Source organism: Mycolicibacterium flavescens, assembly GCF_001722335.1.
Taxonomy (GTDB): Bacteria; Actinomycetota; Actinomycetes; order Mycobacteriales; family Mycobacteriaceae; genus Mycobacterium; species Mycobacterium flavescens.
Genome location: NZ_MIHA01000007.1, coordinates 167,601 through 223,133, shown reverse-complemented (window position 1 = coordinate 223,133; position 55,533 = coordinate 167,601). Strand labels below are relative to the sequence as shown.

Genomic DNA, 55,533 nt, shown 5'->3' with positions numbered 1-55,533 from the left:
TCGACTGGCTGCTGGCGCAAAGCGAGAAGCCCGACATGGTCTTCGAAGCCACCAGCGCCTACGTGCACCGTGACGCGGCGCCGAAGTATGCCGACGCCGGGATCCGCGCGATCGACCTGACGCCCGCGGCGATCGGGCCGGGCGTGATCCCGCCGGCCAACCTGCGCGAGCACCTCGACGCGCCGAACGTCAACATGGTCACCTGCGGCGGGCAGGCCACCATCCCGATCGTGTACGCGGTCAGCCGCGCCGTCGAGGTGCCTTACGCCGAGATCGTCGCGTCGGTGTCGTCGGCGTCGGCCGGACCGGGCACGCGCGCCAACATCGACGAGTTCACCAAGACGACCAGCGCCGGTGTGCAGAACATCGGGGGCGCCCAGCGCGGCAAGGCGATCATCATCCTCAACCCCGCCGAGCCGCCGATGATCATGCGCGACACCATCTTCTGCGCGATCCCCGAGGACGCCGACCACGACGCGATCACGCAGTCGATCAAGGATGTGGTCGCCGAGGTGCAGACCTACGTGCCCGGTTACCGGCTGCTCAACGAACCGCAGTTCGACGAGCCGTCGGTGGTCAACGGTGGTCAGCACCTCGTCACCACGTTCATCGAAGTGGAGGGTGCGGGCGATTACCTGCCGCCCTACGCTGGAAACCTGGACATCATGACCGCCGCGGCGGCCAAGGTCGGCGAGGAAATCGCCAAGGAGTCCCTCGCCACAAGCTCGGCAGGAGGCCAGGCATGAGCACCCAGGAGATCTACTTCAACCCGATCTGGGACGTCCGGATGACGGACACGTCGCTGCGCGACGGCAGCCACCACAAGCGCCACCAGTTCACCAAGGACGAGGTGCACGCGATCGTCGCCGCGCTGGACGCCGCCGGGGTGCCGGTCATCGAGGTCACCCACGGCGACGGACTCGGTGGGTCCAGCTTCAACTACGGGTTCTCCAAGACCCCGGAGCAGGAGCTGATCAAGCTGGCCGCCGAGACGGCCAAGGAATCCAAGATCGCGTTCCTCATGCTGCCGGGTGTGGGCACCAAGGAGGACATCAAGGAGGCGCAGAACAACGGCGGCTCGATCTGCCGGATCGCCACCCACTGCACCGAGGCCGACGTGTCGATCCAGCACTTCGGGCTGGCCCGCGAACTCGGTCTGGAGACCGTGGGCTTTTTGATGATGAGCCACACGATTCCGCCGGAGAAGCTGGCCAAGCAGGCGCGGATCATGGCCGACGCCGGTTGCCAGTGCGTCTACGTCGTCGACTCGGCGGGTGCCCTGGTGCTCGAGGGGGTGCGGGACCGGGTCGCGGCCCTGGTCGCGGAACTGGGTGACGACGCGCAGGTGGGCTTCCACGGCCACGAGAACCTCGGGCTCGGCGTCGCGAACTCGATCGAGGCCGTGCGCGCCGGCGCCAAACAGATCGACGGGTCGTGCCGCCGGTTCGGGGCCGGGGCGGGCAACGCGCCGGTGGAGGCGCTGATCGGGGTGTTCGACAAGATCGGCGTCAAGACCGGAATCGACTTCTTCGACATCGCCGACGCGGCCGAGGAGGTCGTCGCACCCGCGATGCCGGCCGAGTGCCTGCTGGACCGCAACGCGCTGATCATGGGCTACTCGGGGGTGTACTCCAGCTTCCTCAAGCACGCGATCCGCCAGTCCGAGCGCTACGGCGTGCCCGCGCACAAGCTGCTGCACCGGGCGGGCCAGCGCAAGCTGATCGGCGGCCAGGAGGACCAGCTGATCGACATCGCGCTGGAGATCAAGCGCGAACAGGACGCCGCCAAGACCGGCTAGCTAGCGCGCCTGCGGCCGCCGCATCCGGGGCTGCACTACGCTCACAGTCACGCGGTCCTTTCCGGTTCGATCGCCTCTGACGACGGAGATGCCCTGAGCGACCCCCTGACGGCAGTCGCTGCGGCCCGCGTCGCCGATCTCAAGCCCCGCGCCCGGGGCTGGATCCATCTCGGTGCGGCAGGCGTGGCGGCGGTGGCCGGCGCGGCGCTGGTATCGGTCGCATGGACCGCCGCGTCACCGCGAGCGGGCGGGGCCGCGCTCGTGTACGTCCTCGCGATGGTCGCCATGTTCTGTGTCAGTGCGACCTACCACCGCGTGACCTGGGCGTCCGCGGCGGCCGAGAAGTGGATGATGCGCCTCGACCACTCGGCGGTGTTCGTGTTCATCGCGGCCACCTACACACCGCTCGCGCTGATCGCCATGCCGCCGCGCAGTGGGGCGATCATGCTGACCATCGCGTGGTCGGGGGCGGTTGCGGGCGTGGTGCTCAAGATGCTGTGGCCGTCGACGCCCCGATGGGTCGGGTTGCCGCTGTACCTGATGCTCGGCTACGTGGCGGTCTGGTTCGCCGAGGTGCTGCTGCACGGCGCCGGGTTCGCGGTGGTGGCGCTGCTGGTGGCCGGCGCGGTGCTCTACAACGTCGGCGCCCTGTTCTACGGCGCCCGGTGGCCGAACCCGTGGCCGCACACGTTCGGTCACCATGAGCTGTTCCATTCGTGCACCGCCGTCGCCGCGGCTTGTCACTTCGCCGCGATCTGGCTTGTCGTCGCCCAGTAGGACTTTTGCGGCGACGGGCCTAGCCGGTTCGGCTGCGCCGCTTCTGCACCAGCCACCCCGCGATCAGGGCGGCGGCGACGGCCAGCACCGCGTACTGGTAGCGAGATGTCCAGGTGGACACGGTTTCCCAGTTGTCGCCCAACTGGTAGCCGGCCACCACGAGCAGGCTGTTCCAGGCCGCGCTTCCCGCCGTCGTCAGTGCCAGGAACCGGACGAACGGCATGCAGTAGATCCCGGCGGGCACCGACACCAGGCTCCGGACCACCGGGATCATCCGCCCGAACAGCACCGCCCAAGACCCGTGCCGACGGAACCACGCTTCGCTTTTCGTCAGGTCGTCGTCGGAGAAGAACGGCAATCGCTGCGCCAGCCGGTGAACCCGGTCGCGTCCGAGGTGGGCGCCCACCAGGTACAGGACGATGGCGCCCACCACGGAACCCACTGTGGTCCCGACGATGGCTTCCCACAGCGGCATCTCGCCCCGCGCCGCGGACAGACCCGCCAACGGCAGGATGATCTCGCTCGGCAGCGGCGGGAAGACGTTCTCCGCGGCGATGACGGCGCCGGCGCCGATGCCACCGAGGCGCTCCATCAGCGACACCGCCCAGCCGGCCACACCGCCGACCGTCGCGGCGGCATCAACGGTCATGGTGCGGTCCCCTCCTTGGCGCGAAAGTGCGTTACCCGCACGTCTGATCGCGATTTGGCGTGCGGGTAATCCACGTTCGGCAGCTCCTACGACTCCTACGACGCGGCGCGGGGGGCGCCGATACCGGGGTCGATCTTCACCGGCTTGCCCGCGGTCGGGGCGATCGGGAAGTCGAAGATCGCCGTCGGCAGATACACCGTCGCACACGAGTTCGGGATGTCGACCACGCCGGAGAACCGTCCCTCGATCGGCGCGGCCCCGAGCAACAGGTAGGCCTGCTCCGGGCTGTAGCCGAAGTTGGTCAGGTAGTCGATCGCGTGCAGGCAGGCCCGCTGATACGCGAGCTGGGAATCCAGATACCGCTGCTCGCCGTCGAGGGTCACCGACGTCCCCGAGAACGTCAACCATTCCGAGTACTGCGGCTGGGTGTTGCCGGGCAGGAAGACCGGGTGCTCGCGGATGCCGTAGGTCTCCATCCCGCCGGAGATGACGTCGACCCGCAGATCGATGAACCCGCCCATCTCGATGCCGCCGCAGAACGTGATCTCGCCGTCGCCCTGCGAGAAGTGCAGGTCGCCGACCGACAGCTTCGCGCCGTCGACGAACACCGGATAGAACACCCGGGTGCCCCGCGTCAGGTTCTTGATGTCCATGTTGCCGCCGTTCTCGCGCGGCGGCGCGGTGCGGGCCCCCTCGGCGGCGACCTTGTCGAACGCGTCGCCGGTCAGGGTGCCGAGGACGGCGTCGGTGGGCTCCGGCGGCAGCGCCAACGGCGGTTCGCGATCCGGGTCGGTCGCGATCAACGCGGCCTCGCGGGAGTTCCAGTTGCCGAGCAGTTCGGCCGACGGCGCGGTACCCATCAGCCCCGGATGGGTGATGCCGGTGAACTCGACGCCGGGCACGTGACGCGAGGTCGCCTTCTCCCCGGAGAAGTCCCAGACCGCCTTGTAGGCGTCCGGAAACTGGTCGACCAGGAAGCTGCCTCCGTTGCTCTTGGCGAAGATCCCGGTGTAGCCCCACCCCTGACCGGCCAGCGGCCCGGAGTCCTCCTGAGGCAGCGGCCCGACGTCGAGGATGTCCACGATCAACAGGTCACCCGGGCGGGCCCCCTCGACGGCGATCGGCCCCGACAGGGCATGCACCTTCGACATCGGCGCATCGCGGATGTCCTCGGCGGAGTCGTCGTTGTGGATGTCGCCGTCGAACCACTCGCGGCAGTGCACGCGGAACGAATCACCCTGCTTGACCGACACCGCCGCGGGGATGTCGGGGTGCCAGCGGTTGTGCCCGACGATCTGCTGGTCGGGGAACTTCTTGCTGGAATCGAGCGGAAATATGAGTTCGGGCATCGGGGTTCCTTCAGTTTCGCGGGAGCTTGCGGTGCAGCGGGTTGGCGGTGACGTTCTGCCGGCGGGCCGCAGGCGGGGGCGCGGCGACGACGTTCGGTCGTTCTGCCGTCGCGCGCGTCGCATCGTGAAGACGCATCGCGACACCGGTACGGCCCAGGTGCGGTGACGACATCAGCTTGCGGGCGTCACCGTGACATTGCGGGCATTTGACGACGGCCGGGCAGCTGTGCATCGAATACGATTGTTGCGTTGTGCCGCAGCCCTTTTCGCAGCGATAGTGGTACTGGACCATCGTCACACCCGTTCTCGACCCAGGGACACCTTCGTCGCATACCCCTTAAACCTGGATGTAACCCTGCGCACACACCGGGTCGAAACTGTCGCACCCACGGGGCACGATGAGGCGGTGACTGACCGCGCGCAGGCCCAGGAGATCCTCGAGCAGCTGGCCGGTCCACGGGCCGTGCTGCGTGACGACCAGTGGACCGCGATCGAGGCGCTGGTGGTGCACCGCCGTCGCGCCCTGGTCGTGCAGCGCACCGGTTGGGGCAAATCCGCGGTCTACTTCATCGCCGCCAAGCTGCTGCGCGCCGCCGGACACGGCCCGACGGTGATCGTCTCGCCGCTGCTGGCGTTGATGCGCAACCAGGTCGCCGCCGCCGACCGTGCCGGTGTGCACGCCGCCACCATCAACTCCAGCAACGTCACCGAATGGGACGAGATCCACCAGCGGGTCCGCGGCGGCGAACTCGACGTGCTGCTGGTCAGCCCGGAGCGGCTGAACAACCCCGACTTCCGCGACGCGGTGCTGCCCGCGCTGGCGCGCGACGCCGGGCTCGTGGTGGTCGACGAGGCGCACTGCGTGTCGGACTGGGGTCACGACTTCCGCCCGGACTACCGCCGTATCCGCACGCTGATCGCCGAACTCGGCGCCGACATCCCGGTGCTGGCCACCACCGCCACCGCCAACGACCGGGTGGTCGACGACGTCGCCGCGCAGTTGGGCGTCGGCGGAGGTGACACGCTGGTGCTCCGCGGCGGTCTGGACCGCGAATCGCTGCGGCTGTCGGTGGTCAAGGCCGGCAACCCCGCCCAGCGCGCGGCTTGGCTTGCCGCACATCTGGATTCGCTGCCGGGATCGGGAATCGTCTACACGCTGACCGTCGCGCAGGCGCGTGACATCGCCGCCTTGCTGACCGAGCAGGGCCATACCGTCGCCGCGTACACCGGCGGCACCGAGGCCGCCGAACGCGAGCAACTCGAGGCGGACCTGCTGGCCAACCGGGTCAAGGCGCTGATCGCGACGTCGGCGCTCGGCATGGGCTTCGACAAACCCGACCTCGGGTTCGTCGTGCACCTCGGCGCCCCGTCCTCGCCGATCGCCTACTACCAGCAGGTCGGCCGCGCCGGCCGGTCCACGGACAGCGCCGAGGTGATCCTGCTGCCGGGCCGCGAAGACCAGGACGTCTGGCGGTACTTCTCCTCGGTCGCTTTCCCGCAGGAAACTCTGGTGCGCAAGGTGATTCGCGAACTCGACCCGGAGCGTCCGCAGTCGACGGCCGCGCTGGAGCCGCTTGTCGACCTCAACCGCACCCGGCTGGAGATGGTGCTCAAGGTGCTCGACGTCGACGGCGCGGTGCGGCGGGTGAAGGGCGGCTGGGTCGGCACGGGTCAGGAGTGGGAGTACGACGAAGCCCGCTACCGCAGGCTCGACGAGGCCCGTAAGCGCGAACAGCAGGCGATGCTCGACTACCAGACCACCGACAGCTGCCGAATGGCTTTTCTGCGAGCGCAACTCGACGATCCCGACCTCACCGAAGGTGAACGGTGCGGGCGCTGCGACAACTGCGCCGGCGCGCGCTACGACGCCGACGTCGACACCACCGCCGTCGAGGACACCCGGCGTCGGCTCATGCGGCCCGGCGTCGAGATCAGCCCGCGCAGGCAGTGGCCGTCGGGGCTGGGCACGCTCGGCCTGGACCTGCGCGGCCGCATCACCGACGGCCCCGAACCCGGCCGGGTGATCGGGCGGCTGACCGACCTGGGCTGGGGCGCGCGGCTGCGGCGTCTGCTCGACGAACCGGACGCCGAAGTGCCCGACGAGGTGGTCGACGCCGCGGTGCAGGTGCTGGCCTCGTGGGACTGGGAGACCCGGCCGACCGCGGTGATGGCGCTCGACTCGGACACCCATCCGCTGTTGATCACATCGCTGGCCGGTGCGCTGGCCCGTCTCGGCCGGCTGACCGACCTCGGCGTGCTGCCCTACGCGCCGGGACGCCGGCCGGTGACCGCGGCGAACTCGGCCTACCGGGTGGCCGCGCTGCACGGTGCGTGGGAGTCCCCGGACCTGGGCGGGAACACGGGTCCGGTGCTGCTCGTCGACGACGTCACCGACACCGGGTGGACGTTGACGATGGCGTCGCGGGTGGTCAGGGCCGCTGGGGCGCCCGCCGTGCTGCCGTTCGCGCTGGCCAGCGTGAGCTGACGGCGCGCGCACCACGTCTGCGCTGTGGTTGTTTAGCTTCCCCCGGGGCCTGGTTACGCCTTCGGTGAGCGGCCAACCGGCCGCAGACCAGAGGAGTGATTCGATGAAGATGTCCGCAACGACCGTGCGACGCGGCCTGTACGGCATGTTCGCCGGCGGCCTGTTCGCCTTCGGGTCCGCCGCGATGGTCACGCCGGTCGTCAACGCACAGCCGGCTCCGACGCAGGACTCCACCTGCAGCGTGAGCGCGATTGCCACCACCTCGAGCACGGTGGCGGCGTCGACCAGCACCTACCTCGCCGCCAACCCCGAGGCGAACCAGGCGCTGACACAGATCACGACGCAGTCGCCCGCCGAGCCGACCCAGGCGTTCAGCGCATACTTCGAGCAGAACCCGCAGGTCGAATCGGAGCTGAAGGCGATCAACCAGCCGGCAGCGGAAATCTCGAATCAGTGTGGCGTCGAGGTGAATCCGACGCCGATTTCAGAGGCGTTGACTGACGCCTAACCCAATAGTGCGACCTTGTGGCGCCGGTTCCGACCCCGGCGCCACAAGTGCGTTCGCAGCGCCTACGGGTTGAAGAGAACCGGCCCGCCGGGGCCGATCGGCACCACCTCGTACGTGCCGTCGCCGGTGCGCTCCGGGTTCTGGCCCGGATCGGCCGTGCCCGCCGTGGGCGCCTGGACGACTTCGCCGGGGCTCTGCGGAGCGGTCTGCGCCGTTGCGGGCGGCGCCTCGCATTTCCGCTCAGAGGTGTCCCATTCGCCGCCGGACCTGTCGCAGCAGAACCGAAGCTCCTCGAGGAACTGTGCGGTGGTCGTTTTCCCGGCTGCGTTCCTACCGGACGCTGCCGTCGCACATGTATCCCACTCCCCGATATCCCACAGCGCCTGCGAGACGCCGGGCGGCACGAGCACCCCGATCGCCGTGGCGAGCGCAGCGGGGCCGAACACCCACAACGGGTACTTCTTCTTCATTTGAGTTCTCCTTCAGTCGATCAGTTGCTCATCGGCTGATTCCCCCGCGAATGCAGTGATGAGATGACGGGACCACCGTCGCGAATCGCTGTTGCAGATGCGTTGCAGCACGGTGTACGGCCTTCAGGCCGGGGCGCCTGTGACGAGCGCCTGCCCGGTGTCGTCGGATCGGCCTGCCGCTGCCATAGCTTCCGCCAACAGGCGCTTGGCCTGCAGCAACGCACGCGGGCGGCCCTGGGGAACGAGGCGCTCCACCCACTCGCGGGCAAGCTGACAGGCAAGGTCGGGTTGTTCGGCGGACAAGCCACGGATGACGGCCTCGTCGCGGATCTGGGCCGTGGCCTCGCCCAGCCCACCATGGGGCAATGCCTCTTGGTCGACTCGCCCTCGTCGGCCGACGATCGGCAGTCCCATCCGCGTGAGTTCGTTATCGACGTGGGAGCGCAACCGCGGCAATCCCAGTGCCACGGCGACCCGCGCGCCTTCATTCAGACGCACAGCGGCGGTGTCGCGGTCACCGCGTGCGGCCTTGACTCGCGCACTCACGACGTGCCGCAGAATCAGGAATTCGACCGTTCCGCCCGATGACCCGAACTCGTAACTGTCATCGAGCAGTCGTTCTGCTTCATCGACCTCGCCGCGTTCGAACAGTAATTCGCCGAGAAGCGCGCCCGCGAGCAGTTCCGCATCTGAATGCCTTATCCCCCCGTAGCTCTCAGCCAGCTGAAGGGCTTCGCGGAGGCAGCGTTCGGCGCCGGCGTCGTCGAGCTGTTCGCGCGCGGCCATACCGGACAGGCAGAGTCCATAGATCCGGCTGAAGGGATTGTCCCGGTCCTGGTAGGGCGCAGCCCATTGCTGCCAACCGCGCACGGCGTCGAAATCGAACCGCCAAAGCGCCATGAACGCGGCCACATTCGCGGCGACACTGACAAGAAACGGTGGAGCCGCCTCGGGACTCGAAAGGCATTCGGACAGCAGTTCTTCCACGCCTGCAGTGCGATCGGCCCAGCTATCGAGCATGGCTCGCAGCACGTCGGCCTCGAGTCGTGCTCCATGAAGATCGGCCTCCGGCAAGCCGCAGGCCGACACCGCGGTTTCAAATGCTTCCAGCGCGGACCGGGCGCCTTCCGGCTGCTGCAGCATCGCGCTGGCCCAGCCTACGGCGAGCTGTAATCGCGGACGGTGCGCAATGATGTGAGCCGGCAGCTTCGACACCAGCCCGCGAAACGTCGACACCTTGGCGGTCCGGATCAGGTCCACGCCGAAGAGTTCGATGAGTTCGACTGCACGGTCGGCGTCGTCTGCCGCGATCGCGTGGTCCACCGCTTCCCGCTGCAGTCCCTGCTCGGCGAACCAACGGGACGCCGCGGCGTGCAAGGGTGCAACCCGGTCGGGGTGGTCGCGCTCGAGCCGGCGACGCAGATACTCGGCGAACAATTGGTGGTAGCGGAACCATTCACCGTCGGGGTCAAGACGACGGAGGAACAGGTCGCGGTTCTCGGCCTCTTCGAGCAGGCCCTGTCCATGCGCGGTGCCGGCCAGCGTCGATGCCAGATCGCCGCTGATCCGTTCGGTGATCGATGTGGCCATGAGGAAATCACGCAACTCGGGTTGTAACGAATCGAGCACGTTCTCGGCCAGATATTCGCCAATGGCGTGATCACGGCCTGACATTCGGCTGATCACCATGCCGGGGTCTCGACAAACGCGCAGTGACAGCGATGCGAGCTGCAGCCCGACCACCCAACCGTCGGTAGTCCGCTCCAAGCTCGCCACGTGCGTGTCGTCCAGAGCCAGGCCGCAGGTCCCCAAGAGAAATGCACGCGATTCCGAGGTATCGAACCGCATGTCCTGCGAGTCGATTTCGACAAGCTCGTCGCGGGCCCGCATCCGGCTGACCGGAAGGTTCGACCGGGTCCGGCTGGTGACGATCACCTGTGTGTGCGCACCGCAGTGGTCGAGTAGGTAAGTCAGTGCCTCGATCGTGGTCGCCTCGGTGATGCGGTGCCAGTCGTCGATCACGATGACGACGGAGGCGCCGTCGTCGTCGATCTGGTCGATAAACGAGGTCAGCACCCGGCGGATCACAGTGGGCCCGCGCTCCTCCAGCACCTGCCGCAGTTGTCGAGCCAGTGTGGGACGTACCGTTCGCACGGCCTCGATGAGATCGGTGACGAACCATACGACGTTGTTGTCGTCCTCATCGACGGTGAGCCAGGCGACGGCCGTGCCCTCGTCGGCAAGAACAGTGCGCCACTGCGCGGCCAGCGTCGTCTTACCGGAGCCTGCGGGTCCGCGGATCATGACCAGCCGTCGTCCACCGCTGCCGCGTAACTTTTCGATCAGTCGTCCGCGGGACACGAGCCGACGCGCTGACGTGGGCGGACGGTACTTGATCGATACCGTGGCCCGCTCCGCATCGCGGTCTGGCAGCTGAAGTCTGGAATCCTGTTTCAGGATCGCGGTTTCCAGGGCACGCAGGTCAGGGCTTGGGTCGACGCCGAGTTCTGCGTCGAGTCGGCGCCGCAATTCCGTGCCCACCCGCAGCGCCTCGGCTTGGCGGCCCGACCGATACAGCGCCAGCATGAGCAGGGCGTGCAGGCGCTCCCTGAACGGATGTGCTGCAGAGAGACTTTCGAGCTCGGCGATCAATGCATGGTGTCGGCCCAATGCGAGGTCGGCGTCGATCCGGTGATCAAGTGCCACCAATCGGAGCTCCTCGAGGCGCGCTGTCTCGGCTACGGCGAACGCTGGTTGACCCAGATCTTCGAGCACCCCGCCGCGCCACAGGCTCAGCGCTTCGCGCAGCACTCCAGCGGCCCGTTCGGGATTCCCGCTCCGCAGCGCCTCCTGCCCTGCTTCGAGTAGGTCCTCGAACCGGGCGCTGTCGATCTGGCCGCGGCTCAAGAAGACCCCGTATCCGGCCTTCTGAGTGACGGGAACGTCGTGGACGCCCTCTGCCGACAGACGAGCGCGAAGCCGCGACACGTGAGCGCGCAGAGTGACGTTCGCGCTGGCAGGCGGTGCGCCATGCCAGATCGCGTCTGCGATGCGGTCCGCCGACAGACACCGATTGGGGTGAAGCAACAGCAAGGCGAGCAGTTCGCGCTGCTTCGGGCCACCGAGATCTATCGGCTGGCCGCCGTCGCGACTGACACTGAGCGGACCTAGGACGCCGAATTCCGGCACCACGCTCACGACGTCGCTCCGCCGACTTTCACCAGGTCAGCGTAACGTTCTCGGGCGTTCCGGGGTTCAGTTCTCGGTCGGAGCAGCCACCCGCTGGAGGAGCCGTCGTCGCGTCTACGCCGGCGGGAGCGGGACGAACCACGTCGGGTTCACCCACACACCCCAGGCCGCCGAGCCCGGGTTCCACACCACGTTCAGCGGCGCGGTCACCCCGGGGATGTTCGGCGGTAGCCACACCACCGGTAGCCCGAAGTAGGCCGGGTCGTTCCAATGCTCGCCGGGATCGCCCCAGTGTCCCGGCGGGGTCTGCAGCGGGTCCCATTTCTTGACCTGCCCCGGCGGGCCGAACGGGTTGTGCCCCGGCGGATCGCCGGGCAACCAGATGTCGTCGTGCCCGGGCGGGTTCGGTCCGGGTTTGGGATCGGCGGTCGCCAATCCGGTGCCCAGACCTATTGCAGACAGTCCCAGCGCACCGGCGATGGCCGTGCCGGCTGCGAATGTTCGGATCTTCACTGTGAACTCCTTGTGCAGTGGTTCCTTCGGAAGACCCCCCAACCGCGCCGTCGGATACCCGAGCCGCGCGGGTGAAAAACCGTGCCCGGCTAACTGTCGGGTTTGACCCCGCCGAGCTGCGCGGTCACGGCGTCGGCGGTGGCGACCAGCGCGCGGGCCCGTTCGGCGATCTCGCTGTCGGTCAGCGCGCTCCCGATGTGCAGTGAGGTGACCATCACCTGCCGTCGATAGTGGTCGAACACCGGCGCCGAGATGACGCTGATGTCGTGGCGCGTGCGACCGCCGGGGCTCTCGTCGCGCAGGTAGACACGCTCGCCGATGTCGGACACCAGCTCTCCGAGCAGGGCGCGCAGTTCGTCGGGCAGGTCGGCGGACATGCCCGCCATCAGCGAGTACAGCCGCCGCCCCGCCGGGGTCATGCGTTCGACCAGGTAACCGTCGGCCCGGCATGCGCTGATCACCCGGGTGAGGCGTTCGGTGTCGGTGCGCAGCGGAAGCGTCGGTTCCCTCGCCAGCCAGTCGCGTTCGGCCTCGTCGTCCCACAACACGAACATCAATCCCACCGGCGGCGCGAACGGGTAGCTCTGGCCGACCTCCACGCCGGTCCGGGTGCCGGCCGGGGCGACGAGGTCGAGCACGGTGATGCGGTCGTCGACGACGCCGGACAGCGCCGCGGTGACCGAGAACCGCGACGACAACCGGCGCAGGTGCTCGCGCGCGGCGGGGCTCACCCGCATCGACTCCTGGGCGCGGTGTCCCAGCGTGATCAGCGACGGGCCGAGCCGGTAGGTCTTGTCCGCGGGATCGCGCACCAGATAACCCGACTCCACGAGCGAGGTGGTGATACCCAGGCACGTCGGCTTGCTCAGCCCCACGCGGCGGGCCAACTCCGAGACCCCGAAGCGCTCGCCGGGATTCTGGGCCAGAAAATCCAGAATCCGGACGACGCGCTCGGTCGGCGGCGACGCGCGACCCGACGGTTCTTGGGACACCGCGATAGGCTAACTCCCGTTCCATATTTGGACCAGAGCGGTCAGCATATTGACTCTGTTTGGAACAGGTTCTAGTTTCGGCAGGGTGTACACGCAGCCACTGACGGACGCGATCGCCGAAGCCGAGCACCTCGTCGCCACCGCACCGTTCATCGAGTCCGAGGCCGACCTGCTCGAGGGCCTGCAGTACCTCGCCGGATGTATCTCGGCGTGCACGCACCTGGCGTTCGACTACGACCGCGACCATCCGTTCCTGCAGTCGGGCACCGGACCGTTCACCAAGATGGGCCTCGACAACCCCGATGCGCTGTACTTCGGCACCCGGGTCCAGGCGGGCCACGAGTACGTCGTCACCGGCCGGCGCGGCACCACCACCGATCTGGCGTTTCAACTGCTCGGTGGTGAGTACACCGACGACAACGTCCCGCCCAGTCAGGCCGCGTTCGACGACCGCGAACTCGACATCGCCGAGGACGGCACGTTCGAGTGGCGGGTCACCCCGAGCAGCCCGTCGCAACTGGTGATCCGCGAGGTCTACAACGACTGGTCGGCGCAGCGCGGCCACATCGCCATCGCACGCACCGACACCGCAGGCACCTCGCCCCCGCCGCTGACCCGCGAGCTGATCGAGAAGCGGTACGCGGTCGCCGGTAAGCAACTGGTGCAGCGGGTCAAGACGTGGTTGCAGTTCCCGCAGTGGTTCTACAACACGTTGCCCGTGAACACGATGGTCGCGCCGCGCCTCACGCCGGGCGGGCTGGCCACGCAGTACTCGTCGGTCGGTCACTTCGACCTGGCGCCGGACCAGGCCATGATCATCACGCTGCCGGTCAGTGAAGCACCATATCTCGGCTTCCAGCTCGGCAGCCTCTGGTACATCTCACTGGACTACATCAATCACCAGACATCGCTGAACGGCACTCAGGCGCAACAGGATCCGGACAACAAGATCCGCATCGTGGTGTCCGACGCCAACCCCGGCGTGACGAACTGGTGCGAGACCCTGGGGCACCGCAAGGGTTACCTGCAGTTCCGCTGGCAGCGGCTCTCACGGGAGCTGACCGAGGGCGACGGCCCCACCGTCGAGGTCCTCGACATCGACAAAGTCGCCGCCGCACTGCCCTACTACGAGGCGAACAAGATCTCCGACGAAGCCTGGCGTGAGCGGATCGCGCTGCGCCAGCAGCAGATTCAGAACAGGATGGTGGGTTGATGCCGGGTCTGCTCGACGGCAAGGTGGTCGTCATCAGCGGGGTCGGGCCCGCGCTCGGGACCACGCTCGCGCGGCGCTGCGCACAGGAGGGCGCCGACCTTGTGCTGGCGGCCCGGACCGTCGAGCGGCTCGAGGACGTCGCCAAACAGGTCACGGACCTGGGCAGGCGCGCGCTGTCGGTCGGCACGGACATCACCGACGAGGCGCAGGTCGCCAACCTCGTCGAGGAGACGATGACGGCCTACGGCCGGGTCGACGTGCTGATCAACAACGCGTTCCGGGTGCCGTCGATGAAACCGTTGGCCGACACCACGTTCGAGCACATGCGCGACGCGATCGAGCTGACGGTCTTCGGGGCGCTGCGCCTGATCCAGGGCTTCACCCCCGCGCTGGCGGAGGCCAACGGGTCGGTCGTCAACGTCAACTCGATGGTGGTGCGCCACTCGCAGGCCAAGTACGGCGCGTACAAGATGGCCAAGTCGGCGCTGCTGGCGATGTCACAGTCGCTGGCCACCGAACTCGGCGAGCAGGGGATCCGGGTGAATTCCGTTCTGCCCGGCTACATCTGGGGCGGCACCCTGGAAAGCTACTTCAACCATCAGGCCGGCAAGTACGGCACGACGGTCGACGAGATCTACCGGGCCACCGCGGCGGCCTCGGATCTCAAGCGGCTGCCCACCGAGGACGAGGTGGCCTCGGCGATCCTGTTCATGGCCAGCGACCTGTCCAGCGGCATCACCGGGCAGGCGCTGGACGTCAACTGCGGGGAGTACAAGGCGTGAGTGCCCCGCGCACCGACGTCGGGACCGTCGAGGATCTGCACGCGTCGGCCACGAAGGCGTGCGGTCTCGACGACTTCGGCAGCGACGACGACAACTACCGCGAGGCCCTCGGCGTGCTGCTCGAGTCGTACCGCCGCGACGCCGATCTCACCGAGCTCGGCAGCAAGATGCAGCGCTTCTTCGTCCGCAACGCGCTGGTCGCCCGGCTGGTCAGCGAGGCGGCGTGGAAGCAGCACCCGCAGCACGTCGACGTCGCGATCTCCAAGCCGATCTTCGTGACCGGGCTGCCCCGCACCGGTACCACCGCGATCCACCGGCTCCTCGCCGCCGACCCGCGACACCAGGGTCTGGAGCTGTGGCTGGCGGAATTCCCGCAACCACGTCCGCCCCGTGAAACCTGGCCGGACAACCCGGTTTTCGCGCAGCTCGACGCGCAGTTTCGCAAGGCGCACGACGAGAACCCGGACTACACCGGTCTGCACTACATGACCGCCGACGAGGTCGAGGAATGCTGGCAGTTGCTGCGCCAGTCGCTGCACTCGGTGTCCTACGAGACGCTGGCCCACGTCCCGACGTACTCGCAGTGGCTGGCTCGGCAGGACTGGACGAAACCGTATCAGCGCCACCGCAAGAACCTGCAGTTGATCGGGCTCAACGAACCCGAGAAGCGATGGGTGCTCAAGAACCCCAGCCACCTGTTCGCGCTCGACGCGCTGTTCAACACCTATCCCGACGCGCTGGTCATCCAGTGCCACCGGCCGGCCGAGACGATCATGGCGTCGATGTGCTCGCTGGCCCAGCACACCACCGAGGGCTGGTCGAACACATTCGTCGGCGACGTGATCGGGCAGGACTCGCTGGAGACCTGGTCGCGCGGCCTGGAACTGTTCAACGCCGAACGCACCAAACATGATCCGGCGCAGTTCTACGACCTGGACTACTTCGCCTTGATCAAGGATCCGGTCGGCGCCGTCGAGGACATCTACCGGGCCTTCGGCATCGAGTTCACCGACGCCGCCCGCGAGGCGATGGCTGCCACCCACGAGGCGAGCAAGCAGGGGCCGCGCGCGCCGAAGCACACCTACTCGCTGGCCGACTACGGTTTGACCGCCGAACAGGTCAAGGAGCGGTTCGCCGGCCTCTAGCGTTTCTTTGGCGAGCAGACGCAAAGTGACTGCATTGCGCGCGATTTCAGGGCACTTTGCGTCTGCTCGGCGGGCAAACTAGGCCGCGGTGTTGGCCAGGGTCCTGATCCGCTCGAGTGCCTCCTCGGCCAGGGTGGCGACGTCGTAGCCGTTGGCGGGCCCGCACGTCGAGATCTCGATGGCAGCGTTGTAGGCGGCGACGAACGCGCTGTCGCACGCCCAGTTGTCGCCGCTGAACGACCACAGCACGATTTCGGGCGCGCTGGACTCGATCGCTGGCAGCAGCTGGAACGCGTACTCGCGCTCGGCCATGCTGGTGACCCAGAAGGTCCGGCCGCGACACGACTCGATTGTGCTCTTCGCCTGTGCCAGAGCGTCTTTGGCGTTGTAGTCGGAGCGGTACACGCCGACCATCTCCTCGACGTACACCTCGCGGCCGGAGATGTCGGTCATCCAGTGGCCGCCGTCGTAGGCGGCGGGGTGGTAGTCGGCGATGAACGGCGGGTCGACCTCGCGGGCCACCCCCGCGCAGTCCGGCGGCTCGACGGTGACGAACAGGTTGCCGTCGGTCTTGTCGACCTTCGGGCTCAGCAGGTCACCGATCTGCCCGGCGGTGATCGGCGCGACCGGCGGTTCGGCCTGGGGCGCGGGACTGTCGACGACCCGGGTGCAGGCCGCCGCACTGAGCGCGAGCACGGCCACCACGAGCGGCGAGCAGACAGAGAATCGCATAGTCGGCGCCCCTTCCATGCGATTTTGTGTCTGCTCGCGAAAGGAACTTTACCCGTCGCCGGGGGAGGGGGCCGACGACATTTCCTCCAGACAGCCCTCCGCGACAGCATGTTTGATGCTGTCGGCCAGCCGCGGGCAAGACCTGGCGCGGGCCGGTTCGCCGCCGGACTCCCGGATCTCGGCGAAGTACGCGCAGCGTCGGGTGGCCTCGGTGTTCCACTGCACCGACGTGTGCGCCGGGCCCAGCTTCTTCACGTCGACCGACACGTGACAGAACCGGCAGTCGACCGACACCAGCCCGGACCGCAGGTAGCGGTCCCGGTCGCGCTGGGTGGCCTCGCGCAGCGCCGCGGTGCGGTCCGCACCGAACGACGGCGCCTTCAAAGCAGAGCCGCCGTCACCGCCCGGCCCGTGGTGGTGATCGTCGTCGTCATGAGCGCCGTGCAGCAGCAGCATCGCCCGGGCCAGCCGGTCAACATCGGGTGCTTCCTCGCGCGGGCTCATCAGCTGGGCTGCTCGGCCGTCTCTTTCTCGTCCGCCTCAGCCTGTTGGCGTTTGAGGTTCTCCTCGACCTCGACGTTCCACTTCTCGTTGGCCGCCGTCGTGTCGACCTCGATCTCGAACCGGTCGGTCATCTCCGGCGTCACATCGGCGACGTCGACGTAGAACTGCTGATACCAGCGGCGCATCTGGTAGACCGCGCCGTCCTCCTCGACCAGCAGCGGGTTGTCGATGCGGGTCTTGTGCTTCCAGATCTCGACATCCTGCAGGAAGCCTTTGCTGACACCCTCGGTGAAGACGTCGGCGAGCCGTTCGGTGGTCTTCTCGTCGAGGCCCTTGGGCTTCTCCACGATGACGCCCCACTGCAGCATGAACGAGTTCTGGGTGACCGGGTAGTGGCAGTTGATCAGGATCGACTCGGCCTTGTAGCCGCCGTAGTTGTTGTGCAGCCAGTTGATCATGAACGACGGGCCGAAGTACGAGGCCTCCGAGTCCAAATGCGCCTCACCGTAGGTGGTGCCCATGTCGTTGATGTCCGGCCGGCCCACGTTGTGCAGGTACTGGCTGGCGATGTGCCCTTCGAAGACGTTCTTGAAGTACGTCGGAAGCCCGTAGTGGATGTAGAAGAAGTGCGCCATGTCGGTGACGTTGTCGATGATCTCCCGGCAGTTGGCGTTCTCGATCAGGATCGAGTTCCACTTCCAGTCGGTCCAGTCATCGCTTTCGACCTCGGGGATCTCGGGGATCCGAACCTCGGGCTGCGGCGGGTTGCCCTCGTGGTCATGCCAGACGAACAGGAGGCCGCCGCGCACGTCGGTCTCCCACGCGCGGGTGCGGGCCAACCGCGGGGTGCGCTTGGCGTAGGGCACCAGCTTGCATTTGCCGTCGCCGCCCCAGCGCCAGTCGTGGAACGGGCAGGCCACCTCGTCGCCCTTGATGCTGCCCTGGGCCAGGTTGCCGCCCATGTGCCGGCAGTAGCCGTCGAGGACCTTGACATCGCCCTTGGAGTCGGCGAAAACGACCAGCATGGTGCCGAAGATCTCGATGCCGTGCGGCTTGCCGTCGAGGAAATTCTTCACGGGGCCGAGGCAGTGCCATCCCCTGGCGTACCGGTCCGGCAGGGCGCCGGTGTCGATCTCGCGAATCCCGGCTGTTTCGGTAGTCACGGTGGGCCTCCCGGTTCTGTGTCTCTAACTAGAACACGTTACAGTTTTTCCCGCTGGGCGCGCAATCCAAACGCTTCTACCAGCGTCGTCACCAGCTGTATAACCGAACAATGCCGTTGTACTCATTCGAGGGCCGCACGCCGACCATCGATCCGGGCGCATTCATCGCCCCCACGGCGACGCTGGTCGGCGACGTCCACGTGGAGGCCGGCGCCTCCGTGTGGTTCAACGCGGTGCTACGCGCCGACTTCGCCCCCATCGTCGTCCGCGAGGGCGCCAACGTCCAGGACGGCTGCGTGCTGCACGCACCGCCGGGGATCCCCGTCGACGTCGGGCCGGGCGCCACGATCGCGCACGGCTGCGTGGTGCACGGCGTGCACATCGGCGCGGAGGCGGTGCTGGCCAACCACTGCACGGTGCTCGACGGCGCGATCATCGGCCGACGCAGCCTGATCGCCGCGCACTCGCTGGTGGTCGGTGGGACGAAGATCCCCGACGAGGTGCTGGTCACCGGTGCGCCCGCCAAGGTGCGCGGCCCAATCGCCGGCACCGGCGCCGAGATGTGGGTCAACACCAACCCGTCCGCGTATCAGGAACTGGCCCGTCGTTACACGGCCGGGATGCAGCCCGTCGACGAGAGCTAGTCCGGCAGTCCGGTGCGCAGCGCGATCTCCTGCATCTTGCCGACGGTGATCACGTAGCTGTCGGTGGTGGCGTCGCCCAGCGCGCTCTGGAATTCCAGGCGCACCAGCGCCGGGCCGCGGGTGAACACCAGCAGCGTGGCCGCTTTGGCGCCGTCGGGTGAGGTGCCGACGGCCAGCGTGCCGTCGGTGCCGACCGGGACCGGCCGCGGAGTCGCGCCCGCGACCACCGACCCGATGCTGGGCAGCGCGTCGCGCAGCGTCCTGCTCGCCGTCTCGGCATCCGGGTAGACGACGATCGTGTCGGCGATGGCGCGGGTGTCGTCCTGGTTGACGAAAAGCGCGCTGGCCCCGGGCAGCCCGTCGGGCCCGGGGTTCGTCGACTGCACCGTGAACGTGTCCTCGTCGTCGCTGACATCGGCTGCTGTGAGCAGCAGCCGGCCGTAGTCGACGGCCGGGTCGCCGGTCGCGCTGGTGGTGGGCGCCGCCTGCACCGACGAGGACGACGGCGGGGCGGCCGGGCTTCCGGTGCCCGCGTTCGGGTCGGTCGCGGCCTCGCAGCCGACGGCGGCGGCGCAGAGCGCCGCCAGCGTGACCGCGGCGGACAGCGACTTCAATCGGTACTCAGACATTGCGTACCTCAACGTACTGATCTCACTGTCGGTGCTGGTGGGCGCGCTGCGGGGGTACGGTGGCGGCATGACGATCGGCACGGTGACCGAACTGTGGCGTCATCCGGTCAAGTCGCTGGGTGGGGTCAGGGTCGACGAGACCCATGTCGGGCCGCGCGGGGTGCACGGCGACCGGCTGTGGGCGGTCCGCGACCTCGAACGCGACATCACAGCCTCGGCGCGACGCATCCCGCTGTTGCTGACGGCGACGGCACGCTACGTCGACCCGCTGCCACCGGACGCCGGCCCCGGCAACGTCCCGGAGGTCGAGATCACCTTCCCCGACGGCACCGTGCTGTCCAGCCGTGACCCCGCGGTGCACACCAAGCTCTCCGAACTGGTCGACCGCGAGGTGAAGCTGACCGCCCTGCCGCCGGCCGACGACACGAGCCTGCACCGCATGCGGCTGCACAACCAGAAGGACGCCATCGCCTCGGCCCAGCTGCGCGCCGACTTCGGCGTCACCGATGGGGAGAAACTGCCGGACCTGGCGAAGTTCCCGATGTTCGAGCTGCTGAAGCTGGGCCGCTACTCGACGGCGCCGGGAATGTTCGTCGACCTGGCGCCCGTCCACGTCATGACCACGAGCAGCGTCGCCGCCATCGCCGACCAGATCGGCGACGACGTCGACGTCCGCCGGTTCCGGCCCAATGTGCTGATCTCGCTCGAGGATCCGGACGGGGACCTGCCCGAGGCGCAGTGGGTGGGCGCCGAGGCCGTGATCGGCGGCATCGGGCTCGACGTGATCTCGCAGACCGTCCGCTGCGTCGTGCCCAGCCGCGCCCAGCCCGGGCTCGAGGTGGACCGACGGATCACCCGCGCGGTCGCGGCGCGCGCGCAGCGGTGCCTCGGGGTGTACTGCACGGTGACCCGGTCCGGCCTCGTGCGGGTCGGCGACGCCGTCGACATCCGCGAGGCCTCCTCGTCGCGGCCGAAACAGTTGCTCGACAGCGCGACCATGGGCGCCAAGCGTTTCGCGCTCGGGCTGGCCACCGCCGTGGCCGACCGGGTGTTCCGCTAGAGCTTGCGCGCGCTGGCCGCGGCCCGGTCGAGTTCCCAGAAGGCGCGCAGCGCGATCAGCTTGCCGTCCCCGTTGACGCGGTAGGTGAACACGCCTTCGGCGGTCACCTCGTAGCCCGCGGAGTGGATCACGATGCGGCCCACGTTGGCCTCCTCGTTGCCGCACTGGTAGGTCCGGTCGAACTCGAAGCGCAACTCGCTCGGGGCGATCGCCGTGTCGTAGAACGCCGCGATGGCTTCCTTACCGCGGTGGCCCCTGCCTTCTGGGTCGAAATGCGAGGGACCGACCGGGTCCTCGACGACGGCGTCATCGGCGAAGTTGTCCAGCCACGCCTGCTTGTCATGTGCCATCGCCGCCTCGCGGGACCGCCTGCCCGCCAGATGAACCGGCGATCCCGGATCGGTGACCGTCACTGCTGCCAGCCCGAATGGATGTAGGTGTCGGCGAAGCGCCTCATCGAATCCTGCTTGTCCCGCAGTGGCGCGTCGAAGCCCAACCCCTCGAACACCCAGGGCACCAAGATGTTGTCGGTCACCCCGGCCTCGGCCAGTTCGCGGTGCCCGTCGACGCCGAACTTGTCGATGCACACGGCCTGGAACTCGAATGGCGCGTCCGCGCGGCCGTATTCGGCCAGCAGCGCCTTGAGCTTGCCGATCGTGTCGGCCAACTGCTCACCGGTCATCATCGCGCTGGTCCAGCCGTCACCCACGCGGGCCGCGCGCCGCAGCGCGACGTCGGTATGGCCGCCGACGTAGAACGGCACCGGAGCGCTGGGCGCCGGGCTCATCTGCAGGCGGTCGAAATCGTAGAACTCGCCGTGGAACTCGACCATGCCGCCGGCCAGCACAAGCTTGATCACCTCGATCATCTCGTCGACCCGTTTGCCGCGCTTGGCGTACGGCTGGCCGCACCACTCGAATTCCTCCGGCGCCCAGCCGATCCCGACGCCGAACCCGAACCGGTTGTTGGTCAGGTTGGCCACCGAACCGACCTGGCGGGCCAGCAGCAGCGGGTTGCGCGACCCCAGCTTCATCACGTTCGTGTAGAAGCGCAGCGTCGACGTCACCGCGCCCATCGCGCCGGCGGCGATCAACGGGTCCACCCAGGGGGTGTTCTCGTCCCACATCCGTGAGCCGTCCGGCGTGTACGGGTAGTCGGCCGCCTGCTTCTCCATGTAGAAGATGGAGTCCGGCAACGCGATCGAGGTGAACCCGACCTCCTCGGCGGTCCTGGCGATGTCGACGAGCTGATCGATCGGGCACATCGGCACCGCGCAGGTGTACTGCATCATCATCATCAGCGGCTCGGCTTGTCCGAGCTGACCACCCACATCGAGTAGTACTGCGATCCACCGCCGTACGCGTGCCCGAGCGCCTTGCGTGCGCCTTCGACCTGGTGGTCGCCGGCCTTGCCCATCACCTGGATCGCCGCCTCGGCGAACCGGATCATGCCCGACGCGCCGATCGGATTGCTCGACAGCACACCGCCGCTCGCATTGAGCGGGATGCGCCCACCGATCGCCGTCTCACCCGCCTCGGTCAGCTTCCAGCCCTCGCCCTCCGGCGCGAAACCCAAGTTCTCCAGCCACATCGGCTCGAACCAGGAGAACGGCACGTACACCTCGGCGACGTCGATCTCGTCGATCGGGCTGGAGATGCCGGCCGCCGCCCACAGCGCCTTGGCCGCGTCGCGGCCGGCCTGCGGGTTGACCTGGTCGCGCCCCGAATAGGCCAGCGGTTCGGTGCGCAGCGCGGTGGCGTGGATCCACGCCACCGGGTTGCCGTCGGCCACCTGCTTGTCGGCGATCTCCTCGTTGCCGATCACCATCGCGCATGCACCGTCCGACGACGGGCATGTCTCGTCGAAACGGATCGGATCCCACAGCATCTGCGAGCCCATCACCTTTTCCAGCGTGATGTCGGGCTGGTGCAGATGCGCCAACGGGTTCTTCGCCCCGTTGAGCCGGTCCTTGACCGCCACCATCGCGCCGATGTGATTCGGCGCGCCGCTGCGACGGATGTAGGCCCGCACGTGGGGTGCGAAGTAGCCGCCGGCGCCCGCGCCGACGGGCTTGGTGAACGGCACCGGAATGCTCAACGCCCACATGGCGTTCGACTCGGACTGCTTCTCCCACGCCATACACAGCACCCGCCGGTACTTACCGGACTGCACCAGCGACGCGGCCACCACGCCGGTCGACCCGCCCACCGAACCGGCGGTGTGCACCCGGATCAGCGGCTTGTTCGTCGCGCCCACGGCGTCGGCCATGAACAGCTCGGGCATCATCACGCCCTCGAAGAAGTCCGGTGCCTTACCGACCACCACGGCGTCGATGTCGTCCATCGTCGAGCCGGAATCGGCCAGGGCCTTGTCGATGGCCTCGCGCACCAGACCGTTCATCGACACGTCCTGGCGTTTGGCGACGTACTTCGTCTGCCCGGTGCCCAGCACCGCAGCCAGCTGCTTGCTCATGACCGTCCTTCCAGGACCGCGACCAGATTCTGTTGCAGCGCAGGCCCGCTCGTCGCGTGCGCCAGCACCCGCTGCGCCGACCCGTCGAAGATGTGCCGGGCCGCGAAACCGATGCGCTCCAGGCCCGCCGAGAACATCGGGTTGGCGGCCAGCGGACCGCCCGACGGATTGACCTTCGTGCGATCGCCGAGGCCGATCGCCTCGGTCAGGATCAGCTGCTGATGGGTGAACGGGGCGTGGATCTCGGCGATTTCGATCGAACCGGCGTCACCGCCGGTGGCCGCGGACGCCGACGCCGCCGTCGACGGTGAGGTGGTCAGGTCGCGGGCGCCCAGCACGGGTGTTTCGATGCGGTGTTCGATGCCGGTGATCCATGCCGGGTTCTCGCGGAGCTCGCGCGCCCGGTCCCCGGCGGCCAGCACGATCGCCGACGCGCCGTCGGTGATCGGCGCGATGTCGTGGCGGCGCAACGGATCCGCGAAGTACGGGCGTTCGAGGAGTTCGTCGATCGACTTGGCGGGCTTCTCGCTGTCGGTGCGGCCCGCGGCCGTCATCGACTCCAGCGCGACCTGCGCCATCTGCTCGGCGGTCCACTTGTTCGCGTCCAGTCCGAGGCGGGCCTGCAGCCCGGCGATCGACACCGAGTCCGGCCACAGCGGCGCCACGCTGTACGGGTCGGTCTGCAGGGCCAACACCCGGCGCAGCGTGCCCGCGCTGGACTTGCCGAACCCGTACACCAGCGCGGTCTCCACCTCGCCGGTCAGGATCTTGATGTAGGCCTCATACAGCGCCCAGGCCGCGTCCATCTCGACGTGCGACTCGTTGATCGGCGGCACCGCGCCGATCGAGTCGATCGCCGAGATGAACGAGAACGCGCGCCCGGCAAGGTAATCCGAGGAGCCCGAGCACCAGAAGCCGATGTCGGTCTGCTGCAGGCCGAGCTCGTCGTAGAGCCGGTGAAAACACGGCATCAGCATTTCGACGCCGTTGGTGGTCCCGTCGGTGCGGCGCACATGCGGCGCGTGCTCGAACCCGACGACTGCTACTGCGCGGTCGGAAGTCATGTGTGCCCTTTACAGGTGGTGCTTGTAGGTGTCGTAGTCGGCGTCGGGCTCACCCGTCGGCCGGAAGTGGTCGATGTTGTCGATGCCCAGCCCCCACTCCTCGCGGGGCTTCCAGACCGCCTCCACCCGCATGCCCATCCGCACGTCGGCCGCGTCGATCTCGGTGACCAGGTGCAGGAACGGGATGTCGGCGCCGTCGAGCAGCACGTAGGCGGCCACGTACGGCGGTTTGATGCGCTGACCGGCGAACGGGATGTTGATCACCGCGAACGTGGTGACCGTGCCCTTGTCCGGCAGCTCGATGAACTCGTCGAGCGCCAGGCCGGTGGCCGGGTCGGCCTCCTTGGGCGGGAAGTACACCTTGCCGGGCTTGCCGTCGCGGCCCTTCTTGGTGCGCGCGCCGAGAAGCTTGCCCTCCTCGAGGGCCCGCAGGAACACGCTCTCGGGCAGGGATGCGGTGTGCTGGATCTCGATCGACGACGGCGTCACCTGCACGGTCACCGGGTCGCGGTCGTCGTCTTGAACATTCGAGCCCTCGGGTTCGGCCTGATCGCCGAGCGTGAAGTACGCGATGTCGGTGATCGCGCCGACGGGCTCGTCGACCCAGTGCGCGGCGACGCGCGCGCCGGTGCTGATGGCCTCCGGGGAACCCGCGTCGACGGCGTGCAGAAGCGGGGTGTCGGCGCCGTCGAGTTTGATCAGCGCCCACGCGAACGGACGGTCCAGCGGCTGGCCCTGCAGCGGCGCCGGCTGCCATGTCCACGACACCACGGTTCCGACGCCGGCCACCGGTACGATCTCGGTCAATCGCTCGTAGGTGACCGGATCGAACTCGGCGGGTGGCACGTGCACCCGGCCGTCGGAGCCACGCACGCCCACGATGCGTCGTGCGCGCAGGGCGGTGAAGAACTGGGACAGGAGTGGTCCGACTGAACGGGTGTAGTCGAATGACAGCTTCAGCGGCGCCGAAAGCGGCGGCTGATGGGGATCGATCTGCACCGGGCTGCTTTGGCTGGTGGTCACGGCATCGAGTAGAACAGGTTCTAACAATGGTTTCAAGACACCGTTATGAGGTCTGCCGATGAAGCTCGGACTGCAGTTGGGTTATTGGGGCGCGCAGCCGCCGGAGAACCACGCCGAACTGGTGGCCGCCGCCGAGGACGCCGGCTTCGACACGGTGTTCACCGCCGAGGCGTGGGGTTCGGACGCTTACACGCCGCTGGCCTGGTGGGGGCGCGAGACCAAACGGATGCGGCTGGGCACGTCGGTGATCCAGTTGTCCGCGCGCACGCCCACCGCCTGCGCGATGGCGGCGCTGACGCTCGACCACCTTTCCGGCGGGCGGCACATCCTCGGGTTGGGTGTGTCGGGTCCCCAGGTCGTGGAGGGTTGGTACGGCGCGAAGTTCCCCAAACCGCTGGCCCGCACCCGCGAGTACATCGACATCCTGCGCCAGGTGTGGGCCCGCGAGGCCCCCGTGCGCAGCGACGGCCCGCACTACCCGCTGCCGCTGACCGGCGAGGGCACCACGGGGCTCGGCAAGAACCTCAAGCCGATCACCCATCCGCTGCGCGCCGACATCCCCGTGATGCTCGGCGCGGAAGGCCCGAAGAACGTCGCGCTGGCCGCCGAGATCTGCGACGGGTGGCTGCCGATCTTCTACTCGCCGCGCATCGCCGGCATGTACAACGAGTGGCTCGACGAGGGTTTCGCCCGCCCGGGTGCGCGCCGCAGCCGCGAGGACTTCGAGATCTGCGCGACGGCGCAGGTGGTCGTCACCGACGACCGCGCCGAGATCATGGAGCTGATGAAGCCGCACCTGGCGCTGTACATGGGCGGGATGGGCGCCGAGGACACCAACTTCCACGCCGACGTCTACCGCCGGATGGGATACGCCGAGGTCGTGGACGACGTGACCAAGCTGTTCCGCTCCGATCGCAAGGACGAAGCCGCCAGGATCATCCCCGACGAGCTGGTCGACGACTCCGCGATCGTCGGCGACCTGGCCTACGTGCAGGAGCAGATCAAGGCCTGGGAGGCCGCCGGCGTCACGATGATGGTCGTCGGCGCGCGCTCGCCCGAGCAGATCCGGGACCTGGCCGCGCTGGTTTAGGCCCTTGTCCGGCGCTCGTGACACAGCTGAGTAGACACTTCCTTGCTAGGTGTCTACCCGGCGTTCTAGATTGGCGCGGTGACTCAGCACACAATCGCCGGCACGGTGCTCACGATGCCGGTGCAGATCCGACAAGCCCATCAACACATGGCGATGTTCTCGGTGGACGCCGACGCCGCCCAACAGATGATCGACTACAGCGGGCTGCAGGTCTGCCGCTATCTGCCCGGGCGCGCGATCGTGGTGCTGATGCTGATGCGCTACGAGGACGGCGACCTCGGAAAGTACTGGGAGTATGGCACCAACGTGATGGTGAACCGGCCCGGCTCTGAGGCGTCAGGACCGCGGGCGCTGCAGTCGGCGGGCGCGTTCATCCACCATCTACCTGTCGACCAGGCGTTCACGTTGGAGGCCGGCACCAAGATCTGGGGCTACCCGAAGGTGATGGCGGACTTCACGGTTCGCGACGGCCACACCTACTCGTTCGATGTCACGATCGACGGCCAGTTCGCGGTCGGCATGGACTTCAAACCCGGGCTGAAGGTCCCGTCGGCGTTCACCGGAAAACCGCAGGCGCATCCGACGTTCTCCTACCGGGACGGTGTGGTGCGCGAGACGCTGGGCGAGATGACGCTGCGCGACGTGCGCTACCGGCCCGGCGGCGCGCGGGTCCGGCTCGGCGAGCACCCCTACGCGAAGGAACTCGCCGGTCTCGGTTTCCCAAAACGGGCGCTGGTCTCGAGTTCGGCTGGCAACGTGGAGATGTCGTTCGCGGACGCGCAGGAGGTTCGGCCATGACGATGACGGCACCGCAGACCAAACCCGACGTCGACCTGACCGACGGCGCCTTCTACGCAGGCGACTCGCGATCGGCCTACAAGTGGATGCGCGAGCACGAACCGGTCTTCCGCGACCGCAACGGGCTGGCCGCCGCCGCCAGCTACGCCGCGGTCATCGAGGCCGAGCGCAACCCCGAGCTGTTCTCCAACGCCGGCGGCATCCGCCCGGACCAGCCCGGCGTCGAGATGATGATCGAGATGGACGATCCGCAGCACCTGCTGCGCCGCAAGCTCGTCAACTCCGGCTTTACCCGCAAGCGGGTGAAGGATCTCGAGGGATCCATTGAGGCGCTGTGTGATTCGCTGATCGACGCGGTCTGCGAGCGTGGCGAGTGTGACTTCGTCTGGGACCTGGCCGCGCCGCTGCCGATGGCCGTCATCGGCGACATGCTCGGCGTGCGGCCCGAGGAACGCGAGATGTTCCTGCGGTGGTCCGACGACCTGGTCGGCGCGCTGAGCAGCACCGCGGACCCGGAGAAGTTCCAGCTGACCATGGACGCGTTCGCCGCCTACACCGAGTACATGATGGGCATGATCGCCTCCCGCAAGGAACAGCCGACCGACGACCTGGTCAGCGTGCTCGTGCACGCCGAGGTCGAAGGTTCCAAGCTCGAGGACCACCAGATCGTCACCGAGGTGCTGCTGCTGCTGATCGGCGGCGACGAGACCACCCGCCACACGCTGTCCGGCGGCACCCGTCAGCTGCTGCGGCATCCCGACCAGCACCAGCGGTTGCGCAGTGATCTGTCGTTGTTGCCGAACGCGATCGAGGAGATGCTGCGCTGGACCGCCCCGGTGAAGAACATGGCGCGCACCGTCACCACCGACACCGAATTCCACGGAACGGCCCTCAAAGAGGGCGAGAAGATGATCCTGCTGTTCGAGTCGGCCAACTTCGACGAGAAGGTATTCGAGAACCCCGACACGTTCGACATCGAGCGCTATCCGAACAACCACCTGGCGTTCGGGTTCGGCACGCACTTCTGCCTGGGCAACCAGCTCGCGCGGCTGGAGCTGTCGATCATGCAGACCAAACTGCTACAGCGACTCCCGGACCTGCGGCTGGCCTCCGACGAGGACCTGCCGCTGCGGCCCGCGAACTTCGTCTCCGGCCTGGAGAGGATGCCGGTGGTGTTCAGCCCGACAGCGAAGGTACCCGGCTGACGGTACGGGCCCGCGGCCGCAGCACCATGCTCATCGCCAGCGACACCATCCCGATCCCGACGCAGATCCACAGCGCGAGAGCGAAACTCGCCTGTGTGCCGGACCCGACCACCGGTCCGGCCCACGCAAACCCCAGCGACGACCCGATCCCGTAGGCGGCGTTGGCGATTCCCGGTAGCGCGCCGGGTTCGTCGTCGGGGGCCTGCACGACCCCGAGGATGCTCATCGCGGTCATCGCCACACCCATGTACGCCAACCCCAGCAGCGCGACAAAGATCGCCAGCAGGGTCCGGTCGGCGGAGAACACCGCGATCAGGACGCCGACGACCACGCCGCCGACCTGCCCGACGCGCAGCAGGGTCACGTAGCCGATCCGGACGCCGAGGCGGCCCGCGAGCGGCGCAACGGCCAACTGGATGATCGCCGCGGGCGTGATGAACAGCAGCGCGGTGGTGAGTCCGTCGAGCCCGAAACCGGAGTCGGTGTCCTCGGCGATGTAGGGCACGATGAAGCCGAGGACGACGAGGAACGACGCCATGTTGAGGATGGTGACCACGATCAGTGGCCACGCCTCTCGGCCGCGCAGCGCGTCGATGTTGACCAGCGGATGCTCTGTTCGGCGCTCGACGATCACCAGGATGGTGAGCGCCGCGGCCGCGGCCGCGATGATGCCGAGCGCCAGCGGCGAGGCCCACCCCGATCCGCTGCCAGCCGCGAAGAACAGGTTGATGCCGGCGACACCGGTCGCGATCAGGGCGGCGCCCTTCCAGTCCATCCGGCCGGGGGCGTGACGGCGCGGATCGTCGGCGGGCAGGGCCGCCGCGCACATCACGATCCCGAGGAGCCCGACAACACCGATGAGCAGGAAGATCGACCGGTATCCGAATTGGTCGGACAAATAGCCGCCCACCAGCCCGTCGACACCCGCCACCCCGCCCGTCATCGCGGTCACGATTCCGCTGCACAGCCCGAACGTCTTGTCCGGCAACCATTCCCGCATGATCAGAAAGGCCAGGGCGAACGTCACATTGCTGACACCCTGCAGCAGCCTGCCGAACAGCACCACCGGCAGTGAGGTGCTGAGGAGACAGAGGGCGGTGCCGACCGTCAGCACGGTCAAGACGACGAACATCATCTTCTTGCGGCCGAGGAAATCGCTCCACCGCACCAGGACCACGTTGCCGACGGCGCCGGCGAGATAGAAGTACGTGGACATCGCCGCGAACGCACCCTTGCCCAGTTCGGTCTCGATGTCGCGAATGGCCGGCGCCAGCATGGTGGCGTTGAGCTGAAACGACATGACCGCGATCAGCAACGCCGCGACGAGGAACGCGATCTGGCGCGTCGACAGCGTGCGAGCGGTGGGTTTGCCAGCGGGCATGGCGAACCTTAGCAGTAATTGACGCAGGCGTGGTTTATGTCGGCGGAATCGAAGCAAGCGAATTGGCGGAAGTTTGCTGACGACGTTCCACGCCTCGGCATAACGGCGATGACCGACCCGCGTGCCGACGTCGTCTCCGGCAGTACGAGAAGTGGACGTACCCCTTCCCGGTCGAGGACCTCGACCACTGTAAGGCCGTCGACTGGGAGCGGCTGCCACTTCTTGCTGGCCTGCAGAGCCGAACGGCCGGTACAGCGTTACCGCATCGATTTCACGACGCTCGGCTGCCTGGCCTACGTACCGCACCTGCGCCACGGCTACGGGGTCGCCGACCATGCGATCTACCGGCCCGACTATCGGATGACGCTGAACGACAACCAATCCGCCGTCGCGCAACTGATCGACGGGCAGCGCACCATCCGGGACATCAGCGCGGCGGCGCGAACACTGCCGACCGGGCCGCAGGGCAATGGACCCACAGTCGAGAAATACGCCCGCCAGCTGTTCGAGGCGTGGTGGCGGCTGGACTTCGTCGCGATGGCGATCCCGGCGCCGCCGTCGCTCAGCGCATCTTGAAGTTCGGCGCCCGCTTCTCCTTGAACGCGCGCGGCCCCTCCTTGGCGTCCTCGCTGAGGAAGACCGGGATGCCGTTGGCGGTGTCGGGCTTGAACGCCTCCTCCTCGTGCATCCCCTCGGTCTCGCGGATGGTCTTGAGGATCGCCTGCACGGCCAGCGGCCCGTTGTTGTTGATCACCTCGGCGATCTCGAGCGCCTTGTCCAGCGCGGTGCCGTCGGGCACCACGTAGCCGATCAGCCCGTACTCCTTGGCCTCGGCCGCGGTGATGTGCCTGCCGGTCAGCAGCAGGTCACACGCGATGGTGTAGGGGATCTGGCGCACTAGGCGCACCGCCGACCCGCCCATCGGGTACAGGCTCCACTTCGCCTCGGAGATCCCGAATTTCGCGCTCTCGCCGGCGATCCGGATGTCGGTGCCCTGCAGGATCTCGGTGCCGCCCGCGATGGCGGGGCCCTCCACCGCCGCGATCAACGGCTTGGTGAGCCGACGGCCCTTGAGCAGGCCGTCGATGCGCGACGGATCGTAGCTGCCGTCGGAGAACGAGTCGCCCGGCGGCTTGGCGGTGGCGGCCTTGAGGTCCATGCCCGCGCAGAAGTAGCCGCCGGCGCCGGTGAGGATGCAGGTGCGGATCTCCGGATCGTTGTCGACCCGGTCCCACGCCTCGACCATGATCGAGAGCATCTCGGTGGAAAGCGCGTTGCGTGCCTCGGGCCGGTTCAGCGTCAGGATCAGGGTGTGTCCGCGCTGCTCAATGAGGGCGTCGGGGCCCTTCTCGGCGTCACTCAAGGATGTTCACCTTCCAGCTTCGGTGCCACAGACTTGTCTGGAAATGTAACACGTTCTAGTTTAGGTTCCGTGGCCTTGAACATCGCTGATCTTGCCGAGCACGCCATCGACGCCGTGCCTGACCGTGTCGCCCTGATCTGCGGCGACGACCAGCTCACCTACGCCCAGCTGGAGGAGCAGGCCAACCGGCTGGCCCACTACCTCATCGACCAGGGCGTCAAGAAGGACGACAAGGTCGGGCTGTACTGCCGCAACCGCAACGAGATCGTCGTGGCGATGCTGGGGATCGTCAAGGCCGGCGCCATCCTGGTCAACGTCAACTTCCGCTACGTCGAGGGTGAGCTGAAGTACCTGTTCGACAACTCCGACATGGTGGCGCTGGTGCACGAGCGCCGCTATGCCGACCGCGTCGCCAACGTGCTGCCCGAGACCCCGGCGGTGAAGACGGTGCTGGTGGTCGAGGACGGCAGCGACGACGATTTCAAACGCTACGGCGGCGTCGAGTTCTACTCCGCGCTCGAACAGGCCTCGCCGGAACGCGATTTCGGCCCGCGCAGCGAAGACGACATCTACCTGCTGTACACCGGCGGCACCACCGGCTTCCCGAAGGGCGTGATGTGGCGCCACGAGGACATCTACCGGGTGCTGTTCGGCGGCACCGACTTCGCCACCGGCGAGTTCGTCAAGGACGAGTACGACCTGGCCAAGGCCGCCGGGCAGAACCCGCCGATGATCCGCTACCCGATCCCGCCGATGATCCACGGCGCGACGCAGTCGGCGACCTGGATGTCCTTGTTCTCCGGCCAGACCACCGTGCTGGCCCCGGAATTCGACGCCGACGAGGTCTGGCAGACCGTCGAGAAGCACAAGGTGAACCTGCTGTTCTTCACCGGCGACGCGATGGCACGTCCGCTGCTCGACGCGTTGACCAAGCTGCACGAAGCCGGGCACGAACCCGACCTGTCGTCGCTGTTCCTGCTGGCGAGCACGGCCGCGCTGTTCTCGACCAGCATCAAGGAGAAGTTCCTCGAACTGCTGCCCAACCGGGTGATCACCGACTCGATCGGGTCCTCGGAGACCGGCTTCGGCGGGACCAGCATCGTGGCCAAGGGCCAGTCGCACACCGGCGGGCCGCGGGTGACCATCGACCACCGCACCGTCGTGCTCGACGAGAACGGCAACGAGGTCAAACCCGGTTCGGGCGTGCGCGGGCTGATTGCCAAGAAGGGCAACATCCCGGTCGGCTACTACAAAGACGAGAAGAAGACCGCCGAGACGTTCAAGACGTTCAACGGGATTCGCTACGCGATCCCCGGTGACTTCGCCGAGGTCGAGGCCGACGGCACGGTCACGATGCTCGGCCGCGGCTCGCAGTCGATCAACAGCGGCGGCGAGAAGATCTACCCCGAAGAGGTCGAGGCTGCGCTCAAGGGGCATCCGGATGTGTTCGACGCGCTCGTCGTCGGCGTGCCCGACGAGCGCTACGGCCAGTGCGTCGCCGCGGTGGTGCACCGTCGCCCCGGCACCAACCCGACCCTGGCCGACCTGGACACGTTCGTGCGCCGCGAGATCGCCGGGTACAAGGTGCCGCGCAGGGTGTGGTGGGTCGACGAAATCCACCGCACCCCGGCCGGTAAGCCGGACTACCGCTGGGCCAAGGACACCACCGAGGAACGGCCCGCCGACGACGCGCACGCGAACCATGTAGGGAGTGGGTCATGATCCGCACCGAACTGTGTGACCGCTTCGGGATCCAGTACCCGATCTTCGTCTTCACGCCGTCGGAGAAGGTGGCCGCCGCGGTCACCCGTGCGGGCGGCATGGGCGTGCTGGGCTGTGTGCGGTTCAACGACGCCGACGATCTCGAGAACGTCCTGCAGTGGATGGACGAGAACACTCTCGGCTTGCCGTACGGAGTCGATGTGGTGATGCCGGCCAAGGTGCCGCAGGAGGGCACCGCGGTCGACATCAACAAGCTGATCCCGCAGGGCCACCGCGATTTCGTCGACAAGACCCTCGCCGACCTCGGCGTGCCGCCGCTGCCCGAGGAAGGCGACCGCAACGAGGGTGTGCTCGGGTGGCTGCACTCGGTGGCACGCTCGCACGTCGAGGTGGCGCTCAAACACCCGATCAAGCTGATCGCCAACGCGCTCGGATCGCCGCCCAAGGACGTCATCGACCAGGTGCATGCGGCGGGCGTTCCGGTCGCGGCGCTGGCCGGAAGCGCGAAACACGCTCAGCGCCATGTGGACAACGGCGTCGACATCGTCGTCGCGCAGGGCCATGAGGCCGGCGGGCACACCGGTGAGATCGGTTCGATGGTGCTGTGGCCGGAGATCGTCGACGCGCTCGACGGCAAGGCGCCGGTGCTGGCCGCCGGCGGTATCGGCACCGGCCGGCAGGTGGCCGCGGCGCTGGCGCTCGGCGCGTCCGGGGTGTGGATGGGTTCGGCGTTCCTGACCGCGGCCGAATACGACCTCGGCCACCGCAAGCCGGGCGGCACCTCGACGATCCAGGAGGGGCTGCTGCGGGCCACCTCGGCCGACACCGTGCGCCGCCGGATCTACACCGGCAAGCCCGCGCGGCTGCTGAAGACCAAGTGGACCGACGCGTGGGATGCCCCCGACGCGCCCGAACCGCTGCCGATGCCGCTGCAGAACATCCTGGTCAGCGAGGCGCACCAGCGGATGAACGACTCCGACAACCCGGACACGGTCGCGATGCCGGTAGGCCAGATCGTCGGCCGGATGAACGAGATCCGCCCGGTCGCCGACATCATCGCCGAGCTGGTGTCCGGTTTCGAGGAGGCCTCGCGCCGGCTCGACACCATCCGAGGGGACTAGCTTTCGCGCCGGCGGTGTGGGCTCGACGCACGCGGGTCAGAAGCTGATCGTGGTCTCCGCGTCGATTGTGATGGTGGCCGGACCGATGAGGCCCATCTGGACCTCGAGCGCGTCGGCGTTGAGCTGAAGTACGTACACCGCGTCGGGGCCGGGGATCACGACGGTCTTCTGCGCGACCATCTTGGTGACGCCGTCGGAATTCCAGGTGCCGCCGAGCTGGTAGGCGGGATACTCGCCGAGCGCGCTTTCCTCGCCGTCGTTCATCGCGCTCCACCCGGGCAGGTTCTGCAATTCGCCGGGGGCCAGGTCGATGATCGCCTGCGGGTCCACCGGGCCGGTCAGCTTCGACAGCAGGGCGACGATGCTGGGGGTGTAGTCGGCGGCTTCGGGTCCGGTGTAGATGATCGCGCCGTACGCCCACTCCGGGGTGTCGTCGCCGGCGGGCGCCCAGCCGTCGGGGATCGGCAGTTCGATGACCGGTGAACCCGGGTCCCCGCGGTTGACCTGCGTTTCGGAGATGTCGTTGTCGGCGATGTAGCTCGCGATGGTCGGGTTCGGGCCCGCTGGATTCTCGTCGCGGGCAGCCACTTTCGCGGTCGAGGCGACCGTCTCGACACTTGGGGCGGCGGTACCGGTCGTGGTGTCGGAGCCGCAACCCGACAGCGCGACCGCGAGCGCGACGGTCAGTGCGGCCGCAGCCGGGAAGGACTTCATCGGTGACTCCTGTCCGCTCAAGAATCGTTCGGCGAATCGAGTGTAGAAGTCCACAGGTCGTTGATGAGCAGAAATGCCGAGCTTGTCGTATCTGGCAAATGCGGGCGGCCGCCACGGGTGTAGGTGGTGTCGCATCAACCGTCGATGACCGGGTCTTCCGGCGGTACCGACAACTGGTCCCGCAGATAACGCCAGACCACCGCGATCAACGCGGCCACCGGCGACGCGAGCAGTGCGCCGACGACGCCGGCGAGTTGCCCACCGACGACGACCCCCAGCAGGATCACCGCCGGGTGCACGTGCAGGCCTTTACCCTGCACGACCGGCTGAAGCAGATTGCCTTCCAACTGCTGGACCACCACGATGATCGCCAACACGATCAAGGCGTTGACGAATCCGTTGCTGACCAGGGCGATCAGCACTGCCACGGCGCCGGCGACGAAGGCGCCGACGATGGGCACGAACGCCCCGACGAAGATCAGCACCGAAAGCGGCAGCACCAACGGTACGCCGACGATGAGCAGGCCCAACCCGATGAACGCCGCGTCGATGAACCCGATCAACGCCTGGGACCGCACGAACCTGCCGAGGACGTCGTAACCCCGGGACAGCAGTTCGGGCACGTGCACTGCCGACGCGCCGGGCAGATTGTTGCGCGCCCAGGGCAGGAACCGTGGACCGTCCTTGAGGAAGAAGAACAGCAGCACAACGCTCAGTACCGCTGTCACCACGCCGCTGACGACCGTTCCCACGCCGCCGACCACCACTCCGGCGATATCGGACGCCGAACTCTGCACCTGGTTCACGACGGCGTCGACGACGCTGTCCAGTTGGTCGTTGTCGAGGTTCAGCGGCGGGCCCTGCGCCCAGTCCTGCAGTGTCTGCAGGCCGCGAGCGACGCCTTCGGCGACCAGTCCGGCTTGCGCGCCGACCGGGATCGCGATCAACGCGGCCACCCCGAACACCAGGAGCAGGAAACCCGCGGTCACCGTGAGGGCAGCCGCCGCGGCGGGCCAGCGGTGGCCGCGCAGGAACCGGGCCACCGGCCACGTCAGCGTGGTCAGCAGCAACGCGATGATGATCGGCCACGCCGCCATCCACAGCGCGCCGATCAGCCACAGCACCGCCACGGCCGCGGCGGCCACCACCAGAGACCACGCGGAGATCTTGGCGGCGCCGTACAGCGCCGCCCGCGCCCGTACCGGATCCATCACGGGCACGCGGTCAATCGACTAAGGGTCACCTGGACCAGTACCACTGTGGCGCGCCGGACAAACCGTGCGCCGCCGAACCACGCGTTTGACGGGCGGTGAGCGGGTTAAATGACGGCAATGAAGCCCACACGGATCGCCGCCGCCGGCGTCGCGGTGCTGATGCTGTCGGCGTGCGCGGCACCCGCGCAGGAGGACACGCAGGGAACCGCGTCGACCACGCCGGCGCCGACCAGTTCGCCGGCCGCCGGTCCGGCCCCGCTGCCCGACCCCGCCGGCTACGCCGACGTGGTGGAGCGGGTCAGCCCCAGCGTGGTGACGGTGCAGATCCCCAACGGCGTCGGCAGCGGCGTCGTCCTGCGACCCGACGTCGTCGTCACCAACGCGCACGTCGTGGGCGGCGCACGGGAGGTGATGATCGGCTACGCCGACGGTGTCAGCTCGGCCGGGCAGGTGCTGGCCGTAGACGAGGTGACCGATCTGGCCGTCGTGCGCACCGAGCGCGGCGACCTCCCGGTGCCGGAGTACCGGTCCGAACTGCCGCGGCCCGGTGAGGTGGCCATCGCGATCGGCAGCCCGCTGGGCTTCGAGAACACCGCCACCGCCGGCATCATCTCCGGGCTCAACCGCAACATCCCGGGGTCGGCGGTGGAGACCTCCTCGCTGGTGGATCTCATCCAGACCGACGCGTCGATCTCGCCGGGCAATTCCGGTGGCGCACTGCTCGATTCCAACGGCCGCGTGGTGGGGATCAACGAGGCCTACATCCCGCCGGCCGCCGGTGCGGTGTCGCTGGGCTTCGCGATCCCGACGTCGACCGTGCTCGACGTCACCGAGCAGTTGCTCACCGAGGGTCGGGCCACCCACCCGTTCCTCGGCGTCTCGTTGAGCCGTCTGACCCCGGCGATCCGTCAGGCGCTCGGAGTGCGGGTGGAAAGCGGCGTGCTGATCCGCGGTGTCGAACCGGGCGGCCCCGCCGCGGTCGCGGGTGCCCGGCCCGGAGACGTCGTCGTCGAATTCGCCGGCACCAAGGTGCAATCCGTGGAGGACCTGCTGGGCGCCCTGCGCCAGACACCGGCCGGGTCGCGTCAGCCCGTCGAGATCGTGCGTGACGGCCGGCCGCAGACCCTGACCGTGACCATCGGATCGCGGGCGGGTTCCTAGCGCGGGATCGGATACACCGGGTCGGCGCAGTCGGTGCCCTCGGCGACCAGCTGACGTTTGATCACCTTGAACGTCTCGGTGCGGGGCAGCGCCGCGCTCACCCGCACGTACGACGGCCACTGTTTGGGGCCGAGATCGGTTTGCGCGGCCAGGAATTCGCGGAACCGGTCGACGTCGAAGCCGGCCCCGTCGGTCAGCGTCACCGCCGCCATCACCTGATCGCCCACATCGGGCGCCGGGATCCCGTACACCGCGACCTCCACCACGTCGGGGTGTCGCAGCAGCACCCGTTCGATCGGCGCCGACCCGAGGTTCTCACCGTCGACGCGCATCCAGTCGCCGAGCCGGCCCGCGAAGTAGACGTAGCCGTTCTCGTCGCGGTAGGCGAGGTCCCCGCTGTGATACGCCCCGCCGCGCATCCGGTCGGCGTCGGCCTGGGGATCGTTGTAGTAGCCCTCGAAACGTCCGGCGTCCGAGGTGTTCACCAGTTCGCCGGTGACGCCGGGCCCGCACGGTTCGCCGGTGTCGACGTCGAGGATCTCGGTGCCCGGCGGCAGCGGGCCCAGCGCGCCCGGGGAAGTGTCCGGGGTGCGGGCGATCGCGATGCCGCCCTCGGTGGAGCCGAAGCCGTCCATCACCACCGTGCCGAACCGCTGCGCGAACCGTTCGATGTCGGCGGGCGCGCCCTCGTTGCCGTACACCGCGCGCAGCGGGTTGTCGGCGTCGTCGGACCGCTCCGGGGTGGCCAGCACATAGGACAGCGGCTTGCCGACGTAGTTGGCGTATGTCGCGCCGAAACGCCGCACGTCCGGCAGGAACTGCGACGCGGAGAACTTGCGCCGCAACGCCAGTGAGCCCTGCGAGGCCAGCGCCACCGCCCAGCCGACCAGCACCGCGTTGGAGTGGAACAGCGGCATCGACACGTAACACACGTCGGCCGGGCCGAGGCCGAAGCGCTGGGCCATCGTCACCCCGGCCACCGCGACCTTGCCGTGACTGCATTTGACGGCCTTAGGGTCGCCGCTGGTGCCCGAGGTGTAGATCAACATGAACAGGTCCCCCGGATCGGCGTCGTAGCCGACGACCGGTGTGCCCGCGTAGCCGGCCACCTCCTGCGCCCAGTCGTCGGACTCGACGTCGATGTGCGCGATGTCGCCGAGGTGCTGCGCCGACGCCGGATCGGCCAGCACCACTTGGCAATCGGCGTGTGTGATGTCGCGTTGCAGAGCCGCGCCGCGGCGCACCGGGTTGAGCCCGACCGGCACGATGCCGGTCAGTCCCGCTGCCGCCAGCACCGCCGAGAACTCCGGTGTGTTCTGCATCAGCACCCCGATGTGCGGGGGCCGGTCGGGGTCGAGCTGTGCCCGCAGTGCGGCACCGACCGCGGCGGCGTACCGCAGATGGTCGCGCCAACTGGCGAACGACTGCTCGAAGTGGACCCCGCGGTCCTCGACGTCGGTCAGCGGCCGCAGCAGGGCGGCGACGGTCGGCAGGTCACTCACTAGACGGGGGTGTCGGCCAACTCCCGGCCGATGCGCAGCAGTTGCCCGGTGGCGCTGCCGACCGCGAACTCGGTCTGCTTGGCCGCCAGGAAGTACCGGTGCACCGGGTGGTCGATGTCGATGCCGACACCGCCGTGCACGTGGACGGCGGTGTGCGCGACGCGGTGGCCTGCGTCGGCCGCCCAGAACGCCGCGGTGTTGACGTCGACGTCGGCGGGCAGGCCCTCCGAGAGGCGCCACGCGGCCTGGGTCAGCGTCAGCCGCAGCGCCTTGACGTCGATGTAGCCGTCGGCCAGCCGCGACGACACCGCCTGGAAGCTGCCGATCGGCCGGTCGAACTGTTCACGCTCGCGCGCGTAGGCGGCGGTCAGCTCCAGCGCCCGTTCCAGCACCCCGAGCTGAAAAGCGCTGCGGCCCAGCGCGGCCCGGGTGGCCAGCCAGGCGAGCACCTCACCGTCGCCGACGACGCGGCCGGCGTCGAGCTCGACGCCTTGCAGCTCCAGGTGCCCAACGCTGCCGTGCCCGGTCGTGCTCAGCGACTCGACAGCCACCCCGTCATCGGTGGCCGCGACCAGGAAAACCCTGGTGCCGGAATCGGTTTCGGCAGGCACCAGGAACGCGTCGGCGACCGGCCCGTAGGGCACCTGGGTGCGCGATCCGGTGAGCCGGTAACCCGTACCGGACGACTGCGCCTGCACCGGCCCCTGACCCATCTCGCCGTCGAGCGCGATGGTGAGGATCTTGTCGCCCCTGACTGCCGGCACCGCCCACTCCTGCTGCAGTGACTCGGATCCGGACGCGCCCACCGCGCCGGCGCCGAGCAGCACCGACTCCAGATAGGGCACCGCCGAGAGCTGCCTGCCCAGCGCGACCAGGATGGCCACCTGCTCGAGCACACTGAACCCGCCGCCGCCCAACGACTCCGGGGCGGCGGCCGACAGCACGTCGGCCTCGATCAGCTTGCCCCACAACGTCTTGTCGAACCGCTGGTCGAGCTGGTCGAGCTCGCGCTGGCGGTCCGGGGTCACGACGGAGTCGACGATCGTGCGGACCAGCCCGCCGAGATCCTCGGAAGCTTCGGTCGTCTTGAAGTCCATGACGGGTCCTATCGGTTCACTCGGGGCAGGCCGAGCGCGACCATGCCGATGATGTCGCGCTGAATCTCGTTGGTACCGCCGCCGAACGTCAGGATCAGGCAGCTGCGGTGCATCCGCTCGATGCGCCCGCGCAGCAGCGCTCCGGGCGCGTCCGGGCGCAGCGTGGCCGCGGTGCCGAGCACCTCCATCAACAGCCGGTAGGCCTCGGTGGCCAGCTCGGTGCCGAAGACCTTGGCCGCCGACGCGTCGGCAGGCGACGGCGCGGCGTTGTCGGCGGACGCCAGTTCCCAGTTGATCAGCTTGAGCACCTCGGCCTTGGCGTGCACGCGGGCCAGGTTCAGCTGCACCCACTCCGAGTCGATGAGCCGGTTACCGTGCACGTCCTTGGTGTTCTGCGCCCACTCGCGAACCCCGTTGAGCGCGACGAAGATCGGCTGCGCGGAGACCAGCGCGACGCGTTCGTGGTTGAGCTGGTTGGTCACCAGTTTCCAGCCGGCGTTCTCCTCGCCGACCAGGTTGGTCACCGGCACCCGCACGTCCTGGTAGTACGTGGCGCTGGTGTCGACGCCGGACATGGTGTGCACCGGCGTCCAGGAGAAGCCTTCGGCGGTGGTCGGCACGATCAGCATCGAGATGCCGCGGTGCTTTTTGGCCTCGGGGTTGGTGCGCACCGCCAGCCACACGTAGTCGGCGTAGGCGATCAGGCTGGTCCACATCTTCTGGCCGTTGATGACGTAGTCGTCACCGTCGCGGACCGCGGTGGTCCGCAGCGACGCCAGATCGGTGCCCGCACCGGGTTCGGAGTAGCCGATCGAGAAGTGCAGGTCCCCGGCGGCGATCTTGGGCAGGAAGAACTTCTTCTGTTCGTCGGTGCCGAAGTGCATGATCGTCGGCGCGACGCTGTTGATCGTCAGGAACGGCACCGGGACGTTGGCGATCGCGGCCTCGTCGTTGAAGATCAGCCCGTCCATCGGCGGGCGTTCCTGACCGCCGAACTCCTTGGGCCACGACAGGGTCAGCCAGCCGTCCTTGCCCATCTGCGCGACGGTCTCGCGGTAGACGTTGCCGCGCCCCATCTCTCCGTCGTTGGACGCGAGCGCCTCGGCCCGCTCCGGCGTCATCAGCTTGGCGAAATAGGAGCGCAGCTCGCGGCGAAGCTCCTCCTGCTCTGGGGTGTAGCCGATCCGCATCGCCTTGTCCTAACTTCTGTAGAGGCACGATCTGGCCCCCCGACCGTCCAGCCCGGGTTCCCTCCCGGTTGTAACACGTTCTAGTCTTGGGGTCCAGGCCGGTGTCACACTGATGCGCGAGACAGCGCTGACCGCGAGGAGGGTGTCATGCGAGTGGAAGTGGACCGCGACCGTTGCGAAGGCAACGCCGTGTGCGTGGGAATCGCGCCCGACCTGTTCGATCTCGATGACGACGACTACGCCGTGCTCAAGGCCGACCCGGTGCCCGCCGACCAGGAGGACCTGGCCGAGCAGTCCATCGCGGAATGCCCGCGGGCCGCGCTGATCCGCAGAGACTAGAGGTATTCATAAATGAGCTCCGATGTGAACGATCTGTCCGGCCGCGTCGCGGTGGTGACCGGCGCGGCCGCCGGGCTGGGCCGCGCCGAGGCCATCGGGCTGGCGCGCGCCGGCGCCGTCGTCGTGGTCAACGACATCGCCGCCGCGCTCGACAAATCCGACGTCCTCGACGAGATCGCGGCCGCCGGGTCCAAGGGCGTCGCGGTGGCCGGTGACATCAGCGAACGCTCGACCGCCGACGAACTGGTCGATACCGCCGACGGACTCGGCGGGCTGGCGATCGTCGTCAACAACGCGGGCATCACCCGCGACCGGATGCTGTTCAACATGTCCGACGAGGACTGGGACGCCGTGATCGCGGTGCATTTGCGCGGGCACTTCCTGTTGACCCGCAACGCGGCCACCTACTGGCGCGCGAAGGCGAAGGAAAACGACGGGCAGGTCTACGGCCGCGTGATCAACACGTCCTCGGAAGCGGGTCTGGTCGGGCCGGTCGGGCAGGCCAACTACGGCGCCGCCAAGGCCGGGATCACCGCGCTGACGCTGACGATGGCGCGGGCGCTGGAGCGCTACGGGGTGCGGGCCAACGCGATCGCCCCGCGGGCGCGCACCGCGATGACCGCCGAGGTGTTCGGCGATGCGCCCGACCTCGCGGAGGGCCAGATCGATCCGCTCTCCCCGGAGCACGTGGTCAACCTGGTGCGCTTCCTGGCCTCACCGGCGGCCGAAGGGGTTAACGGACAGCTGTTCATCGTCTACGGTCCTACCGTGACGCTGGTTGCAGCGCCGACCGCCGAGGCCCAATTCCATGCCGAATCCGACGCCTGGGACCCGTCCGACCTGTCCGCAACGCTTCAGAATTACTTTGCTGACCGTGATCCGCAGAAGTGTTTCTCGGCCACCGGGCTGATGGCGTAGCAAGACCGGTGGTCTAGTTCGCCACCGCTGCGGGTGACCTAGAACACGTTCTAGAATGACCCACGTCACACCCGCTTTGACCAGCGCAAAAGTAACAGTTTTGCCTACTTTTACCGTTCTTTGACACCGCGAACTTGTTCTAGTTAGTATGATCCGGCTCACTAAGAGCAACGCTTACCGCAGGGCCGGGAAGCCCGCCGCGACAACAAATTTCATGTGTTCGCCACGATGCGAACGAGGCGAAGATCGGACCCTTCGAGAACGGAGCCAAGGTTGATCGAACAACTCGCGGCACCGGCTCGGGCCGTGGGTGGGTTCGTCGAGATGTCGTTCGACACCTTCGCCAAAATCTTCCGCCGGCCCTTCCAGTTCCGGGAGTTCCTGGATCAGACCTGGATGATCGCGCGGGTGTCGCTGGTGCCGACGCTGCTGGTCGCGATCCCGTTCACGGTGCTGGTGGCGTTCACGCTCAACATCCTGCTGCGCGAGATCGGCGCCGCCGACCTCTCGGGTGCGGGCACCGCGTTCGGCACCATCACCCAGCTGGGCCCGGTGGTGACCGTGCTCGTGGTCGCCGGTGCCGGCGCCACGGCGATCTGCGCCGACCTCGGCGCGCGCACCATCCGCGAGGAGATCGACGCGATGCGGGTGCTGGGCATCGATCCGATCCAGCGGCTGGTGGTGCCGCGCGTGCTGGCCTCGACGTTCGTGGCGCTTCTGCTCAACGGGCTGGTGTGCCTGATCGGACTGTCCGGCGGCTATGTGTTCTCGGTGTTCCTGCAGGGGGTCAACCCCGGCGCGTTCATCAACGGGCTGACCGTGCTGACCGGGCTCGGCGAGCTGGTGATGGCCGAGATCAAGGCTTTGCTGTTCGGTGTGGTCGCCGGGCTGGTCGGCTGCTACCGCGGGTTGACCGTCAAAGGCGGACCCAAGGGCGTCGGCATCGCGGTCAACGAGACCGTCGTCTACGCGTTCATCTGCCTGTTCGTGATCAACGTGATCATGACGGCCGTCGGGGTGCGGGTGCTGGAGCGATGAGCTACGACGTCACCGTGCGGCTGCGCCGGTTCTTCAGCGGTGTCCCCAGAGCCGTCGACACCTTCGGCGAGCAGGCGCTGTTCTACGGCGAGACCATGCGCTACCTGCCCAACGCGATCACCCGCTACCGCAAGGAGACGGTGCGCAACATCGCCGAGATGACGATGGGCACCGGCGCGCTGGTGATGATCGGCGGCACCGTCGGCGTCGCGGCGTTTCTCACCCTGGCCTCCGGCGGCGTCATCGCCGTGCAGGGCTACAGCTCACTGGGCAACATCGGCATCGAGGCGCTGACCGGATTCCTGTCGGCGTTCCTCAACGTGCGCATCGTCGCGCCGGTGATTGCCGGTATCGCGTTGGCGGCCACCATCGGCGCGGGCACCACGGCACAGTTGGGTGCGATGCGCGTGGCCGAGGAGATCGACGCGGTCGAGGCGATGGCCGTGCACTCGGTGTCGTATCTGGTCTCCACCCGGCTGATGGCCGGGATGGTCGCGATCATCCCGCTGTACTCGCTGTCGGTGCTGGCCGCGTTCTTCGCCGCCCGGTTCACGACGGTGTTCATCAACAAACAGTCCTCCGGGCTGTACGACCACTACTTCAACACGTTCCTGGTGCCCACCGACCTGCTGTGGTCGTTCCTGCAGGCGATCGTGATGGCGGTCGCGGTGATGCTGGTGCACACCTACTACGGCTACAACGCATCCGGTGGCCCGGTCGGCGTCGGCATCGCGGTCGGCCAGGCCGTGCGCACCTCGCTGATCGTCGTCGTCACCATCACCCTGTTCATCTCACTCGCCGTCTACGGCGCGTCCGGCAACTTCAACCTCTCCGGGTAGGTGGGGGGCGATGTCCGACAGTGAAGCCAAGCGCAGCCACGTGCGGATCGCTGCGGCGGTCCTGGCCGCCGTGCTGGTGGCCGCCACCGTGTTCACCTACCTGTCCTACACCGCCGCGTTCACACCGGTCGACACCGTCAGCGTGACGTCGCCGCGCGCGGGCCTGGTGATGGACCGCGACGCGAAGGTCAAGTACCGCGGCGTGCAGGTCGGCGAGGTGACGGCCATCGAGTACGCGGGCAACGAGGCCAAGCTCACGCTGGCGATCAACCGCGGCGACATGCGTTACATCCCCTCGAACGCCGGTGTGCGCATCGGCAGCACAACGGTTTTCGGCGCCAAGGCCGTCGAGTTCATCCCGCCCCCCGAACCGGCCGGGCAGCTCAAACCGGGTGCGACGGTGGCCGCCAAGGACGTCCAGCTCGAGGTCAACACGCTGTTCCAGACGCTGTCCGACGTGCTTGACAAGGTCGACCCGATCAACCTCAACGCGACGCTCAGCGCGCTCGGCGAAGGCTTGCGCGGCAACGGCGACGATCTCGGCGCCATGCTCACCGGACTGGACACCTATCTGGCGCAACTCAACCCGAAACTGCCGACGCTGCAGCAGGATCTGCAGAAGACCGCCGTGGTGGCCAACATCTACGGCGACGCGGGACCCGATCTGGGCCGGATCCTCGACAACGCGCCCGCGATCGCCGACACCGTCGTCGACGAGAAGGACAACCTCAACGCGACGCTGCTGGCCGCCACCGGGCTGGGCAACAACGGCACCGCCACCCTGGAGCCGGGGGCCGACGACTACATCGCCGCGATCCAGCGGCTGCGCGCGCCGCTGTCGGTGGCCGGTGAATACTCCCCGGTGTTCGGCTGCATGCTCAAGGGCACCGCGCTGGCGGTCGACCGGTTCGCCCCCGTCATCGGCGGCATCCGGCCCGGCCTGTTCGTCGCCTCCAACTTCCTTCCCGGCTCGCCCGGCTACACGTACCCGGAGAGCCTGCCGATCGTGAACGCCTCCGGCGGCCCGAACTGCCGTGGCCTGCCGGACGTTCCGAGCAAGCAGTTCGGCGGGTCCTGGTACCGCACACCGTTCCTGGTCACCGACAACGCGTACGTGCCCTACCAGCCGAACACCGAGGTGCAGTTCGACGCGCCGTCCACCCTGCAGTGGCTGTTCAACGGGGCCTTCGCAGAACGGGACGATTTCTGATGAAGGGCGATCGCACGTTCCTCAACGTCAGCATCTTCACCGTGGTGATGGTGCTGGTGGCGGCGCTGCTGATCGTGGTGTTCGGTGAGTTCCGGTTCACCGCGGAGAAGGGTTACCACGCGACGTTCTCCGACGCCTCGCGGCTCAAGGCCGGCCAGGACGTGCGGATCGCCGGCGTCCCCGTCGGCACCGTCAACGACGTCAAGCTCAACCCCGACAACACCGTCGACGTCGCCTTCGACATCGACAAGCGCTACCAGCTCTACACCTCGACCCGCGCCGTGGTGCGCTACGAGAACCTGGTCGGTGACCGCTACCTCGAAATCACCTCCGGCCCAGGCGAACTGCGCAAGCTCCCGGACGGCGCCACCATCCCCCGCGAGAACACCCAGCCCGCGCTCGACCTCGACGCGCTGCTGGGCGGGCTGCGCCCGGTGCTCAAGGGCCTCGACGGGCAGAAGGTCAACGAGGTCAGCACCGCGGTCATCGAACTGCTGCAGGGCCAGGGCGGGGCGTTGTCGAACCTGCTGTCGACCACCAGCGCCTTCGCCCAGAACCTCGCGGCCCGTGACCAACTCATCGGTGACGTGATCACCCATCTCAACACCGTGCTCGGCACCGTCGACGAGAAGGGCGCGCAGTTCGACGCCAGCGTCGACCAGTTGCAGCAGCTGATCACCGGGCTGGCCGAGGGCCGCGACCCGATCGCCGGGGCCATCGGCCCGCTGGCGTCGGCCGAGACCAACCTGACCGACATGCTGGCCAAGTCGCGCAGGCCGATCCAGGGCGTGCTCGAGAACGTGCGGCCGTTCGCGCAGCGGATGGACGAGCGCAAGGCCGACGTCAACAAGGTCATCGAGCCGCTGGCCGAAAACTATCTGCGGCTCAACGCGCTCGGCGCGTACGGTTCGTTCTTCAACATCTTCTACTGCTCGACACGGTTGAAGATCAACGGCCCCGCGGGAAGCGACATCCTGATCCCGCTGGGCGGTCCGCCCGATCCGTCGAAGGGGAGGTGTGCACCGAATGCCCAGTAGGCCCGATGATTCGAACCCGTTGCGCACCGGCATCTTCGGCATCTTCCTGATCGCCTGCCTGGTACTGGTGTCGTTCGGCTACTCCAGCCTGCCGTTCTTCCCGCAGGGCAAACCGTACGAGGCGTACTTCACCGACGCCGGCGGCATCTCGCCCGGCAACGACGTGAACGTGTCGGGCATCAACGTCGGCAAGGTCACCGGCGTGGAACTGGCCGGCGACTCCGCCAAGGTGCTGTTCACCGTAGACCGCGACATCAAGGTCGGCGACCAGACGCTGGTCGCGATCAAGACCGACACGGTGCTCGGCGAGAAATCGCTGGCGGTGACCCCGCGGGGCACCGGCGAGTCGACGGTGATCCCGTTGGGCCGCACCACAACCCCGTACACCCTGGCCACCGCGCTGCAGGACCTCGGGCAGAACGCCAGCGAGCTGGACAAGCCGCGTTTCGAGCAGGCGTTGGCCACGCTGACCGACTCGCTGCGCGACGCCACCCCGCAGTTGCGCGGCGCGCTCGACGGGGTGGCGAACCTGTCGCGCAGCCTCAACAAGCGCGACGAGGCGCTCGAACAACTGCTCGGCCACGCCAAGCGGGTGTCCGACACGCTGGCCCAGCGCGCCGGGCAGGTCAACAAGCTCATCGTCGACGGCAACCTGCTGTTCGCCGCGCTCGACGAGCGCCGCCAGGCGCTGAGCAACCTGATCGCCGGTATCGACGATGTGTCCCAACAGCTTTCGGGCTTCGTCGCCGACAACCGTCGCGAGTTCAGGCCCGCGCTGGAGAAGCTGAACCTGGTGCTCGACAACCTGCTCGAACGCCGCGAACACATCAGCGAGGCGCTCAAACGACTTCCGCCGTACGCCACCGCGCTCGGCGAGGTGGTGGGTTCGGGTCCGGGCTTCCAGATCAACCTCTACGGCCTGCCGCCCGCCCCGATCGCCGAGGTGCTGCTCGACTTCTACTTCCAGCCCGGCAAGCTGCCGGACAGCCTGGCCGACATGCTGCGCGGATACATCTCCGAGCGCCTGATCATTAGGCCGAAGTCACCATGACGCAAACGAATCCGATGTCGCGCTGGCTGCGTCCCACGCTGGCGGTGCTGCTGGTGGTCACGCTGGCCGTCGGCGCGTACCTGGTGTGGCCCAGCCGCGTCGGCCACAAGATCACCGCCTACTTCACCTCGGCGGTGGGCCTGTACCCGGGCGACGAGGTGCGCATCGTCGGGGTGCCGGTCGGCTCCATCGACTCGATCGAACCGCGCGCCGGCGACGTCAAGGTCACCATGACGCTCGACCACGGCGTGCAGGTGCCCGCCGACGCCAAGGCGCTCGTCATCGCGCCGAACCTGGTGGCGGCGCGCTTCGTTCAGCTCACCCCCGCCTACACCGAGGGCGCGGCGATGGCCGACGGCGCCGAGATCGGCCTGGACCGCACCGCGGTGCCGGTCGAGTGGGACGAGGTCAAAGAGCAGCTGACCGCGCTGAGCGCGCAGCTGGGTCCGAAACCCGGCTCGGTGCAGGGACCGTTGACCGCGTTCGTCAACCAGGCCGCCGACACCTTCGACGGCAACGGCGACACGTTCCGCCAGGCGCTGCGCGAGCTCTCCCAGACCGCGGGCCGGCTCGGCGATTCACGTACCGACCTGTTCGGCACCATCCGCAACCTGCAGGTGCTCGTCGACGCGCTGTCGAACAGCAACGAGCAGATCGTGCAGTTCTCCGACCACGTCGCGTCGGTGTCGCAGGTGCTCGCCGACAGCGCGGCCGGCCTCGACGGCACGCTGGGCACGCTGAACCAGGCGCTGGCCGACGTGCGGGGCTTCCTCGACGAGAGCAACGGCGCGCTCATCGAACAGGTCACCAAGCTGACCGACTTCACCAGCATCCTGACCGAGCGCAGCGAAGACATCGAGCAGATCCTGCACATCACGCCCAACGGTCTGTCGAACTTCTACAACATCTACAACCCCGCGCAGGGCACGGTCGGCGGCCTGCTGACGCTGCCGAACTTCGCCAACCCGGTGCAGTTCATCTGCGGCGGCGCGTTCGAGGCCGCCCCGACCCCGGCGAACTACAACCGCACCGAGATCTGCCGCCAGCGGATGGGCCCGGTGTTCAAGCGGATCGCGATGAACTTCCCGCCGCTGCTGTTCCACCCGATCAACAGCATCACCGCCTACAAGGGGCAGATCATCTACGACACCCCCGAGACGGAGGCCAAGGCCAAGACGCCGGTGCCGTACCTGCAGTGGCAGCCCGCGCCGGGCGCCAACCCGCCGCCGGTGTCCGCGGACATGGATCTCAGCTCGCTGCTCGTGCCGCCCGCCCCCGAGGGCAGTCCGGCCGCGACCTCGCACGCCGGCGGGCCGCTCGCCGGGGCGCCCGATGTGCCGGTGGCCGAGGACCCGTTCGTCGCGCCGGCCGCGCCCGCCGAACCCGGTGCCGATGTCGCGCCCGTGCCGATGCCCGCCCCGCTGCCCGGGGGAGGTGCCCCGTGATCCGCAAGATGGTGGCGATCCCGTCGCTGGCGGTGCTGCTGACCGGCTGCTCGTTCGGCGGACTGAACTCGCTGAACATGCCCGGTACCGCCGGACACGGCGCCGGCTCGTACAAGATCACCATCGAATTGCCCGATGTGGCGACGCTGCCGCAGAACTCGCCGGTCATGGTCGACGACGTCACGGTCGGCAGTGTGTCCGGCATCGAGGCCGTGCAACGCTCCGACGGGTCGTTCTACGCCGCGGTGCAGTTGTCGCTGGACGGCAACGTGACGCTGCCGGAGAACGCCACCGCGAAGGTCGCGCAGACCTCGCTGCTGGGTTCGCAGCACGTCGAGTTGGCGCCACCCGCCGACGGCCCGAGCGTCGGCAAGCTCGAGGACGGCGCCCACATCCCGCTGGACTCCGAACGCACCGGCCGCTACCCGACCACCGAGGAAGTGCTCTCCGCACTCGGCGTCGTCGTCAACAAAGGCAATCTCGGTGCGCTGCAAGACATCACAGAAGAGGTGTACAACGCGGTCGCCGGCCGCGAGGACACGTTCGCCAACCTGATCCCGCGGCTCGCCGAGCTGACCAGCTCACTGGACCGCCAGACCGCCGACATCATCGCCGCGATGGAGGGACTGGACCGGTTCGCCGGAATCCTGGCCGCCAGCAAGGACAACCTGGGCCGCACGCTGGACCGGCTGCCCGAGGCGGTCAAGGTGCTCAACGACAACCGCGCCAACATCGTCGACGCGTTCACCGCGCTGCGCAGTTTCGCGACGGTGGCCGCGCGCGTGCTCGAACAGACCAAGGACGACTTCGCCGCGGACTTCAAGGACCTGTACCCGGTGGTCAAGGCGTTCAACGACCACGCCGACGACTTCATCAAGGACCTGGAGTTTTTGCCCACCTTCCCGTTCCACTACAAATACCTGCGCAACGCGGTGCGCGGCGACTACCTGAACGTGTACACCACGTTCGACCTGACGCTGCGCCGCACCGGTGAGTCGGTGTTCACCACGTCGTGGGGCCTGGACCCGAACATGAAGCGGATGCACGAGCTGATCACCCCGCCGGACTTCATGACGGGATCGTTGGCGAACCTGTCCGGGCAGGCGGCCGATCCGTTCGAGATCCCGCCGGGCACGGCCACCCAGCACGGGGAGGGTCCGTAGATGCTGTCCCGGCTGACCCGAATCCAGCTGTCGATCTTCGCGATCGTCACGGTGCTCACCGTGGGTGCGATCTCGATCTTCTACCTGCAGCTGCCCGCGGCCGCGGGTATCGGTACCTACAAGGTGAGCGCGAACTTCGTCGCCGCCGGCGGCCTCTACGAGAACGCGAACGTCACCTACCGCGGCGTGACGATCGGCCGTGTCCAGTCGGTCGGGCTGACCGACGACAGCGTCGTGGCCCACATGCGGCTCAACAGCGGCACGCCGGTGCCCGAGAACGTGACCGCGACGGTCAAGAGCGTTTCGGCGGTCGGCGAGCAGTACGTCGACCTGGTGCCGCCGGAGAACCCGGCGCAGTCGAAGCTGCGCGACGGGGCCATCATCGGGGTGGACCGGACCGCGATCGGCCAGGACATCGCCGGGTTGCTGCAGGAGGCCGAGGATCTGGTCACCAGTGTCGGTGACAGCCGGATCCAGGACCTGCTGCGCGAAACCTTCAAGGCGTTCAACGGATCCGGACCCGAACTGGCCCGGCTGATCCAGTCGTCGCGGCTGCTGATCGACGAGGCCAACGCCAACTACGGTCAGATCAATCAGCTGATCGACCAGGCCGGGCCGTTCCTGGACGCCCAGATCCGCAGCGGCGACGACATCCGCTCGCTGGCCGACGGTCTGGCCCGCTTCACCACCGAGCTGAACAACGCCGACCCGCAGTTGCGCTCCACGCTGCAGACCGTGCCCGGCACCACCGCCGAGGCCAACGAGTTGTTCGCCGGTATCCGGCCGTCGTTCCCGGTGCTGGCGGCCAACCTCGCCAACTTCGGGCGCATCGGCGTCATCTACCGCAAGTCGCTCGAGCACGCGCTGGTGGTGTTCCCGGCGCTGATGGCCGCGCTGCTGACCGTCGGCGGCGGCCTGCCCGCCGACGAGGGCGGCAAGCTCGACTTCAAGATCGACCTGCAGGACCCGCCGCCGTGTCTGACCGGTTTCGTGCCGGCCAGCGAGATGCGTTCACCGGCCGATGAGACGCTGCGCGAGCTGCCCAAGGATCTGTACTGCAAGACGCCTCAGAACGACCCGGCGGTGGTTCGCGGCGCGCGCAACTACCCGTGCCAGGAGTTCCCGGGTAAACGCGCCCCGACGATCCAGTTGTGTCGCGACCCGCGCGGATACGTGCCGATCGGCAACAACCCGTGGCGCGGTCCGCCGGTGCCGCTGGGCACGCCGATGGACCAGTACGACGACGACACCACCGAGATTGGCCGCAACATCCTGCCGCCGAACAAGTTCCCCTACATCCCGCCGCAGGTGGATCCGGACCCGGGCCCGCCGGTGGTGCAGTTGCCGCCGGGAGTGCCGCCCGGCCCGGGCCCCGCGCCGCACGCGCCGTTCCCGCTGCCGGTGCCGCCGAACGAGGTGCCGCAGCAGCTGCCGCCCGCGTGGCCGTTCTTCGCACCGCCCGACCACGTGGTGCCGCCGTACGGCCGGACACCTCCGCCGCCGCCCGCCGCGCCGGCACCGCCGGCTCCGCCGCCGCCGAGCGGTCCGCTGCCTGCCGAGGCCCCGCCGATGGCGTCAGGAGCGGGTCTGCAGATCGCGACGTACGACCAGAACGGCAAGTTCGTCGACCCCGAGGGCGGAAGTGGCGTTCTCGCCGCCGGTACTGACAAACTGGCGCCTGCAGAGAACTGGGTTGATCTGATGTTGGCTCCAAGGCAGGCGTAATGACGGAAGACACTGCTTCGACGGAGACGTCGAGGCGGACGCGTCGGCGTGCGGTCCGCCCGCCCGGCCCGGCCGGCGGCGCCACTGCCGACACCCTCAAGGTCGAGGCCCCGGCGCCGATCAAGGTGAAGCTGCCCAGACCGGCCGGTCCGCCGCCGCGCAGGCAGCCGAACCGCGGGCGGGTGGCCGCGGTGTTCCTGCCGGTCGCCGCGGCCGCGGTCGCGGTGCTGATCGGGCTGAGCGTGTGGCTGGTCGTGCAGCAACGCGAGGTCACCGCCGCCCAGGACCGCGACCAGCGCTTCGTCGACACCGCCGCGCAGATGGTGGTCAACATGTTCAGCTACGACCAGGACACCATCGACCAGAGCGTCGAGCGGTTCGTCGAGAGCACCAGCGGCCCGCTGCGCGCGATGATGACCGAAGGCAACAACACCGAGAACCTCAAGATGCTGTTCCGCGACACCAACGCCAGCGCCGAGGCGGTCATCAACGGTGCGGCGCTCGAGGAGGTCGACGAGGTCGCCAACAACGCCGCCGTGCTGGTCTCGGCCCGCGTGACGGTCACCGACCTGGACGGCAACAACCAGCCGTCGCAACCGTATCGGCTCCGGGTCATCGTTCACGAGGACGACAACGGACACATGACGGGCTACGACCTCAAATACCCCGACGGCGGGAACTGATGGCCTCATCCAGATCCGCGTGGCGGACGCGGTCGGTCGGCGCGCTGGCGGTCGTGCTGGCCGCGGCGTTCGTCGCGCTGGCCGGCCTCGGTGGTTCGCTGTACTGGAACCGCGTCGAACAACGCGGCGAGCAGCAGGCGCGCGCCGAACTCGGCCCGCTGGCCGCCCAGCAGATCCCGAAGGTCTTCGGCTACGACTACCAGACCGTCGAGCGCACCCTCAACGAGATCTACCCGATGCTCACCCCGAGCTACCGCCAGGAGTTCCGGGACCGCGCCGACCGCGACATCATCCCGCAGGCACGGGAACGCCAGCTGGTCAGCCAGGCGCACGTGGTGGGCGTGGGAGTGCTTGACGCGCAACGCACTTCAGCGTCGGTGATGGTGTATCTGAACCGCACCGTCACCGACAAGTCCAAGGAGCCGGTCTACGACGGCAGCCGCCTGCGCGTCGACTACCAGAAGGTCGACGGCGACTGGTTGATCCAGTACATCACTCCGATCTAGCGGTCGCCGGTGCGTCGTCGCGGGTGGAGGCCAGCGCGTCGAGGAACGAGCGGGCCCACCGGTCCACGTCGTGGGCCAGCACCTGCCTGCGCAGGGCCCGCATCCGCCGCCTGCCCTCTTCGGGCGCCTGGTTCAGCGCGGCCTCGATGGCGTCCTTGACCCCCTCGAGATGGTGCGGGTTGGCCAGGTAGGCCTGACGCAATTCGGCTGCCGCGCCGGTGAATTCGCTGAGCACCAGCGCGCCACCGAGATCGCTGCGGCAGGCCACGTACTCCTTGGCGACCAGGTTCATGCCGTCGCGCAGCGGGGTCACCAGCATGACGTCGGCGGCGACGAAGAACGCGATCAACTCCTCGCGCGGCACGGGGCGGTGCAGGTAGTGCACGATCGGGTGGGCGACCTCACCGTACTCGCCGTTGATGTGGCCGACCTGACGCTCGATGTCCTCGCGCATCTCGATGTAGCTCTCGACCCGCTCGCGGCTCGGGGTGGCGAGCTGGATCAGCACCGTGTCCTCGCGGCTGGCCCGGTTCTCGGCGAGCAGTTCGGAGAACGCCCGCAGCCGGACGTCGATGCCCTTGGTGTAATCCAGCCGGTCCACGCCGAGCAGGATCTTGCGCGGGTTGCCGAGCTCGGCGCGAATCTCCCTGGCGCGCTGCCGGATCGCGCGCGACCGGGCCTGCTGGTCCAGAGCTGTCGAGTCGATGGAGATCGGGAAGGCGCCGACCTTGACGGTGCGGAACCCGACGTTGACCTCACCGAACCGCGACCTGACCCCGATGGTCGCGCGTGAGGTGTTGGCGCCGATCAGCCGTCGCGCCAGGATCAGGAAGTTCTGCGCGCCGCCGGGCAGATGGAAGCCGACCAGGTCCGCGCCCAGCAGTCCCTCGATGATCTCGGTGCGCCACGGCATCTGCATGAACAGCTCGACCGGCGGGAACGGGATGTGCAGGAAGAAGCCGATCGTCAGATCCGGCCGCAACATGCGCAGCATCTTCGGCACCAGCTGCAACTGGTAGTCCTGCACCCACACGGTGGCGCCGTGGGCCGCGAACTTGGCGGTGGCCTCGGCGAAGCGCCGGTTGACCTCGACATACTTGTCCCACCATTCGCGGTGGTAGATCGGCTTGACGATGACGTCGTGGTACAGCGGCCACAGCGTGGCGTTGGAGAAGCCCTCGTAGTACTCCGCGACGTCCTCGGCCGACAGGTTGACCGGGCACAGGGTCATGTCGTCCTGCGCGATCGGCTCCTCACCGGCGTCGGGAACCCCCGGCCAACCGATCCAGGCGCCCTGCCGCCGGCGCAACAACGGCTCCAGCGCCGTCACCAGACCGCCGGGGCTTCTCTTCCACGTGGTGGTGCCGTCAGGCAACCGCTCCATGTCGATCGGCAGCCGGTTGGCCACCACCACGAAATCGGCGTTCCCGGGGTCGGCCTGGGGACCGGCCTCGGGTGCCATTACGCCTCGAGCTTCGAGGGCCCGATGCCGAGCATCGACAGGAAGACCCGGCATTCCTCGGCGTCGTTGGCATAGGCGGCGACGACCCGCCGTGCCTGGCGGGCGGTGCTGTCGGCGAGCGGTTCGACGTCGCCGAGCTCGGCGGGATCAGATTTCGCTGGCATAGGACAACTCTAGGCGAAGCCGGCGTCGTCCCTGCTCTCCAGGCCCGATCTACGGGCTGTGGCTGAACACCGGCGCGGGCGGGGCGACCATCTGCGCGGACTGGGCTTCCTCGGCCAGGCCGATGCACTGCCCCGAGTTGTGCCCGGTGCAGGGGATACCCATGACCTCGGGGATGTCGGGGTTGCCCGCCGGGGTGCTGAACACCGAACCGGCGTTGGGCACGGTGTGCGGGATGCACACGCCGGTGAACTGGTCGGGCTCTTCACCGCCGACACAGCCCTGGGCGACCGGTGCGACGTCGAACGCCGGTGCTGCGAAGACCGCGACGGCCGGGGCGCCGGCGATCGCAACCGCGAAGCCACCGGCAAGAAGCAGTCGTTGTGCAGGGAACTTCAAGGTCGCCATCGTCACGCTTTCTGTAGTTATTGACCTTCTCGTCGGCATGGATTCTATGGAAGCCGCACACTTTCTGCACAGCTTCGAGAAGTTCGCCGGTAAAGGGGGTCAGGGGCTGGAACTGATGGTGCTGCGCGGCTGCACCGGCGGCCCCATCGCCGCCTGGTCCTCGGCGAGCCCGATGCACTGGCCGGAATTGTGCCCGGTGCAGGGGATGCCGTCGATCTCGGGGATGTCCGGGTTGGCCGCGGTCGTGGTGAACATCGGCGGCGAATGCGGCACCAGGAACGGCACGCACGTCGTGCTGTAGACGTCCATCTCCTCACCGCCCTGGCAGCCCTGGGCCACCGACACCGCCGGTGGTGACGACACCTGGACGCCCACCACGGGCGCGGCCGCCGCCGCCACGAGGAAACCGCCGATGACCACGGCCCGCCGCCACGAGTTATTCAGCATGGTGGTGATTCTAAGCCGGTAAGCCTCGCAGAAGCCCGAATGTGGGCTGGGATACCGCCGAGTTACAGCCGGGCGGGGCACCGTAATGTGCACGTCGTCGAACAACGCAAGCGAGGTGGTCCGCGATGGCGAGCCCTGATCTGACAAGCACAGCCGCCGGAGGCGATGCGCCCCAACAGGTGACGTACGAGACGCTCGATGACGGGCAGATCGCCCGGATCTGGCTCAACCGTCCGGACGCGCAGAACGCGCAGTCGCGCACCCTGCTGGTGCAACTGGACGAGGCGTTCGGCCGCGCCGAGGCCGACGACCGTGTGCGAGTGGTGATCCTGGCCGCGCGGGGCAAGAACTTCTCGGCAGGTCACGACCTCGGCTCGGAGG

At 68.2% G+C, this 55,533-nt stretch carries 57 protein-coding genes (2 of these 57 running past the window's edge); 30 read left to right on the top strand and 27 right to left on the bottom strand.

From position 1 onward, the window contains the following. The 3 genes from BHQ18_RS12145 to trhA all read left to right on the top strand — a co-directional run. Positions 1-746, top strand: the 3' portion of a protein-coding gene (locus BHQ18_RS12145; protein ID WP_069413847.1) for an acetaldehyde dehydrogenase (acetylating). It extends 175 nt beyond the left edge of the window; only the last 746 of its 921 coding nucleotides appear in the window; its start codon lies off the left edge, out of view; it ends in the stop codon at positions 744-746. Beyond that, the gene (dmpG, locus tag BHQ18_RS12140) at positions 743-1,798 is read left to right on the top strand and encodes a 4-hydroxy-2-oxovalerate aldolase (RefSeq protein WP_069413846.1); all 1,056 of its coding nucleotides are present in this window, start codon (positions 743-745) and stop codon (positions 1,796-1,798) included. Before BHQ18_RS12145 ends, dmpG begins: the two co-directional genes overlap by 4 nt. 93 nt (positions 1,799-1,891) lie before the next feature. Continuing rightward, a complete protein-coding gene (gene trhA, locus BHQ18_RS12135) occupies positions 1,892-2,575 on the top strand; it encodes a PAQR family membrane homeostasis protein TrhA (protein ID WP_234794160.1) in 684 nt (227 codons plus the stop codon). Between the two features lie 19 nt (positions 2,576-2,594). Here the strand turns inward: trhA and BHQ18_RS12130 are convergent, their stop codons facing one another. From BHQ18_RS12130 to BHQ18_RS12120, 3 genes are all read right to left on the bottom strand, one after another. Then, a complete protein-coding gene (locus BHQ18_RS12130) occupies positions 2,595-3,224 on the bottom strand; it encodes a DedA family protein (protein WP_069413844.1) in 630 nt (209 codons plus the stop codon). A gap of 95 nt (positions 3,225-3,319) precedes the next feature. Next, entirely contained in the window at positions 3,320-4,573 is a 1,254-nt protein-coding gene (gene fmdA / locus BHQ18_RS12125; RefSeq protein ID WP_069413843.1) for a formamidase, read from the bottom strand. A 10-nt stretch (positions 4,574-4,583) separates the two neighbouring features. Further along, complete coding sequence (locus tag BHQ18_RS12120; protein ID WP_234794155.1) at positions 4,584-4,805, bottom strand: FmdB family zinc ribbon protein; 222 nt, start codon at positions 4,803-4,805, stop codon at positions 4,584-4,586. 174 nt (positions 4,806-4,979) lie between these two features. On the opposite strand from BHQ18_RS12120, the gene BHQ18_RS12115 reads away from it, so the two are divergent. Then, a complete protein-coding gene (locus tag BHQ18_RS12115) occupies positions 4,980-7,058 on the top strand; it encodes a RecQ family ATP-dependent DNA helicase (RefSeq protein ID WP_069413842.1) in 2,079 nt (692 codons plus the stop codon). A gap of 64 nt (positions 7,059-7,122) precedes the next feature. Beyond that, complete coding sequence (locus BHQ18_RS12110; RefSeq protein WP_234794154.1) at positions 7,123-7,566, top strand: hemophore-related protein; 444 nt, start codon at positions 7,123-7,125, stop codon at positions 7,564-7,566. A 62-nt stretch (positions 7,567-7,628) separates the two neighbouring features. On the opposite strand, the gene BHQ18_RS12105 is transcribed toward BHQ18_RS12110, so the two are convergent. The 4 genes from BHQ18_RS12105 to BHQ18_RS12085 all read right to left on the bottom strand — a co-directional run bounded on the left by BHQ18_RS12105 (position 7,629) and on the right by BHQ18_RS12085 (position 12,730). Beyond that, entirely contained in the window at positions 7,629-8,036 is a 408-nt protein-coding gene (locus BHQ18_RS12105; protein WP_069413840.1) for a hypothetical protein, read from the bottom strand. A gap of 123 nt (positions 8,037-8,159) precedes the next feature. Then, positions 8,160-11,234 carry an AfsR/SARP family transcriptional regulator gene (locus BHQ18_RS12100; protein WP_084294025.1) on the bottom strand — a complete coding sequence of 1,025 codons (3,075 nt, stop codon included), beginning with the start codon at positions 11,232-11,234 and terminating at the stop codon, positions 8,160-8,162. A gap of 105 nt (positions 11,235-11,339) precedes the next feature. Continuing rightward, positions 11,340-11,738, bottom strand: coding sequence for a hypothetical protein (locus BHQ18_RS12090; RefSeq protein WP_069413837.1), 399 nt, complete (start codon positions 11,736-11,738; stop codon positions 11,340-11,342). Between the two features lie 89 nt (positions 11,739-11,827). Then, positions 11,828-12,730 carry an IclR family transcriptional regulator gene (locus tag BHQ18_RS12085; protein ID WP_069413836.1) on the bottom strand — a complete coding sequence of 301 codons (903 nt, stop codon included), beginning with the start codon at positions 12,728-12,730 and terminating at the stop codon, positions 11,828-11,830. An 85-nt stretch (positions 12,731-12,815) separates the two neighbouring features. Here BHQ18_RS12085 and BHQ18_RS12080 point away from each other — a divergent pair, with 85 nt between their 5' ends. From BHQ18_RS12080 to BHQ18_RS12070, 3 genes are read left to right on the top strand one after another with little or no spacing between them, the layout of a single operon-like run. Continuing rightward, the gene (locus BHQ18_RS12080; protein ID WP_069413835.1) at positions 12,816-13,943 is read left to right on the top strand and encodes a hypothetical protein; all 1,128 of its coding nucleotides are present in this window, start codon (positions 12,816-12,818) and stop codon (positions 13,941-13,943) included. Next, positions 13,943-14,725: an SDR family oxidoreductase gene (locus tag BHQ18_RS12075; protein ID WP_069413834.1), complete on the top strand. Its 783-nt coding sequence runs from the start codon at positions 13,943-13,945 to the stop codon at positions 14,723-14,725. The genes BHQ18_RS12080 and BHQ18_RS12075 overlap by 1 nt, the downstream gene beginning before the upstream one ends. Further along, entirely contained in the window at positions 14,722-15,870 is a 1,149-nt protein-coding gene (locus BHQ18_RS12070; protein ID WP_069413833.1) for a sulfotransferase family protein, read from the top strand. Before BHQ18_RS12075 ends, BHQ18_RS12070 begins: the two co-directional genes overlap by 4 nt. A 78-nt stretch (positions 15,871-15,948) precedes the next feature. Here BHQ18_RS12070 and BHQ18_RS12065 read toward each other — a convergent pair whose 3' ends face one another. Genes BHQ18_RS12065 through BHQ18_RS12055 form a run of 3 tightly spaced genes read right to left on the bottom strand, consistent with a single transcriptional unit; the run spans position 15,949 to position 18,269 of the window. Then, on the bottom strand, positions 15,949-16,602 hold the full coding sequence (locus tag BHQ18_RS12065) for a sensor domain-containing protein (protein ID WP_069413832.1): 654 nt from the start codon (positions 16,600-16,602) through the stop codon (positions 15,949-15,951). 48 nt (positions 16,603-16,650) lie between these two features. Continuing rightward, positions 16,651-17,106: a hypothetical protein gene (locus BHQ18_RS12060; RefSeq protein ID WP_205866083.1), complete on the bottom strand. Its 456-nt coding sequence runs from the start codon at positions 17,104-17,106 to the stop codon at positions 16,651-16,653. Further along, complete coding sequence (locus BHQ18_RS12055) at positions 17,106-18,269, bottom strand: 3-ketosteroid-9-alpha-monooxygenase, oxygenase component (RefSeq protein ID WP_069413830.1); 1,164 nt, start codon at positions 18,267-18,269, stop codon at positions 17,106-17,108. The genes BHQ18_RS12060 and BHQ18_RS12055 overlap by 1 nt, the downstream gene beginning before the upstream one ends. Before the next feature lie 110 nt (positions 18,270-18,379). Here BHQ18_RS12055 and BHQ18_RS12050 point away from each other — a divergent pair, with 110 nt between their 5' ends. Further along, the gene (locus tag BHQ18_RS12050; RefSeq protein WP_069413829.1) at positions 18,380-18,913 is read left to right on the top strand and encodes a gamma carbonic anhydrase family protein; all 534 of its coding nucleotides are present in this window, start codon (positions 18,380-18,382) and stop codon (positions 18,911-18,913) included. Here the strand turns inward: BHQ18_RS12050 and BHQ18_RS12045 are convergent. Further along, a complete protein-coding gene (locus BHQ18_RS12045; RefSeq protein ID WP_069413828.1) occupies positions 18,910-19,542 on the bottom strand; it encodes a hypothetical protein in 633 nt (210 codons plus the stop codon). The genes BHQ18_RS12050 and BHQ18_RS12045 overlap by 4 nt on opposite strands. 67 nt (positions 19,543-19,609) lie before the next feature. Between BHQ18_RS12045 and BHQ18_RS12040 the strand changes: the two genes are divergently transcribed. After that, complete coding sequence (locus BHQ18_RS12040) at positions 19,610-20,602, top strand: MOSC domain-containing protein (RefSeq protein WP_205866082.1); 993 nt, start codon at positions 19,610-19,612, stop codon at positions 20,600-20,602. Here BHQ18_RS12040 and BHQ18_RS12035 read toward each other — a convergent pair. Genes BHQ18_RS12035 through BHQ18_RS12015 form a run of 5 tightly spaced genes read right to left on the bottom strand, consistent with a single transcriptional unit; the run spans position 20,599 to position 25,161 of the window. Continuing rightward, positions 20,599-21,015 carry a nuclear transport factor 2 family protein gene (locus tag BHQ18_RS12035; protein WP_234794153.1) on the bottom strand — a complete coding sequence of 139 codons (417 nt, stop codon included), beginning with the start codon at positions 21,013-21,015 and terminating at the stop codon, positions 20,599-20,601. The two genes, BHQ18_RS12040 and BHQ18_RS12035, sit on opposite strands and share 4 nt — an antisense overlap. After that, positions 21,012-21,899, bottom strand: a complete 888-nt coding sequence (locus BHQ18_RS12030; RefSeq protein ID WP_372516664.1) for a TIGR03619 family F420-dependent LLM class oxidoreductase — start codon at positions 21,897-21,899, stop codon at positions 21,012-21,014. Before BHQ18_RS12030 ends, BHQ18_RS12035 begins: the two co-directional genes overlap by 4 nt. Then, positions 21,899-23,074, bottom strand: a complete 1,176-nt coding sequence (locus BHQ18_RS12025) for a thiolase family protein (protein WP_069413827.1) — start codon at positions 23,072-23,074, stop codon at positions 21,899-21,901. Before BHQ18_RS12025 ends, BHQ18_RS12030 begins: the two co-directional genes overlap by 1 nt. Beyond that, the gene (locus BHQ18_RS12020) at positions 23,071-24,138 is read right to left on the bottom strand and encodes a thiolase family protein (RefSeq protein ID WP_069413826.1); all 1,068 of its coding nucleotides are present in this window, start codon (positions 24,136-24,138) and stop codon (positions 23,071-23,073) included. Before BHQ18_RS12020 ends, BHQ18_RS12025 begins: the two co-directional genes overlap by 4 nt. Before the next feature lie 9 nt (positions 24,139-24,147). Further along, positions 24,148-25,161 (bottom strand): Zn-ribbon domain-containing OB-fold protein, encoded by a 1,014-nt coding sequence (locus BHQ18_RS12015; protein WP_069413825.1) that lies wholly within the window; start codon positions 25,159-25,161, stop codon positions 24,148-24,150. 58 nt (positions 25,162-25,219) lie between these two features. On the opposite strand from BHQ18_RS12015, the gene BHQ18_RS12010 reads away from it, so the two are divergent. From BHQ18_RS12010 to BHQ18_RS12000, 3 genes are all read left to right on the top strand, one after another. Next, on the top strand, positions 25,220-26,251 hold the full coding sequence (locus BHQ18_RS12010) for an LLM class F420-dependent oxidoreductase (RefSeq protein WP_069413824.1): 1,032 nt from the start codon (positions 25,220-25,222) through the stop codon (positions 26,249-26,251). A 78-nt stretch (positions 26,252-26,329) separates the two neighbouring features. Next, positions 26,330-27,049, top strand: coding sequence for an acetoacetate decarboxylase family protein (locus BHQ18_RS12005; protein WP_069413823.1), 720 nt, complete (start codon positions 26,330-26,332; stop codon positions 27,047-27,049). 2 nt (positions 27,050-27,051) lie between these two features. Further along, positions 27,052-28,254 (top strand): cytochrome P450, encoded by a 1,203-nt coding sequence (locus tag BHQ18_RS12000; RefSeq protein ID WP_069413822.1) that lies wholly within the window; start codon positions 27,052-27,054, stop codon positions 28,252-28,254. Here the strand turns inward: BHQ18_RS12000 and BHQ18_RS11995 are convergent. Further along, entirely contained in the window at positions 28,226-29,635 is a 1,410-nt protein-coding gene (locus tag BHQ18_RS11995) for an MFS transporter (RefSeq protein ID WP_069413821.1), read from the bottom strand. The genes BHQ18_RS12000 and BHQ18_RS11995 overlap by 29 nt on opposite strands. 222 nt (positions 29,636-29,857) lie before the next feature. On the opposite strand from BHQ18_RS11995, the gene BHQ18_RS11990 reads away from it, so the two are divergent. After that, the gene (locus BHQ18_RS11990; RefSeq protein WP_069413820.1) at positions 29,858-30,211 is read left to right on the top strand and encodes a pyrroloquinoline quinone biosynthesis protein PqqD; all 354 of its coding nucleotides are present in this window, start codon (positions 29,858-29,860) and stop codon (positions 30,209-30,211) included. Here BHQ18_RS11990 and BHQ18_RS11985 read toward each other — a convergent pair. Next, entirely contained in the window at positions 30,198-30,998 is an 801-nt protein-coding gene (locus tag BHQ18_RS11985) for a crotonase/enoyl-CoA hydratase family protein (RefSeq protein ID WP_069413819.1), read from the bottom strand. The two genes, BHQ18_RS11990 and BHQ18_RS11985, sit on opposite strands and share 14 nt — an antisense overlap. A 69-nt stretch (positions 30,999-31,067) precedes the next feature. On the opposite strand from BHQ18_RS11985, the gene BHQ18_RS11980 reads away from it, so the two are divergent. Beyond that, on the top strand, positions 31,068-32,720 hold the full coding sequence (locus tag BHQ18_RS11980) for a medium/long-chain-fatty-acid--CoA/3-oxocholest-4-en-26-oate--CoA ligase (RefSeq protein ID WP_069413818.1): 1,653 nt from the start codon (positions 31,068-31,070) through the stop codon (positions 32,718-32,720). Continuing rightward, positions 32,720-33,841 carry an NAD(P)H-dependent flavin oxidoreductase gene (locus BHQ18_RS11975; protein ID WP_069413911.1) on the top strand — a complete coding sequence of 374 codons (1,122 nt, stop codon included), beginning with the start codon at positions 32,720-32,722 and terminating at the stop codon, positions 33,839-33,841. The genes BHQ18_RS11980 and BHQ18_RS11975 overlap by 1 nt, the downstream gene beginning before the upstream one ends. 36 nt (positions 33,842-33,877) lie before the next feature. Here BHQ18_RS11975 and lpqN read toward each other — a convergent pair whose 3' ends face one another. Next, positions 33,878-34,555 carry an envelope biogenesis lipoprotein LpqN gene (lpqN, locus tag BHQ18_RS11970; RefSeq protein WP_069413910.1) on the bottom strand — a complete coding sequence of 226 codons (678 nt, stop codon included), beginning with the start codon at positions 34,553-34,555 and terminating at the stop codon, positions 33,878-33,880. A gap of 134 nt (positions 34,556-34,689) precedes the next feature. Further along, a complete protein-coding gene (locus tag BHQ18_RS11965; protein ID WP_069413817.1) occupies positions 34,690-35,766 on the bottom strand; it encodes an AI-2E family transporter in 1,077 nt (358 codons plus the stop codon). Between the two features lie 120 nt (positions 35,767-35,886). Between BHQ18_RS11965 and BHQ18_RS11960 the strand changes: the two genes are divergently transcribed. Then, the gene (locus BHQ18_RS11960) at positions 35,887-36,930 is read left to right on the top strand and encodes a S1C family serine protease (protein WP_084294022.1); all 1,044 of its coding nucleotides are present in this window, start codon (positions 35,887-35,889) and stop codon (positions 36,928-36,930) included. Here the strand turns inward: BHQ18_RS11960 and fadD17 are convergent. The 3 genes from fadD17 to BHQ18_RS11945 are packed head-to-tail and all read right to left on the bottom strand — an operon-like array spanning position 36,927 to position 40,719. Next, complete coding sequence (fadD17, locus tag BHQ18_RS11955; protein WP_069413816.1) at positions 36,927-38,432, bottom strand: long-chain-fatty-acid--CoA ligase FadD17; 1,506 nt, start codon at positions 38,430-38,432, stop codon at positions 36,927-36,929. The two genes, BHQ18_RS11960 and fadD17, sit on opposite strands and share 4 nt — an antisense overlap. Next, positions 38,432-39,529 (bottom strand): acyl-CoA dehydrogenase family protein, encoded by a 1,098-nt coding sequence (locus tag BHQ18_RS11950; protein WP_069413815.1) that lies wholly within the window; start codon positions 39,527-39,529, stop codon positions 38,432-38,434. The genes fadD17 and BHQ18_RS11950 overlap by 1 nt, the downstream gene beginning before the upstream one ends. Before the next feature lie 8 nt (positions 39,530-39,537). After that, the gene (locus BHQ18_RS11945; RefSeq protein WP_069413814.1) at positions 39,538-40,719 is read right to left on the bottom strand and encodes an acyl-CoA dehydrogenase; all 1,182 of its coding nucleotides are present in this window, start codon (positions 40,717-40,719) and stop codon (positions 39,538-39,540) included. A 147-nt stretch (positions 40,720-40,866) separates the two neighbouring features. Between BHQ18_RS11945 and BHQ18_RS11940 the strand changes: the two genes are divergently transcribed. The 12 genes from BHQ18_RS11940 to BHQ18_RS11885 all read left to right on the top strand — a co-directional run bounded on the left by BHQ18_RS11940 (position 40,867) and on the right by BHQ18_RS11885 (position 52,673). Then, entirely contained in the window at positions 40,867-41,058 is a 192-nt protein-coding gene (locus BHQ18_RS11940) for a ferredoxin (protein WP_069413813.1), read from the top strand. 12 nt (positions 41,059-41,070) lie between these two features. Beyond that, positions 41,071-41,976, top strand: coding sequence for a 3-oxoacyl-ACP reductase (locus BHQ18_RS11935; protein WP_069413812.1), 906 nt, complete (start codon positions 41,071-41,073; stop codon positions 41,974-41,976). 273 nt (positions 41,977-42,249) lie between these two features. Next, positions 42,250-43,014: an MlaE family ABC transporter permease gene (locus tag BHQ18_RS11930; protein WP_069413811.1), complete on the top strand. Its 765-nt coding sequence runs from the start codon at positions 42,250-42,252 to the stop codon at positions 43,012-43,014. After that, positions 43,011-43,853: an MlaE family ABC transporter permease gene (locus tag BHQ18_RS11925; protein WP_069413810.1), complete on the top strand. Its 843-nt coding sequence runs from the start codon at positions 43,011-43,013 to the stop codon at positions 43,851-43,853. The genes BHQ18_RS11930 and BHQ18_RS11925 overlap by 4 nt, the downstream gene beginning before the upstream one ends. A gap of 10 nt (positions 43,854-43,863) precedes the next feature. Then, a complete protein-coding gene (locus BHQ18_RS11920) occupies positions 43,864-45,063 on the top strand; it encodes an MCE family protein (RefSeq protein WP_069413809.1) in 1,200 nt (399 codons plus the stop codon). Further along, on the top strand, positions 45,063-46,100 hold the full coding sequence (locus BHQ18_RS11915) for an MCE family protein (RefSeq protein ID WP_069413808.1): 1,038 nt from the start codon (positions 45,063-45,065) through the stop codon (positions 46,098-46,100). Before BHQ18_RS11920 ends, BHQ18_RS11915 begins: the two co-directional genes overlap by 1 nt. After that, positions 46,090-47,151: a virulence factor Mce family protein gene (locus BHQ18_RS11910; protein ID WP_069413807.1), complete on the top strand. Its 1,062-nt coding sequence runs from the start codon at positions 46,090-46,092 to the stop codon at positions 47,149-47,151. The genes BHQ18_RS11915 and BHQ18_RS11910 overlap by 11 nt, the downstream gene beginning before the upstream one ends. Further along, a complete protein-coding gene (locus BHQ18_RS11905; protein WP_069413806.1) occupies positions 47,148-48,596 on the top strand; it encodes an MCE family protein in 1,449 nt (482 codons plus the stop codon). Before BHQ18_RS11910 ends, BHQ18_RS11905 begins: the two co-directional genes overlap by 4 nt. 8 nt (positions 48,597-48,604) lie before the next feature. After that, positions 48,605-49,759: an MCE family protein gene (locus tag BHQ18_RS11900; protein ID WP_109789272.1), complete on the top strand. Its 1,155-nt coding sequence runs from the start codon at positions 48,605-48,607 to the stop codon at positions 49,757-49,759. Further along, entirely contained in the window at positions 49,760-51,484 is a 1,725-nt protein-coding gene (locus BHQ18_RS11895; protein ID WP_069413804.1) for a virulence factor Mce family protein, read from the top strand. It abuts the gene before it with no gap. After that, a complete protein-coding gene (locus BHQ18_RS11890; RefSeq protein WP_069413803.1) occupies positions 51,484-52,167 on the top strand; it encodes an Rv1363c family protein in 684 nt (227 codons plus the stop codon). The genes BHQ18_RS11895 and BHQ18_RS11890 overlap by 1 nt, the downstream gene beginning before the upstream one ends. Next, a complete protein-coding gene (locus tag BHQ18_RS11885; RefSeq protein WP_069413802.1) occupies positions 52,167-52,673 on the top strand; it encodes a mammalian cell entry protein in 507 nt (168 codons plus the stop codon). Before BHQ18_RS11890 ends, BHQ18_RS11885 begins: the two co-directional genes overlap by 1 nt. Here the strand turns inward: BHQ18_RS11885 and BHQ18_RS11880 are convergent. From BHQ18_RS11880 to BHQ18_RS11870, 4 genes are all read right to left on the bottom strand, one after another. Continuing rightward, a complete protein-coding gene (locus BHQ18_RS11880) occupies positions 52,660-54,135 on the bottom strand; it encodes an alpha,alpha-trehalose-phosphate synthase (UDP-forming) (RefSeq protein WP_069413801.1) in 1,476 nt (491 codons plus the stop codon). The genes BHQ18_RS11885 and BHQ18_RS11880 overlap by 14 nt on opposite strands. Next, positions 54,135-54,299, bottom strand: coding sequence for a hypothetical protein (locus tag BHQ18_RS29530; RefSeq protein ID WP_109789266.1), 165 nt, complete (start codon positions 54,297-54,299; stop codon positions 54,135-54,137). Before BHQ18_RS29530 ends, BHQ18_RS11880 begins: the two co-directional genes overlap by 1 nt. Before the next feature lie 49 nt (positions 54,300-54,348). After that, on the bottom strand, positions 54,349-54,705 hold the full coding sequence (locus BHQ18_RS11875; protein WP_069413800.1) for a hypothetical protein: 357 nt from the start codon (positions 54,703-54,705) through the stop codon (positions 54,349-54,351). A gap of 99 nt (positions 54,706-54,804) precedes the next feature. Next, positions 54,805-55,152, bottom strand: coding sequence for a hypothetical protein (locus BHQ18_RS11870; RefSeq protein WP_069413799.1), 348 nt, complete (start codon positions 55,150-55,152; stop codon positions 54,805-54,807). A gap of 125 nt (positions 55,153-55,277) precedes the next feature. On the opposite strand from BHQ18_RS11870, the gene BHQ18_RS11865 reads away from it, so the two are divergent. Then, a protein-coding gene (locus BHQ18_RS11865; protein WP_069413798.1) for an enoyl-CoA hydratase crosses the window boundary here: on the top strand, positions 55,278-55,533 show its 5' portion. 677 nt of this gene lie beyond the right edge of the window; 256 of the gene's 933 nt are visible here — the first part of the coding sequence; it begins with the start codon at positions 55,278-55,280; the stop codon falls past the right edge of the window.

Excerpts from the sequence above, each read along its gene's own strand:
- dmpG (WP_069413846.1), top strand. The coding sequence starts at position 743 with ATGAGCACCCAGGAGATCTACTTCAACCCGATCTGGGACGTCCGGATG.
- BHQ18_RS12130 (WP_069413844.1), bottom strand. The coding sequence starts at position 3,224 with ATGACCGTTGATGCCGCCGCGACGGTCGGCGGTGTGGCCGGCTGGGCG.
- fmdA (WP_069413843.1), bottom strand. The coding sequence starts at position 4,573 with ATGCCCGAACTCATATTTCCGCTCGATTCCAGCAAGAAGTTCCCCGAC.
- BHQ18_RS12120 (WP_234794155.1), bottom strand. The coding sequence starts at position 4,805 with ATGCACAGCTGCCCGGCCGTCGTCAAATGCCCGCAATGTCACGGTGAC.
- BHQ18_RS12105 (WP_069413840.1), bottom strand. The coding sequence starts at position 8,036 with ATGAAGAAGAAGTACCCGTTGTGGGTGTTCGGCCCCGCTGCGCTCGCC.
- BHQ18_RS12075 (WP_069413834.1), top strand. The coding sequence starts at position 13,943 with ATGCCGGGTCTGCTCGACGGCAAGGTGGTCGTCATCAGCGGGGTCGGG.
- BHQ18_RS12065 (WP_069413832.1), bottom strand. The coding sequence starts at position 16,602 with ATGCGATTCTCTGTCTGCTCGCCGCTCGTGGTGGCCGTGCTCGCGCTC.
- BHQ18_RS12060 (WP_205866083.1), bottom strand. The coding sequence starts at position 17,106 with ATGAGCCCGCGCGAGGAAGCACCCGATGTTGACCGGCTGGCCCGGGCG.
- BHQ18_RS12050 (WP_069413829.1), top strand. The coding sequence starts at position 18,380 with ATGCCGTTGTACTCATTCGAGGGCCGCACGCCGACCATCGATCCGGGC.
- BHQ18_RS12045 (WP_069413828.1), bottom strand. The coding sequence starts at position 19,542 with ATGTCTGAGTACCGATTGAAGTCGCTGTCCGCCGCGGTCACGCTGGCG.
- BHQ18_RS12040 (WP_205866082.1), top strand. The coding sequence starts at position 19,610 with ATGACGATCGGCACGGTGACCGAACTGTGGCGTCATCCGGTCAAGTCG.
- BHQ18_RS12030 (WP_372516664.1), bottom strand. The coding sequence starts at position 21,899 with ATGATGATGATGCAGTACACCTGCGCGGTGCCGATGTGCCCGATCGAT.
- BHQ18_RS12025 (WP_069413827.1), bottom strand. The coding sequence starts at position 23,074 with ATGAGCAAGCAGCTGGCTGCGGTGCTGGGCACCGGGCAGACGAAGTAC.
- BHQ18_RS12020 (WP_069413826.1), bottom strand. The coding sequence starts at position 24,138 with ATGACTTCCGACCGCGCAGTAGCAGTCGTCGGGTTCGAGCACGCGCCG.
- BHQ18_RS12010 (WP_069413824.1), top strand. The coding sequence starts at position 25,220 with ATGAAGCTCGGACTGCAGTTGGGTTATTGGGGCGCGCAGCCGCCGGAG.
- BHQ18_RS12000 (WP_069413822.1), top strand. The coding sequence starts at position 27,052 with ATGACGGCACCGCAGACCAAACCCGACGTCGACCTGACCGACGGCGCC.
- BHQ18_RS11995 (WP_069413821.1), bottom strand. The coding sequence starts at position 29,635 with ATGCCCGCTGGCAAACCCACCGCTCGCACGCTGTCGACGCGCCAGATC.
- lpqN (WP_069413910.1), bottom strand. The coding sequence starts at position 34,555 with ATGAAGTCCTTCCCGGCTGCGGCCGCACTGACCGTCGCGCTCGCGGTC.
- BHQ18_RS11965 (WP_069413817.1), bottom strand. The coding sequence starts at position 35,766 with ATGGATCCGGTACGGGCGCGGGCGGCGCTGTACGGCGCCGCCAAGATC.
- BHQ18_RS11960 (WP_084294022.1), top strand. The coding sequence starts at position 35,887 with ATGAAGCCCACACGGATCGCCGCCGCCGGCGTCGCGGTGCTGATGCTG.
- BHQ18_RS11950 (WP_069413815.1), bottom strand. The coding sequence starts at position 39,529 with ATGGACTTCAAGACGACCGAAGCTTCCGAGGATCTCGGCGGGCTGGTC.
- BHQ18_RS11945 (WP_069413814.1), bottom strand. The coding sequence starts at position 40,719 with ATGCGGATCGGCTACACCCCAGAGCAGGAGGAGCTTCGCCGCGAGCTG.
- BHQ18_RS11940 (WP_069413813.1), top strand. The coding sequence starts at position 40,867 with ATGCGAGTGGAAGTGGACCGCGACCGTTGCGAAGGCAACGCCGTGTGC.
- BHQ18_RS11935 (WP_069413812.1), top strand. The coding sequence starts at position 41,071 with ATGAGCTCCGATGTGAACGATCTGTCCGGCCGCGTCGCGGTGGTGACC.
- BHQ18_RS11925 (WP_069413810.1), top strand. The coding sequence starts at position 43,011 with ATGAGCTACGACGTCACCGTGCGGCTGCGCCGGTTCTTCAGCGGTGTC.
- BHQ18_RS11920 (WP_069413809.1), top strand. The coding sequence starts at position 43,864 with ATGTCCGACAGTGAAGCCAAGCGCAGCCACGTGCGGATCGCTGCGGCG.
- BHQ18_RS11915 (WP_069413808.1), top strand. The coding sequence starts at position 45,063 with ATGAAGGGCGATCGCACGTTCCTCAACGTCAGCATCTTCACCGTGGTG.
- BHQ18_RS11910 (WP_069413807.1), top strand. The coding sequence starts at position 46,090 with ATGCCCAGTAGGCCCGATGATTCGAACCCGTTGCGCACCGGCATCTTC.
- BHQ18_RS11905 (WP_069413806.1), top strand. The coding sequence starts at position 47,148 with ATGACGCAAACGAATCCGATGTCGCGCTGGCTGCGTCCCACGCTGGCG.
- BHQ18_RS11900 (WP_109789272.1), top strand. The coding sequence starts at position 48,605 with ATGGTGGCGATCCCGTCGCTGGCGGTGCTGCTGACCGGCTGCTCGTTC.
- BHQ18_RS11895 (WP_069413804.1), top strand. The coding sequence starts at position 49,760 with ATGCTGTCCCGGCTGACCCGAATCCAGCTGTCGATCTTCGCGATCGTC.
- BHQ18_RS11890 (WP_069413803.1), top strand. The coding sequence starts at position 51,484 with ATGACGGAAGACACTGCTTCGACGGAGACGTCGAGGCGGACGCGTCGG.
- BHQ18_RS11885 (WP_069413802.1), top strand. The coding sequence starts at position 52,167 with ATGGCCTCATCCAGATCCGCGTGGCGGACGCGGTCGGTCGGCGCGCTG.
- BHQ18_RS11880 (WP_069413801.1), bottom strand. The coding sequence starts at position 54,135 with ATGGCACCCGAGGCCGGTCCCCAGGCCGACCCCGGGAACGCCGATTTC.
- BHQ18_RS29530 (WP_109789266.1), bottom strand. The coding sequence starts at position 54,299 with ATGCCAGCGAAATCTGATCCCGCCGAGCTCGGCGACGTCGAACCGCTC.
- BHQ18_RS11875 (WP_069413800.1), bottom strand. The coding sequence starts at position 54,705 with ATGGCGACCTTGAAGTTCCCTGCACAACGACTGCTTCTTGCCGGTGGC.
- BHQ18_RS11870 (WP_069413799.1), bottom strand. The coding sequence starts at position 55,152 with ATGCTGAATAACTCGTGGCGGCGGGCCGTGGTCATCGGCGGTTTCCTC.